The 57,671-nt window shown below is 38.4% G+C and carries 53 protein-coding genes and 1 pseudogene; 11 read left to right on the forward strand and 43 right to left on the reverse strand.

The genetic code is table 11. From position 1 onward, the window contains the following. Nucleotides 1–342: 342 nt before the first annotated feature. Nucleotides 343–1,002, reverse strand: coding sequence for a flavin reductase family protein (locus CW736_RS00790; RefSeq protein WP_101012108.1), 660 nt, complete (start codon nt 1,000–1,002; stop codon nt 343–345). An 83-nt stretch (nt 1,003–1,085) separates the two neighbouring features. Between CW736_RS00790 and CW736_RS00795 the strand changes: the two genes are divergently transcribed. Beyond that, nucleotides 1,086–1,886, forward strand: coding sequence for a class I SAM-dependent methyltransferase (locus CW736_RS00795; RefSeq protein WP_101012109.1), 801 nt, complete (start codon nt 1,086–1,088; stop codon nt 1,884–1,886). A 194-nt stretch (nt 1,887–2,080) separates the two neighbouring features. On the opposite strand, the gene CW736_RS00800 is transcribed toward CW736_RS00795, so the two are convergent. From CW736_RS00800 to CW736_RS00815, 4 genes are all read right to left on the reverse strand, one after another. Further along, nucleotides 2,081–2,407, reverse strand: a complete 327-nt coding sequence (locus tag CW736_RS00800; protein WP_101012110.1) for a YegP family protein — start codon at nt 2,405–2,407, stop codon at nt 2,081–2,083. Between the two features lie 55 nt (nt 2,408–2,462). Then, nucleotides 2,463–4,673, reverse strand: a complete 2,211-nt coding sequence (locus tag CW736_RS00805) for a TonB-dependent receptor family protein (RefSeq protein ID WP_101012111.1) — start codon at nt 4,671–4,673, stop codon at nt 2,463–2,465. A 404-nt stretch (nt 4,674–5,077) separates the two neighbouring features. After that, the gene (gene lipB, locus CW736_RS00810) at nt 5,078–5,773 is read right to left on the reverse strand and encodes a lipoyl(octanoyl) transferase LipB (protein ID WP_101012112.1); all 696 of its coding nucleotides are present in this window, start codon (nt 5,771–5,773) and stop codon (nt 5,078–5,080) included. A gap of 51 nt (nt 5,774–5,824) precedes the next feature. After that, nucleotides 5,825–5,983 (reverse strand): YqaE/Pmp3 family membrane protein, encoded by a 159-nt coding sequence (locus CW736_RS00815; RefSeq protein ID WP_101012113.1) that lies wholly within the window; start codon nt 5,981–5,983, stop codon nt 5,825–5,827. Nucleotides 5,984–6,181: 198 nt separating this feature from the next. Between CW736_RS00815 and lysS the strand changes: the two genes are divergently transcribed. From lysS to CW736_RS00830, 3 genes are all read left to right on the forward strand, one after another. Next, nucleotides 6,182–7,873: a lysine--tRNA ligase gene (gene lysS, locus CW736_RS00820; RefSeq protein WP_101012114.1), complete on the forward strand. Its 1,692-nt coding sequence runs from the start codon at nt 6,182–6,184 to the stop codon at nt 7,871–7,873. Nucleotides 7,874–7,991: 118 nt separating this feature from the next. Beyond that, nucleotides 7,992–8,399 carry a hypothetical protein gene (locus CW736_RS00825; protein ID WP_157810850.1) on the forward strand — a complete coding sequence of 136 codons (408 nt, stop codon included), beginning with the start codon at nt 7,992–7,994 and terminating at the stop codon, nt 8,397–8,399. Nucleotides 8,400–8,644: 245 nt separating this feature from the next. After that, nucleotides 8,645–9,016 (forward strand): hypothetical protein, encoded by a 372-nt coding sequence (locus CW736_RS00830; RefSeq protein WP_101012116.1) that lies wholly within the window; start codon nt 8,645–8,647, stop codon nt 9,014–9,016. 146 nt (nt 9,017–9,162) lie between these two features. Here the strand turns inward: CW736_RS00830 and hemL are convergent, their stop codons facing one another. From hemL to CW736_RS00850, 4 genes are read right to left on the reverse strand one after another with little or no spacing between them, the layout of a single operon-like run. After that, on the reverse strand, nt 9,163–10,455 hold the full coding sequence (gene hemL, locus CW736_RS00835) for a glutamate-1-semialdehyde 2,1-aminomutase (RefSeq protein ID WP_101012117.1): 1,293 nt from the start codon (nt 10,453–10,455) through the stop codon (nt 9,163–9,165). Nucleotides 10,456–10,468: 13 nt separating this feature from the next. After that, nucleotides 10,469–11,308 carry a glucosaminidase domain-containing protein gene (locus CW736_RS00840; protein ID WP_101012118.1) on the reverse strand — a complete coding sequence of 280 codons (840 nt, stop codon included), beginning with the start codon at nt 11,306–11,308 and terminating at the stop codon, nt 10,469–10,471. Further along, complete coding sequence (locus CW736_RS00845) at nt 11,292–12,260, reverse strand: 1-aminocyclopropane-1-carboxylate deaminase/D-cysteine desulfhydrase (protein ID WP_101012119.1); 969 nt, start codon at nt 12,258–12,260, stop codon at nt 11,292–11,294. Before CW736_RS00845 ends, CW736_RS00840 begins: the two co-directional genes overlap by 17 nt. Next, nucleotides 12,253–12,597 carry a hypothetical protein gene (locus CW736_RS00850; RefSeq protein ID WP_232735374.1) on the reverse strand — a complete coding sequence of 115 codons (345 nt, stop codon included), beginning with the start codon at nt 12,595–12,597 and terminating at the stop codon, nt 12,253–12,255. The genes CW736_RS00845 and CW736_RS00850 overlap by 8 nt, the downstream gene beginning before the upstream one ends. Nucleotides 12,598–12,714: 117 nt before the next feature. Here CW736_RS00850 and CW736_RS14185 point away from each other — a divergent pair, with 117 nt between their 5' ends. From CW736_RS14185 to CW736_RS00860, 3 genes are all read left to right on the forward strand, one after another. After that, entirely contained in the window at nt 12,715–12,876 is a 162-nt protein-coding gene (locus tag CW736_RS14185; RefSeq protein ID WP_198519325.1) for a DUF5522 domain-containing protein, read from the forward strand. Nucleotides 12,877–12,882: 6 nt separating this feature from the next. Further along, entirely contained in the window at nt 12,883–14,886 is a 2,004-nt protein-coding gene (locus CW736_RS00855) for a urocanate hydratase (RefSeq protein WP_101012121.1), read from the forward strand. Nucleotides 14,887–14,998: 112 nt separating this feature from the next. Then, nucleotides 14,999–15,538, forward strand: a complete 540-nt coding sequence (locus CW736_RS00860) for a DUF4136 domain-containing protein (protein ID WP_101012122.1) — start codon at nt 14,999–15,001, stop codon at nt 15,536–15,538. 197 nt (nt 15,539–15,735) lie between these two features. Here the strand turns inward: CW736_RS00860 and CW736_RS00865 are convergent, their stop codons facing one another. The 19 genes from CW736_RS00865 to CW736_RS00950 all read right to left on the reverse strand — a co-directional run bounded on the left by CW736_RS00865 (nt 15,736) and on the right by CW736_RS00950 (nt 36,194). Then, nucleotides 15,736–18,138, reverse strand: a complete 2,403-nt coding sequence (locus CW736_RS00865) for a hypothetical protein (RefSeq protein ID WP_101012123.1) — start codon at nt 18,136–18,138, stop codon at nt 15,736–15,738. Continuing rightward, nucleotides 18,113–19,147, reverse strand: a complete 1,035-nt coding sequence (locus CW736_RS00870; protein ID WP_101012124.1) for a hypothetical protein — start codon at nt 19,145–19,147, stop codon at nt 18,113–18,115. The genes CW736_RS00865 and CW736_RS00870 overlap by 26 nt, the downstream gene beginning before the upstream one ends. A 124-nt stretch (nt 19,148–19,271) precedes the next feature. Continuing rightward, nucleotides 19,272–19,685, reverse strand: a complete 414-nt coding sequence (locus CW736_RS00875) for an OsmC family protein (RefSeq protein WP_101012125.1) — start codon at nt 19,683–19,685, stop codon at nt 19,272–19,274. 2 nt (nt 19,686–19,687) lie between these two features. After that, the gene (locus CW736_RS00880; protein WP_101012126.1) at nt 19,688–21,184 is read right to left on the reverse strand and encodes a hypothetical protein; all 1,497 of its coding nucleotides are present in this window, start codon (nt 21,182–21,184) and stop codon (nt 19,688–19,690) included. Between the two features lie 61 nt (nt 21,185–21,245). Next, entirely contained in the window at nt 21,246–22,748 is a 1,503-nt protein-coding gene (locus CW736_RS00885; RefSeq protein WP_101012127.1) for a hypothetical protein, read from the reverse strand. Between the two features lie 17 nt (nt 22,749–22,765). Further along, complete coding sequence (locus tag CW736_RS00890) at nt 22,766–24,790, reverse strand: thiamine pyrophosphate-dependent enzyme (RefSeq protein ID WP_101014973.1); 2,025 nt, start codon at nt 24,788–24,790, stop codon at nt 22,766–22,768. A 163-nt stretch (nt 24,791–24,953) separates the two neighbouring features. Further along, complete coding sequence (locus CW736_RS00895; RefSeq protein ID WP_101012128.1) at nt 24,954–26,267, reverse strand: dihydrolipoamide acetyltransferase family protein; 1,314 nt, start codon at nt 26,265–26,267, stop codon at nt 24,954–24,956. 88 nt (nt 26,268–26,355) lie between these two features. Continuing rightward, on the reverse strand, nt 26,356–26,952 hold the full coding sequence (locus CW736_RS00900; RefSeq protein WP_101012129.1) for a transferase hexapeptide repeat family protein: 597 nt from the start codon (nt 26,950–26,952) through the stop codon (nt 26,356–26,358). Between the two features lie 145 nt (nt 26,953–27,097). Then, nucleotides 27,098–27,358, reverse strand: a complete 261-nt coding sequence (locus CW736_RS00905) for a four helix bundle protein (protein WP_317044422.1) — start codon at nt 27,356–27,358, stop codon at nt 27,098–27,100. Beyond that, nucleotides 27,313–27,471, reverse strand: coding sequence for a four helix bundle protein (locus tag CW736_RS14345; protein WP_317044407.1), 159 nt, complete (start codon nt 27,469–27,471; stop codon nt 27,313–27,315). Before CW736_RS14345 ends, CW736_RS00905 begins: the two co-directional genes overlap by 46 nt. Nucleotides 27,472–27,565: 94 nt before the next feature. After that, nucleotides 27,566–28,318 carry an enoyl-CoA hydratase/isomerase family protein gene (locus CW736_RS00910; RefSeq protein ID WP_101012130.1) on the reverse strand — a complete coding sequence of 251 codons (753 nt, stop codon included), beginning with the start codon at nt 28,316–28,318 and terminating at the stop codon, nt 27,566–27,568. 107 nt (nt 28,319–28,425) lie between these two features. Beyond that, nucleotides 28,426–28,749: a GIY-YIG nuclease family protein gene (locus CW736_RS00915; RefSeq protein ID WP_101012131.1), complete on the reverse strand. Its 324-nt coding sequence runs from the start codon at nt 28,747–28,749 to the stop codon at nt 28,426–28,428. 48 nt (nt 28,750–28,797) lie between these two features. Next, entirely contained in the window at nt 28,798–31,335 is a 2,538-nt protein-coding gene (gene paaZ / locus CW736_RS00920; protein ID WP_101012132.1) for a phenylacetic acid degradation bifunctional protein PaaZ, read from the reverse strand. Between the two features lie 111 nt (nt 31,336–31,446). Then, on the reverse strand, nt 31,447–32,655 hold the full coding sequence (locus CW736_RS00925) for an acetyl-CoA C-acyltransferase (protein WP_101012133.1): 1,209 nt from the start codon (nt 32,653–32,655) through the stop codon (nt 31,447–31,449). A 43-nt stretch (nt 32,656–32,698) separates the two neighbouring features. Continuing rightward, the gene (locus CW736_RS00930) at nt 32,699–33,073 is read right to left on the reverse strand and encodes a four helix bundle protein (RefSeq protein WP_101012134.1); all 375 of its coding nucleotides are present in this window, start codon (nt 33,071–33,073) and stop codon (nt 32,699–32,701) included. Between the two features lie 55 nt (nt 33,074–33,128). Beyond that, entirely contained in the window at nt 33,129–33,545 is a 417-nt protein-coding gene (locus CW736_RS00935) for a PaaI family thioesterase (protein ID WP_101012135.1), read from the reverse strand. Between the two features lie 196 nt (nt 33,546–33,741). Next, nucleotides 33,742–34,965, reverse strand: a complete 1,224-nt coding sequence (locus tag CW736_RS00940; protein WP_101012136.1) for a 3-hydroxyacyl-CoA dehydrogenase NAD-binding domain-containing protein — start codon at nt 34,963–34,965, stop codon at nt 33,742–33,744. A gap of 36 nt (nt 34,966–35,001) precedes the next feature. Further along, nucleotides 35,002–35,355: a four helix bundle protein gene (locus tag CW736_RS00945; RefSeq protein ID WP_101012137.1), complete on the reverse strand. Its 354-nt coding sequence runs from the start codon at nt 35,353–35,355 to the stop codon at nt 35,002–35,004. A gap of 56 nt (nt 35,356–35,411) precedes the next feature. Then, a complete protein-coding gene (locus CW736_RS00950) occupies nt 35,412–36,194 on the reverse strand; it encodes an enoyl-CoA hydratase-related protein (RefSeq protein ID WP_101012138.1) in 783 nt (260 codons plus the stop codon). 140 nt (nt 36,195–36,334) lie between these two features. Here CW736_RS00950 and CW736_RS00955 point away from each other — a divergent pair, with 140 nt between their 5' ends. Beyond that, on the forward strand, nt 36,335–38,458 hold the full coding sequence (locus CW736_RS00955) for a T9SS type A sorting domain-containing protein (RefSeq protein WP_101012139.1): 2,124 nt from the start codon (nt 36,335–36,337) through the stop codon (nt 38,456–38,458). Between the two features lie 141 nt (nt 38,459–38,599). On the opposite strand, the gene CW736_RS00960 is transcribed toward CW736_RS00955, so the two are convergent. The 10 genes and pseudogenes from CW736_RS00960 to CW736_RS01000 form a co-directional block, all read right to left on the reverse strand. After that, nucleotides 38,600–39,334, reverse strand: a complete 735-nt coding sequence (locus tag CW736_RS00960; protein WP_101012140.1) for a hypothetical protein — start codon at nt 39,332–39,334, stop codon at nt 38,600–38,602. 263 nt (nt 39,335–39,597) lie between these two features. Then, complete coding sequence (gene paaD / locus CW736_RS00965) at nt 39,598–40,152, reverse strand: 1,2-phenylacetyl-CoA epoxidase subunit PaaD (protein WP_101012141.1); 555 nt, start codon at nt 40,150–40,152, stop codon at nt 39,598–39,600. Next, nucleotides 40,145–40,492 (reverse strand): four helix bundle protein, encoded by a 348-nt coding sequence (locus CW736_RS00970; RefSeq protein ID WP_101012142.1) that lies wholly within the window; start codon nt 40,490–40,492, stop codon nt 40,145–40,147. The genes paaD and CW736_RS00970 overlap by 8 nt, the downstream gene beginning before the upstream one ends. Before the next feature lie 60 nt (nt 40,493–40,552). Further along, complete coding sequence (gene paaC, locus CW736_RS00975) at nt 40,553–41,356, reverse strand: 1,2-phenylacetyl-CoA epoxidase subunit PaaC (protein ID WP_101012143.1); 804 nt, start codon at nt 41,354–41,356, stop codon at nt 40,553–40,555. A 61-nt stretch (nt 41,357–41,417) separates the two neighbouring features. Further along, complete coding sequence (locus tag CW736_RS00980; protein ID WP_232735451.1) at nt 41,418–41,648, reverse strand: four helix bundle protein; 231 nt, start codon at nt 41,646–41,648, stop codon at nt 41,418–41,420. Beyond that, on the reverse strand, nt 41,621–41,764 hold the full coding sequence (locus CW736_RS14230; RefSeq protein ID WP_232735375.1) for a hypothetical protein: 144 nt from the start codon (nt 41,762–41,764) through the stop codon (nt 41,621–41,623). Before CW736_RS14230 ends, CW736_RS00980 begins: the two co-directional genes overlap by 28 nt. Before the next feature lie 42 nt (nt 41,765–41,806). Further along, nucleotides 41,807–42,091, reverse strand: a complete 285-nt coding sequence (paaB, locus tag CW736_RS00985; RefSeq protein ID WP_101012144.1) for a 1,2-phenylacetyl-CoA epoxidase subunit PaaB — start codon at nt 42,089–42,091, stop codon at nt 41,807–41,809. A 160-nt stretch (nt 42,092–42,251) separates the two neighbouring features. Next, entirely contained in the window at nt 42,252–43,214 is a 963-nt protein-coding gene (paaA, locus tag CW736_RS00990) for a 1,2-phenylacetyl-CoA epoxidase subunit PaaA (protein ID WP_101012145.1), read from the reverse strand. Between the two features lie 103 nt (nt 43,215–43,317). Beyond that, nucleotides 43,318–43,509: pseudogene (locus CW736_RS14235) on the reverse strand (four helix bundle protein). A 132-nt stretch (nt 43,510–43,641) separates the two neighbouring features. Beyond that, complete coding sequence (locus tag CW736_RS01000) at nt 43,642–44,718, reverse strand: 2Fe-2S iron-sulfur cluster-binding protein (RefSeq protein ID WP_101012146.1); 1,077 nt, start codon at nt 44,716–44,718, stop codon at nt 43,642–43,644. Between the two features lie 148 nt (nt 44,719–44,866). Here CW736_RS01000 and CW736_RS01005 point away from each other — a divergent pair, with 148 nt between their 5' ends. Then, nucleotides 44,867–45,469 carry a hypothetical protein gene (locus CW736_RS01005; protein ID WP_101014974.1) on the forward strand — a complete coding sequence of 201 codons (603 nt, stop codon included), beginning with the start codon at nt 44,867–44,869 and terminating at the stop codon, nt 45,467–45,469. A gap of 86 nt (nt 45,470–45,555) precedes the next feature. Here CW736_RS01005 and CW736_RS01010 read toward each other — a convergent pair whose 3' ends face one another. The 3 genes from CW736_RS01010 to CW736_RS01030 form a co-directional block, all read right to left on the reverse strand. Then, complete coding sequence (locus CW736_RS01010; protein ID WP_101012147.1) at nt 45,556–47,076, reverse strand: GH3 auxin-responsive promoter family protein; 1,521 nt, start codon at nt 47,074–47,076, stop codon at nt 45,556–45,558. Nucleotides 47,077–47,360: 284 nt separating this feature from the next. Continuing rightward, nucleotides 47,361–48,224, reverse strand: coding sequence for a hydroxymethylglutaryl-CoA lyase (locus CW736_RS01020; RefSeq protein ID WP_101012149.1), 864 nt, complete (start codon nt 48,222–48,224; stop codon nt 47,361–47,363). Nucleotides 48,225–48,777: 553 nt separating this feature from the next. Further along, complete coding sequence (locus tag CW736_RS01030; protein ID WP_101012151.1) at nt 48,778–50,985, reverse strand: bifunctional alpha,alpha-trehalose-phosphate synthase (UDP-forming)/trehalose-phosphatase; 2,208 nt, start codon at nt 50,983–50,985, stop codon at nt 48,778–48,780. Between the two features lie 301 nt (nt 50,986–51,286). Between CW736_RS01030 and CW736_RS01035 the strand changes: the two genes are divergently transcribed. Continuing rightward, complete coding sequence (locus CW736_RS01035; protein ID WP_101012152.1) at nt 51,287–53,077, forward strand: glycoside hydrolase family 15 protein; 1,791 nt, start codon at nt 51,287–51,289, stop codon at nt 53,075–53,077. A 1,437-nt stretch (nt 53,078–54,514) separates the two neighbouring features. On the opposite strand, the gene CW736_RS01040 is transcribed toward CW736_RS01035, so the two are convergent. Together CW736_RS01040 and CW736_RS01045 are read right to left on the reverse strand one after the other, a co-directional pair. Next, nucleotides 54,515–55,135: a LysE family translocator gene (locus CW736_RS01040; protein ID WP_232735376.1), complete on the reverse strand. Its 621-nt coding sequence runs from the start codon at nt 55,133–55,135 to the stop codon at nt 54,515–54,517. Next, a complete protein-coding gene (locus tag CW736_RS01045) occupies nt 55,132–56,175 on the reverse strand; it encodes a quinone-dependent dihydroorotate dehydrogenase (protein WP_101012153.1) in 1,044 nt (347 codons plus the stop codon). The genes CW736_RS01040 and CW736_RS01045 overlap by 4 nt, the downstream gene beginning before the upstream one ends. Nucleotides 56,176–56,250: 75 nt before the next feature. Here CW736_RS01045 and lpdA point away from each other — a divergent pair, with 75 nt between their 5' ends. Then, nucleotides 56,251–57,642, forward strand: a complete 1,392-nt coding sequence (lpdA, locus tag CW736_RS01050) for a dihydrolipoyl dehydrogenase (RefSeq protein ID WP_101014976.1) — start codon at nt 56,251–56,253, stop codon at nt 57,640–57,642. Nucleotides 57,643–57,671: the final 29 nt, after the last annotated feature.

Raw genomic sequence — 57,671 nt, forward strand, 5'->3', positions numbered from 1 at the left:
TTGCTATATAATTTCTCTATAGCTTTTTAAAATTATCTTCTAAGTGCAGAAGAAATACTGCCCCTGCAACCTTCTTTTATTACGCCGAATGAATTGGGCGTCTTGTTCCATTTTCAAGTTCGAGTTCAAGTTCAGGGAGGCAGAATGAATTCGGCTTTTGTTTCATTTTCGAGTTCGAGTTCAAGTTCGATTTCGATTTCAAGAAGGCAGAATGAATTCTGCCTCTATAAATTGTTCTGTCGCCTCACAGCGTTTTTTTATTACGCCGAATGAATTGGGCGTCTTGTTCCATTTTCGAGTTCAAGTTCGAGTTCGAGTTCAAGTTCAAGTTCAAATTCAAGTTCACTCCTCCTTCCCTGTTTTCATAGAGATTTCTTCCAGATCTTTACCTACTTGAGCATAGCTGAGTCTCTTTTCTACTTTGGCGAGAGCGTAACCGTCCAAACCATTTATAGTGACCGTTCCAGCTTTTCCTAAATCTACCCAACCATCTTCTGCCAAGTGATTTTCATTCAAAAAGATATCGGTAATTTTACAAATCACCAGTATACAATTGTTTTCTTCTAAGTAATATTCATTCACATATTCTGCTGCGAGTTGCACCGGAGCATCTTTTACAAAAGGCGTTGAAAACCCATCTCTTTCTATCTTTTCAATAGCTAGCTTCTCAAATTCCGAAATAGAAGCATCGTATTTGGAACTGGATTGATGTGCGTGATCTATCAAGGATTGAGGTAAGTGATTGAGTGTGATCTTACCCGTTTCTTTAAGGTTGTAATACGTATGACCTACACCATGTCCCAAGGGTCTTTGCACAAAACTAAATAGCGCTGGATTGCTCCCTAAATGAGTCACACTACTAAAAACAGCAACATTATCCACACCCTCTTTTGATCGAGTCGCCAGTAAATTAGCGCTTTTAAATCCAGTGATACTGTTCACCAAGTTGCCCCGATAAATACGTTCATAATTCTGAAGTTCTTCAAGGCCGATGTGTTTCATTTGTTTAACTTATATCTTCAAAGATAAAACAAAACCCTTTCGCATGCGGTTTTTGAAATGTTTAAACTTTATTAAATTGCTGTATGGATTTACAAAAAGCATTTGAGCTCAATAAAGAAACTTGGAATACCAAAACAGGTATTCATTATGAAAGTAAATTTTATGATAAGCAAGCTTTCGCGAAAGCGAAAAACTCATTAAATTCTTACGAGATCAACACCCTTGGAGAGGTAACCGACAAGAGTTTACTGCACTTGCAATGCCACTTCGGACAAGATTCCTTGAGTTGGGCAAATAAAGGCGCACAAGTAACCGCTGTGGACATCTCTGATAAAGCCATCGAGTTAGGAAAAAAACTAAGCATCGAATTAGAAATCCCAGTCGACTTTGTGTGCTGTAATGTTTTGGAGACTTCGCAACATGTGAAAGAGCAATTTGACATTGTTTTTACCAGTTATGGCAGCATAGGCTGGTTGCCAGATTTAAAACCTTGGGCGCAAATGATAGCCCAAAGATTACAACCTGGCGGCGTTTTTTATATGGTAGAGTTCCATCCTATTTTATGGATGTTTGACTACAGTGAAGAAAAACCTATTTTAACATACCATTATTCGCAAAACGAAGCCATCTACGATGAATATCCCGGCACCTATGCAGATCCTAATTCAAAAATGATATCTAAAGAGTACGGATGGAACCATTCTCTAAGCGAGGTGATCCAGTCCTTACTTGAGGCAGGTCTAACTCTAGAATTATTTGCAGAACATGATGGCAGTCCTTATGACGTATTTCCTGATATGGAACAAAAAGAAGACGGACTTTATTATATCAAAGACGGTTTGAGTCCTAGTTTGTTTGAGGTCAAGGCGAGGAAAGGAAGTTGAAGTTGAACTTGAATTCGAACTTGAACTCGAACTCGAACTTGAATTTGAATTTGAAAACTAATTCTTGAGATCAATTAAAGCGGAGCCGTTTTGCAACGGCTTGACGTTGAATTAATTTCTGGATATGAAATAAATCAAAAAAATCCCTTTTCAATAACTTGAAAAGGGATTTTTTTATAGAATGCAATCTATTTCTAAGAGTCGACCACTTCAGCATCTGGCGCATTTTTCATAACGCTTTGTATGCCGTTATCACGAGCGCTTTCTGACTCGTACATTTCGCTTTTTCCTATGACTTGACCATTAGTCGCAGTAAGGTTAAAATAAGGCTTCCCAGAAGTACTCACTCCTTTAGTATAGCGCTTCTCCGCTTGCGAATTCTTACGAACCGACTCGATTCCATTATCGCGAGATGCTTTAGTTTTATAACCTTCACTAGCTAATATATTTTGCCCATTACTTGCTTTTAATCTAAAGCGGTATTCTTCTGACTTGTTTTTATAAACTTCAAATTTTCCCATGTTGGTATCTTTATTATGAGGGCTAAAGATAAAATACTTCTTGAAAATCTAAAAATTAAAACCTAGCTATTAATCCAGCGTTGATACCGAATGGGTGTCCAGGCCTCAAGCCTGCTGGCTGTCTAGATACGGCATATTCATTATCCAACACATTGATCATGTTTAACGTACCGGTAAGGTTTTTATTAAAATGATACCTTCCAGAGACATCAATTATAAAGTTACTATCTACCCTTTCTGAAGCTATCGTATTACCTGACCCCGCGACAGTTCTCATTTCCCCTACAAATCTAGCATTGGCATTGATATCAAATTTTGAGTGGGAAAGACCTGCAAGAAAGTTCCATTGATTTTCTGCTATATATGGAATTTTATCTCCTATTGCTACCTCTCCATAAACGTTGCTTTCAAAAGCATTTTGAAATTCGGTTTGTGTATGAGTGTAGTTTAAGGTTAGGGGTAAGGACCAATTACTGTTACCCTCGAGTAGATCATAAGAAAAACTTACCTCTATTCCAGCGACATTTACTTCTCCAGCGTTGAACATATCTGTAGTTCCCCCTCCACCACTAGCAGCAAGATCACTTCCTAATAAATTGCTATAGTCATTAAAAAATACCGTAGTCTCTCCTCTTAAACCGCCTATCAGAAAACGAGATCCTAATTCATAGTTGACACTTTCTTCAGCGTCTACATCAGGAGCACTTCCTGGAGGGGAAAATCCTTTGTGAACACCTCCAAAGAAAGACCATAAATTATTGATACGGTAATTTGCTCCTATCCCAGGAATAAACACATTAACGCTGTTTTCCCGAGAGCTCAAGTTGGCACCAGTACGACCAGGATCATTACTTCCGTAATTATCTCTAGTAAGTGTAATGTCTTCATATCTCAAACCTGGAGTTAATGTTAACTTACCAAAACTTGCTTTGTAGAGGGCATGAAAAGCAATCGCCTCAGCATCTGATACACGATTGGCATCTGTTCCTCTAGTAGCTGGAGAAGTTCGAGTGAGTTGACCATTTTCTACACCGAATAAATCCACCCATTGATAGCGATCTTCTTGATCGGTATGGTAACGCACGCCTAATTCTAAATCACTCAATATATCGTTACCGAATCTTATATTCACTTTAGATTGAACTCCTCTAGAGTAATACACTCGATTGTTTGCTTTTACTCCTAAAACATCTTCGGCAGTATCTTGCCCACTAGAAATAGCATTGTACTCGCTTGCATAAGTAGTAGGGTCTGTAAGTATGTTATTAAGAGATGTAGCACCATTTCCTGTATTCACATAATCGAGTTTATACCAGTTTCTTTTAAAGTTATTAGAATAGGCAGTGGTTTGAACAATAATATTCTGAGCAGGTGTGATAAGGTGTGTCAATTGAATTTGATCGTGCTCAGTGACAATATTATCTGCTGCACTACCTAGATACCTTCTGTATGGATTTGTTTCAAAATCTGCATCCGAAAGACCTAAATAAGTCTCATTATCTAAGCCTTCGCTGTACTGCAACTTTAAAGTCAACGATTGCTGAATTTTTGCAGACGCCTTTGACCTGTAACTTAATTTTGCACTATAATCGTTGCGGTCAAAACCGGTGTTCCCACCATTATCTAGACTTTTAAAACCATCACTACTAAAGTTGAGAAAATCTACCATATAACCCCATTGTTCTCCACTATCACCAATACGAAGTTCTGTCTGTCTCGAATTAAAATTACCCATACTCATTCGAGCATACCCATTTAACTCGTCAGGAATGGAGCTAGACACAAAGTTGATGGCCCCACCAGTGGTAAAAGGTCCATATTGCACCTGACTGCTACCCTTTAATACTTCTATAGCTTCCATGCGAGCTACATTAGGGAAATAATAAGCTGCAGGTGATGAGTATGGTGCTGGTGCGATAAGTACCCCATCTTCCATCAAGGTGATTTTTGAAGATCGCTCTGCTTGTGTACCTCTTAAGGAGATATTAGGTCGCAATCCAAAACCGTCCTCTTCGGTAACGTTTACACCCGGAATAGAGAGTAAAGCTCTGTTCACATCGGTATAATTAAATTTAGTCAGATCTGTTTGCGACATATAATAAGAAGATCCTGTTCTATTTTGAGCTTCAAATTTACTTCCTATTAAAGAATTAGGCTTGAGGTGAATCACTTTTAGATTTTCAACAGAATCTGTCGGTTGTTCATTTTGGGATTGTAATAATTGAATACTTGCAATTATAACAATGAGACTTAGTATGTTTTTCATTTATTTAGAGTAATTATAAATAGAGTTTTAAATTCGGATGCAAATTTAAAACGCTTATTTAGAATAAATAAACATAAGGCCTGACTTTAACAATTGTTATTATTGATACCAAGACTCAAAATCATTGATAAAATATATAGAATGATTCTAAATAAAGATTATCTAACTGATAATAAGGCATATAAAGCTATGTGTTGTTGAATGATCTATTGGGAAGCTTCGCTTTCGCGAAAGCGATAAAAATAAAGAATCAAGACTTGATCAAACTCTGCATAAAAAAACCCGTCAACTTTTATCAATCACGATTATGGTATCAGCTGCTAAAATTAAGTTGTGATCTACAGATTAGGTATCCATATAGTCTGCATAAATGAAAGCATTTAATCCCAACAATTAGCAACGACTTAAACCAACTCTGCCTCAAAAAGCTCTGCAAAGTACCTTTTGATTTTAGATTTCACTTCTTCTAGGTCTACCTCTCTTTTGAGTTCCGCAGCTAGTGAGGTGACCGCTTTATCATCAATACCACATGGAATGATATGATCAAAATAGCCCAAATTGGTATTCACATTAAAGGCAAAGCCATGCATAGTCACCCAGCGACTTGCGCGTACTCCCAATGCACAAATCTTACGAGCAAAGGGTGTTCCTGGATCCAACCAAACGCCAGTTTCTCCATCGCTACGTTCTCCTTTAAGGCCATAGTCAGCTAAGATTTTAATAAAGATTTCTTCTAGAAAACGAAGGTATTTGTGAATATCGGTAAAGAAATTATCCAGATCTAGAATAGGATAACCAGTAATCTGACCTGGCCCGTGATAGGTAATATCACCACCGCGATTGATCTTGTAAAAAGTAGCTCCTATTTTTTCCAATAGAGCTTCATTTGCTAGTAAATTTTCAAGGTCGCCACTTTTACCTAGGGTATAAACATGATCGTGTTCTACAAAAAGTAAATGGTTGGAAGTTTCCAGTCCAGCATCCTCTCGTCTGTTTTTGATTTTAGTATCTAGAACAGTCTTAAAAAGCTGTTCTTGATAATCCCAAGTTTCTTTGTAATCCTTGCGACCTAGATCCTGGAAATTTACTTTTTTGTTCATGTTACAAAGGTAAAAGTAAGAAGTCAGTTTACCTTAAAGAAAGTGTGGGATTTACCTATCTGGATTATTCAAAATAATCAATGCAGCAATCACACCAGGAATCCAGCCTAATAGGGTAAGTATAAAAACAATAATTATAGAACCGCAGCCTTTGCCTATGACGGCTAGTGGCGGGAAAATAATGGAAAGGATAACACGCCAGACGCTCATACTCTAGTTACTTGTTAGTGGTTAATCGATTGTAATTTGCAGTCGCAACTTACAAAATAAAGTTTTAGAAGTACTAAAAACTTTATTTGCTTCATTTATTAAAACGGCGACTGATAACTTAAAATAGGACTGTATTAAAACCATTTTGTTACACCATTTAACCAAGTTATCTTTGCAAGCTTAATTCAAAGAAACAATATGCAACTTTCTGAACAAGAAATCGTACGCCGTGAGAAACTCGGCAAGCTGCGTGAGATGGGAATAGACCCTTATCCAGCCGCACTTTATCCAGTAGACTCTACCTCTAAAAAGATAAAAGCAGATTTCAAAGAAGGTAAACAGGTAGTTATTGCTGGACGTTTGATGCGTAAGAAGATACAGGGAAAAGCTTCTTTTGGAGAAATTCAAGATGCCGATGGACGTATTCAAGTTTATTTTAACCGCGACGAGATTTGTCCTGGAGAAGATAAATCCATGTACAATGATGTGTTTAAAAAGTTACTTGACCTTGGAGACTTTATAGGGATCAAAGGAGAGCTTTTTACAACTCAAGTAGGAGAGATTACAGTCAACATTAAGGAATATACCTTATTGAGTAAAGCCCTAAAACCTTTACCACTCCCTAAAACAAATGCCGAAGGAAAGAAGTATGACGAATTTAACGATCCTGAAATGCGCTACCGACAGCGCTATGCAGATCTTGTCGTAAACCCACATGTGAAGGAAGTGTTTATTAAAAGAACCAAGCTTTTTAATGCGATGCGTTCGTTTTTTAACGACCGTGAATATTTTGAAGTAGAAACGCCTATCCTACAACCTATTCCTGGTGGAGCTGCAGCAAGACCATTTATCACGCACCACAACTCGCTGGACATGCCGCTTTATATGCGTATTGCAAATGAGTTGTACTTAAAAAGATTGATCGTAGGTGGTTTTGACGGTGTCTATGAATTCAGTAAAAACTTCCGTAACGAAGGGATGGATCGCACGCACAATCCAGAATTTACAGCTATGGAAATATATGTAGCCTATAAAGACTACAACTGGATGATGGACTTTACAGAAGAGCTTTTGGAGCATTGTGCGGTGAGTGTGAATGGAGCAACTACCAGCCAATTTGGAGAACACACAATTGAATGGAAAGCACCTTACCCGAGAGTAACCATGCGCCAGTCGATTATTGATTTCACAGGTTTTGATATTGATGGGAAAAATGAGGAAGAGTTGTTCGCTTTCGCGAAAGCGGAAGGAATAGAAGTCAACGCTACCATGGGGAAAGGAAAGTTAATCGATGAGATCTTTGGAGAGAAATGTGAAGGCAACTACATACAGCCTACTTTTATCACAGATTATCCTAAAGAAATGTCTCCCTTATGTAAGCAACACCGAGATAATCCAGAATTAACCGAGCGTTTTGAATTAATGGTTTGTGGTAAGGAAATCGCAAATGCTTATTCAGAGCTAAACGATCCTATAGAACAAAGAGAGCGTTTTGAAACCCAACTTGCCCTTGCCGATCGTGGTGATGACGAGGCGATGTTTATCGATCAAGACTTCTTAAGAGCACTGGAATACGGTATGCCTCCTACTTCTGGATTGGGAATAGGAATGGATAGATTGATCATGTATTTAACTAATAATCCATCGATTCAAGAAGTGCTGTTCTTCCCACAGATGAAGCCAGAAAACACTATTTCAATAGAGCTTAATGAAGAGGAACAATTGGTTTTTGATTTGCTTTCTAAGTCAGGAAAAATCGAATTGAACGCATTAAAAGATCAAACTGGATTAAGTAATAAGAAATGGGATAAATCTATCAAAGGACTGACCGGCAAAAAAGCAGCTAAAGTTTCTAAAACAGATGAAGGGCTTTTTGTGGAGGTTGCTTAATCCCCACTACAACAGTTAAAAACCTGCTTATCATCACTGATAAGCAGGTTTTTTTTGCCCTAAATGAAACCATAACTAAAATGTCAGGTCATAGAATGGTAACATAAAATACAAACACATGAAAAAGATTTTGTTTTTAATGAGCCTCCTAGCGGTAGGAATTTCGCAGGCACAAGACGCTAAAAGAGATCGCAATCCAGAACAAGTAGCCTCTATTCAGTCTAAAAAAATGACCTTAGCTTTAGATCTCGATGCTAAGCAACAAGCAAGAGTTGAACAACTGTTATTAGTCAACGCAAAAGAACGCCAGACTCATAAAATGAACAAGAAAGATAGAGCGCAACTTAACGATCTTGAAAAGCTTACAAGAATGGAAACCATGCTCGACAAGAGGATCTCCGTGAAGCGTGAAATGAAAAGCATTTTAAATGCAGATCAATATAAGAGTTGGGAGAAAATGATGGCTAAAAGAGCAAAAATTAAAGGCGGGAAAAACAGAAGAGGTGAAAGAAGAAATCCTAGGTAGCCTGATTACTTATAACAAACACCCATTAACGTATAGCTATTAAATTAATACATGCTGGTTTCTTAATTGAAGCCAGCATTTTATTTAGAATCCCTTTTGCCCCTTTCATGGAATCTGATCATTACAACGCTACGATTTCATAAAATCTATCATATCTTGAATAATTTGAGGGGGAAAGAAAAGTCAAAATGAGCTCTCGGTATCCAATTAAATCCTTACTTTTAAAAATTATAACAAATAAGATCATGAAGAAATTACTTTTTATAGTTGCGATCCTTGCAGGATCTTTATCTTTTGCTCAACAGGAAATAAGCAATTCACAACAAGAATTGAGTAAAAATACGAGTGCAAGAGTTCAAGCATTTAATGAAAAAATAGATACTAAAGTGGCTGCGATTGTTGAGATCACAAAGCTGGACAAAAAGAAACACTCAGAACTTAAAGAAATAGTTGCTACTAAAGAAATGCTATTGATACGTCTCGATCGTGAAGGAAACGAAGCCCAAGATTATCAAGGACGACGTAACGATATCATGAATAACTACCAAGAGCTGATGAAAAAATTATTAGGGGAATCAAAATTCAACTTACTTCAAAGCAGTATAAGTCCTAAATAAAAAGGGGGCTCCTAAATAAAAAAACCGTTCTTGAATAAAGAACGGTTTTTTTTATGTTTTCATTTCAGCTGTCTTAAAAGGAGTGAGTTTCCCGGTTAGTTCGCTACAGCAATTTTGCAATGCTTATAGCGCACACCATTATAGGATTACCACTTTGCTACCACTTCCCTACTGGCCTCAATAGTTTTATCGAGATCTTCATAACTCAAGGCATCATTTAAGAAATAGGATTCAAAAGCACTAGGTGGTAAATAAATACCTCGCTCTAGCAAGCCGTGAAAGAACTTCTTAAACCAGTCGTTATTACCAGTTGCTGCACTAGCAAAATCAACTACTTCTTGATCTGTGAAATGTACCGACATCATCGATCCATAACGATTGATCTGGTAATCAATTCCTTTTTCAGAAAGTACGCTGTCTATTCCTTTATGGAGGTACTCGGTTTTAGCAGCTAAGCTATCAAAAACTTCAGGATGATTTTTCAAATGAGACAACATCGCTAGACCAGCACTCATCGCCAGCGGATTCCCGCTTAAGGTTCCTGCTTGATACACTGGTCCTAATGGAGCCAGGTGGTTCATTATTTCTTGACGAGCAGCAAACGCCCCTACAGGCAGTCCGCCGCCTATCACCTTACCATACGTAACTATATCTGCTTTTACACCAGTAGTTTCTTGTGCACCCCCTTGAGCCAGTCTAAAACCAGTCATTACTTCATCAAAAATAAATAAAGCGCCGTTTTCATCGCACAACGATCTGATGCCTTCTAAGAAACCTTCTTGGGGTGGGATACACCCCATGTTTCCAGCAATAGGTTCTATAATTACACAGGCAATCTCCCCTTTGTTTTTCTTAAATATATCAGCTACCTGATCTAAGTTATTATAGGGTGCCAGTAAGGTGTCTTTTGCAGTACCTGGAGTCACGCCAGGACTATTAGGACTACCAAAAGTCACTGCACCACTACCCGCTTGAATCAAAAAGGAATCACTATGACCGTGGTAACATCCAGCAAATTTTATGATCTTGTCTCGCCCGGTATAACCTCTAGCAAGTCTTACGGCACTCATGCAAGCCTCTGTACCAGAATTCACCATTCTGATTTGATCCACGTTAGGAACCATAGAAAGGGCGAGTTTTGCAATTTCTGTTTCAATAGCGGTAGGCATTCCATAAGAAGTACCTTTTTTTGTTGCGTTGATCACGGCCTCTACAACAGGCTCAAAAGCATGACCTAAAATCATAGGCCCCCATGAGGCGATGTAATCTATAATTTGATGACCGTCTTCTGTTTGTAAATACGCACCTTTTGCGCTTTCTACAAAAACAGGGTCACCCCCTACGGCATTAAAAGCTCTTACTGGAGAGTTCACCCCTCCAGGGATATATATTTTTGCTTCTTGAAAAAGCGCACTACTTCTTTGGTAAATAAATGACATGAAAATGGATTAATTATTCAACAATAAGCACTTGGCCTATGTTTAACTCGTCTGATTTTAGTCTATTGAGCTTTTTAAGTTGTTCAATAGTGATGGCGTATTTTTTTGAAATCCTGTATAAGGTATCTCCCTTTTCGACAACGTATTCCTTATTATAACTAGTCGTATTTTTTTCTTTTACTTCCTCTATGACTCTAGGTCTCTCATCAACGGACTTACCCAAAGCGATATTATCATATTGATACAACTCGTACCGTTCAATAAGACTGATCAATTTTTCAGGATACCTTTTATCAGTTGCATAACCAGCTTCTCTCAAGCCGTTTGCCCAACCTTTGTAGTCGTCTTTTTCTAATTCAAAAAGTCCTGCATAACGGCTGCGGTCTTTTAGAAACAAAGAGTGATCTCTATAAGAATAACTCGCATCATTATACGTTCGAAAGCATTCCTGAGCTTCATCATCGTCATGATAGATACGTCCACCGATCCATCCCGTATGACACTTGATTCCAAAATGATTATTTGCTTCTACAGCTAGTCTTCCACTACCAGAACCGCTTTCTAGAATTCCTTGTGCAAGAGTAATACTTGCCGGGATTTTATAAAGTTTCATTTCTTGAATAGCAACATCTTTAAAATCCTCCACATAGTTGGCAACCTTATCTGTACTGCGTGTTGATGTTGTTGTAATGGTAACCTTATCCTCTTCCTGTGAAACTACTGGTGCTTTAGGAGTCGTTGTGGTTCTTTTTGATTTTTGCTTGGTTGTTCTAACGTGCTTCTTAGAGCCGCAAGAGACCAAAAACATTCCAGCTAATAGCAAGGAACAAAGGAGTCTAAAATTGATTTTCATAACTAAGCTTAAGGCGTCGTTTTTTTTCTAGCATTTTATTATATCCAACGATGGATTGCAGACCGCCAGTATGGACAGCTAAAATACGAGTTTTACCTTTGATAACGCCACTTTCAACCATTTGTTCTATGCCGTACATCATTTTTGCAGTATAAATAGGTTCTAATGGGATTCCATAAGGGTTTTCTATAGTTACGCTTTCGCGAAAGCGAGTATTCATATAATCAATTAACCGATCATCAGACTTTGCATAACCGCCAAAAGTCGTTTCATTCACCACCTCAAAATCCCTTCTGAGGGTATATTGTTCTATCTCTTTTTTTATAAAATCTCCTTTTAAAGCAGAAAAAACAATAATTTTTTGATGTGGTGAAGCACTGTTGATAATTCCAGCAGCTGTACCGCCAGTCCCAGCAGCTACGCAAATCATATGGTAATAGGTGGTATCGTATTCTGTGAGAATTTCTTCCGTTCCTCGTACCGCAAGACTGTTTGTTCCACCTTCTGGAATGTGGTAGTACGAGCCAAAAATAGCTTCCATCTGCAGCTGAAATGCTTTAGTGTCTTTCTCTCGGTAGGCTTCCCTTGAAACAAAATGAAGCTGCATACCATTTTCATGGGCGTTTTTTAAAGTGCTGTTATAAGCAAATGTCTTTTCCAGATCCTTAGCTAACTCTTCTCCACGTATCACCCCTATAGTATGTAAACCCAGAAGTTTTCCTGCTGCTGCAGTTGCTGCGATATGGTTAGAAAAAGCACCGCCATACGTCAGAATAGTTTGCCTACCTTGATTTTGAGCCTCAAGAAGATTGTATTTGAGTTTGCGCAACTTATTCCCTGAAACCTGTTTGTGGAGCAAGTCTTCTCTCTTTATGTCCACCTCAATTTCTGAATCTGGAAAAGATTTGAACTTTTGATTAACAGAATCCTTTGGTGTAAAAAGCCTATTCATACACATACTTTTTACTGTAAAACTTCAAAAACGACCACAACTTTCGGTTATTTAGATCATTGAGATCTGCTTCATTGGCAAAAGCTTCTCTTTCAAGGACGATATCCCTATAAGCCTTATGGTGGTTTTTAACTTTTAAAAACTGAATCAAATAATCCATGGTGTACCTTATATAAAAAAGCAAACCTAAAAGCTTTTTCTGCTGTGCCGCATGAATATGTTCCTGATTCATAACAACAAAGTCCTTTGCATATTCCTTTTGCTTTACTAACAAAAATGGCCACAACTTCCTGCCGTTATAATTGCTCGAGTATTTAATTTTTAAAGGAAACATCATTACAAAGTTATTGAATTAAGAAGCAGCTATAAACTTTAATACGGAATCATTTTTTTCCTTGCTAAAACAACTCTTTATCCATTCCTTTTTGTCTTTATACTGTCGTATTTTTATAAAATGAAAAAAATTATTCCGGTCGAGGAAGGCGATTATTATACGACGCCACAAGGATACCGTTGTTTTACAGAGCAATACCACCTTAAAAGAGGTTATTGTTGTGAAAGCGGTTGTCGTCATTGCCCATACGGTTATGATAAGAAAACAAACAGCCAAAATTAAGATTTCATGAATAACAACAGTTCTATAGCAGGCTTTCGCGAAAGCATACAAACAGGTATTCCTGAAACATTACCAGCAGCTTATCGATACGATCCTGATGTGAATCATGCTCCTAAACGTAAAAAGATTCTTACTCCTGATGAAGAAAAACTGGCTTTGCGCAATGCTTTAAGGTATTTTGATCCCAAACATCATGAGTTATTATTAGCAGAATTCAAAGAAGAACTAGATACTTACGGCCGTATTTACATGTATCGTTTTATGCCGGAGTATGAGATTAAAGCAAGAAATATAGCAGATTATCCAGCGCAGTCACAACAAGCCGCTGGAATCATGTTGATGATACAAAACAACCTCGATCATGCCGTTGCACAGCACCCGCACGAGTTGATCACCTATGGTGGTAATGGAGCTGTTTTCTCTAACTGGGCGCAGTACCTTCTTACCATGAAGTACCTCAGTGAGATGACTGACGAGCAAACCTTAGTCATGTACTCTGGACATCCTATGGGATTATTTCCTTCTCATAAAATGGCGCCACGTTGTGTAGTAACTAATGGAATGATGATTCCTAACTACTCAAAACCAGACGACTGGGAAAAGTTCAATGCGCTAGGGGTTACACAATACGGACAGATGACCGCAGGTTCTTTTATGTATATAGGACCACAAGGAATTGTTCATGGTACTACCATCACCGTTCTCAATGCCTTTAGAAAAATTAAAAAAGAACCTACAGGAAATATATTTGTTACTTCAGGATTAGGCGGCATGAGCGGGGCTCAACCCAAAGCTGGAAATATAGCTGGTTGTATTACTATTTGTGCAGAGGTAAATCCTAAAGCCGTTCATACCAGACATTCACAAGGATGGGTGGACGTAGTGGTACGCAATACGGCAGATTTAATCTCAAGAATAAGAGAGGCGCAAGAACATATGGAAACCGTATCCATTGCTTTTGAAGGAAACGTAATTCACGTTTGGGAAGCGCTTTATGATGCGCAAATTCATATCGCTATAGGCAGCGACCAGACCAGTTTACACAACCCTTGGGCTGGAGGTTACTATCCCGTAGACCTTTCTTTTGAGGAGTCTAACCATATGATGAGTAATCAACCCGACCAATTTAAAATAGAAGTGCAAAAGTCGCTACGACGTCATGTTGATGCCATCAATAAACACACAGAAAAAGGAACCTATTTCTTTGACTACGGGAATGCATTCTTGCTAGAGTCAAGCCGTGCTCATGCTGATATTGAAGGGGTAGGCAAAGAATTCCGTTATTCTTCTTATGTCCAAGACATCATGGGACCCATGTGTTTTGATTATGGTTTTGGACCCTTTAGATGGGTTTGTGCCTCCAATGATCCAGAAGATCTTAAGAAAACAGATCAAATCGCGACTACGGTACTAGAACAATTATCTAAAGAAGCGCCAAAACGTACCCAGCAACAAATGCAGGATAACATTAAATGGATCAAAGGAGCGCAAGAAAACAAATTAGTAGTAGGCTCACAAGCACGTATTCTTTATGCAGATACCACGGGGAGGATTGAAATTGCCCGAGCGTTTAACAAAGCTATTGCTGACGGAAAAATAGGACCTGTTGTTTTGGGACGTGACCATCACGATGTTTCTGGAACGGACTCACCTTATCGAGAAACCTCTAATATCTATGACGGCTCTCGTTTTACTGCAGACATGGCGATTCAGAATGTCATAGGGGACAGTTTTAGAGGTGCTACTTGGGTTTCTATTCATAATGGCGGCGGCGTAGGCTGGGGTGAAGTGATCAATGGTGGTTTTGGAATGGTAATTGATGGGAGTAAAGAGTCAGAAAATAAATTGGAATCCATGCTGTTTTGGGATGTGAATAATGGTATCGCTCGGAGAAACTGGGCACGAAATGAAAATGCTGTTTTTACTATAAAAAAAGCTATGGAAACAAATCCAAATTTAAAAGTCACGATTCCTAATTTGGTCAGTGATGATTTGATAAACAAGGTCTAACCTGTTGGTGTTAACAGTCTAACTATTTATTAGTTCAACACTTTGAAGAACTCAGTACTAGAAAACTTAGTTCAAGAAGCTCCATACAAACTCCAGCATAACAAAAAAAGTAATGAAAAAACTATTTACTCTTCTCGCAGTAATTGCCTTATTAGCAAGCTGTCAAACCGTGCGTGTCTCACAAGATTATGCCTTAGGTACTCCATTCAACAACTATCAAACATATGCCTATTACAAAAAAGGCGTGGATGAGGCAAAAATTTCAGAATTAGATAAGAAACGAATCTTAAGAGCTATCGATACAGAAATGGCAGCAAAAGGATTTACAAAATCTGAAAACCCAGACCTATTGGTCAGTATTTTCACAGACTCTAAAGAACGTGTTGATGTATACAACAACAACTGGGGTTGGGGCTTTGGTTACGGCTGGGGCTGGGGCGGCGGCTTCTGGGGTAATAACATGAGAAACAATGTCACTAGAACTACCGAAGGTATTCTCTACATAGATTTAATAGACGCTCAGAAAAAAGAATTGATCTGGCAAGGAGTTGGAAAAGCACCGCTGAAATCTACTCCAGAAAAGAAGGTAGAACGAACTAATGAAATCGTAAAAGAAATCTTACAACAGTTTCCACCAATGCCTAGAAACTAGGATCGCATCAACTATAAAAAGTCCCATTTCATTAAGTTGAAATGGGACTTTTTTGTTTAAACTGATGTTATCATGATGTACGATCTTACCCTTAAAGACAAAAAGGGATAGTTTCTTACCTTATCTTTTTTGTTCGATCGAAGTCTCCTTTTATTTAAGTATGCTATCTTTTTATTTAGAAGAATATTATTTTAGAATTACTCCACATAATTCTTAAACCAAGAACATTCCTTCAGCACCTCTTTATAATATGCGGTATCAGAATAGCCGTCTTTCAATTGATTGAAATAAGCTTTGTGCTCCCCACAAATATGAAGCTTATAGGTATTCCTATCATTATCATAACCTCCATCTTCACAGCTATTGGTTTTGGCGAGCATAAACAGTACAGCCGCTTTTGTTTCCTTAGAGCCTCTCTCTGAGTTCAGTCCTTTTAAGAGGTACTTATTTGCTTGTTCCAAAATGAAACTATCATCTGGAACTTCTTCTTCAGCGTCTTCATCACCATAGCTAGAGGTGTTCAACGTATTGCGATGGTCATTGGTGATGTAATAAGCACTGTTCATAAACCAGCCTTTATGACTCATATTGTACCAAGCGTTACCTATCATATAATAGTAATCAGCGGCTTTATCTGGATCGATCTGTGCAAGCTGTTTTAGTCGCATCAGTGTTTGCGCTAATTGAATCTTGTTGTCCTTATAAGATTCGCGTTTTGTTTTGGAATTAATATCTTTTGCATTTTCTCCCAGAATATTGGAATAGGTAACATGAAGGTCATTTGAAATGGAAGTAAAAGGCACATTCATATACTCTTTAATCGAGGCAGAAAACAACTCTGTACGCACCGATTCTTCCCAAAAAACTTCTGGCTTTTTTACTTGCTTGAATTCGATAATTGCCTCTTCTAGCTGGTCTCTTCTCAAGTAATATGTGCCTCGTAGATCGTGAACATAATCTTTAGGCTGCGTTTTCATTCGTTGTTTAACCGTCTTTTCAAATGATGTGGGATAAGGCAGTCCAACAAATACGTCAAAATTATTGATGTACTCCTCTTTCAGGTAAAAATGTTTAGCATCGTACTCCCAACTACTCCCGTGTAAGTTCCCTACTCCAGTCCAATCATATGGTTGATCATTTGAATAAGAGTTATAATCTACAGAGGCCAATACGCTCGTGATCGGATTTCCAGCATCTTTATACAACGCACTGATATGATTGAAAAAAGCTGCTACCGTAGGCTTATGAGTTCGCAATTCTTCATCAAGAGCGATACGTTCATAAATTTGATTGATTTTTTTTCTATCCAAAGATTTAATGCTCATAAATTGAACCGCTGTTTTTAACCTTTTAAAATGCTTTTTATATGCAGGCCCAGGACTTAATGCAGCTATATAGCTTAAGGCTGATTTACTTTCATTTTGATACAAATAAGTGGTAGCTAATACCAGTGACCATACCTCTTTATTTTTAAGCTTTTCATCGTTGAGAATGGCTGTTGTAAAAAGTTGCAATTGGTTTGCATAGCCCTCGACAGGTTCACTTTCATCGTAATAACCCGACTCGTTATGTTCAAAAATACTGGATTGCATTTGATCTAAATACCGTACAGCAAGCACTTCTAAATAAGGCGAATTCACATTATTGCGAGCGATGTTTTCCATTTCACGTAGAACAGAACCACGACCGTGAAAGGCTTTGAAAAAACTCTTCACATCCATATTTTTATTTGCAGCAACAAATTCTGGGTTGTTCTCTAATAATTCCCAATTCAAAAACCTTAAACTGATACCGCAGGTGCTGCGTCTATCTGGTAATTGATCATAAACTTCTAAGTAGGAAGTCGCTGCTAAAACCTGAAGGTTTTGATGATAGGCTGCACCAGCCATTTCTTCCATAGCACGATAGTAAATGTATTTATAATCGCTTGTTTTTTTAAGGATGGTGTAGAAATACCTGATCGCTGCTTCATTCTCCTGAAGGTAATGTGCCATTTTTACAGCTTGAAACCCTGCTCTATTGCGCATAAAGTCGTCAGGAGCCTTGGCAGCAAGCTCTAGTGCCTGAGAAAGTAATTCCCTTTTATCTGCTGTTTTTTGTTGCTCTTGATACTCAGATCGCTCCCCTTGATACCAGCCGCTACCGCCAGAGGTGTCACTAGACGTATGTTGCGTCTGTTTAGCAAGGACTAGATATTCTTTAAAAAACTGGAATTTTTTATTAGTAAGTTTTCGTCCTAAATCATCATCATAGGTTTCAAAACCTTTTTCTCCTAAAAACCATTCTAAAGGTCTTGTATAAATAATACCTCGCAGTTCTGCTTCAGTAAATTCGCCATCAAAGTAGGTGACCCATTCTTGTATATTGATCGATGGTAGGCTACTGTATATATTATCGCAAAATGGGTTGTCTGGACAATTTAAAAAAGCGTGAAAATCTTTATTGACCAAAGAAAATTGGTCGATAATGGGATAGTAACTATCCTCCCAAGCTGGGTCCCAACCACAAAAAGCTCCTGTGGTATTATTCATAGTGCTACCAAAGCCTAAGACAGGAAATAAAAACAACCATATTTTACTGAGCAAAAGACGATAGTTCATCAGAAGAGAATTTTAAAGTTAATGGGGAATTGATATGATAGAAAATAGTCTCATAATCAGCGTTTGATCCAGAGGCTTTTTTGATCAGGGAAGAGAGTTCTTGAAGTTTTTCTTTGTTCACCGTTTCTACCCTTAAGTCGTCGCCTTTATAAATAAATATGCCGTTGATATAAGAGTCTGATGTGGCTTTATAGCTGTTTTCTTTTCCCGCTTTCGCGAAAGCGGACTCCATCAAACTAGGAGTAAGATCTCTAATAAGCCCTTTGAGTTTTCCATCTCTGTAAAGAACCCCCCATTCAAAAAGCGGTAGTGCCACATCGTAAGGCAACGGGTAGTCTTCTAGCTGCTCTAGATATTGAGCGGTAACCTCATTGCTTATTATGGAATTAACTTCTTCTACATCACCCAAATCGCCTACATTATACACCATTAAAACCACTCGATCCACAGGAGGCACACCAGTGCGCTCCTTAAATTTTACTTGATGAAGCCTCAAAGTAGAACTGATGACATAACCTGGCATTTCTTTTTTTAAGATTCTTAAAAAGTTAAAAAAATTGGTCTTGGTACGATCGGTCCAATCACAATCAATCTGTATTTGTTTCACCGCGACTTTACCCGTCAAATGTTTATTTTGAATGCGTTTGATCTTCTCTGCCGTGTTTTTAGCTAGTTTATTTAAGTTCTTTCTACCTGCATCTTTATGTAGAAAAACCTCGTTGCGTATATAAACTACAGGGATAATTTCTTGAGCTATAATTTGTAACTCCTCATCAAACTGAATGGTTGCTATTGGAAATACACTATTGGCTCTTTGGTCCACTACTAAATCAAAAAAGCGCACATATTCTTTATAAGTACCACCATCTTTGATCAACTGATCTGTTTTCTCTGTAGGATGATAGGTGGTACTCCAGTGGTAAAAGGAGTAGTTGTCGCCTGTTTTTATATCTTTTTTACAAGAAATAAAAACCGCTGCAAAAAGAAAAAGTGGAATAATATGACGCATGTAGTAACCTTCAAAAGAAGGTATAAAGATACTATATTGATCCTATCACCACTCATTTATTATGAGGAGTCTGAGAATTATGAATCTGCAATTATCAACTGGTTTTCAACTGGTTTCCCTCTACTTAGCTAGCATTTACAAATACTTTGTACTGTATAGCAACCATTTTATCAAAGGTTTTAGAAACCGAACAATACTTTTCAAAGCTTAAGTCAGCAGCCCTTTGGGCTTTGTCTGGATCGATAGCTCCTTCCAAAAATACTTTTACATGCATTTCTTTAAAAGGTCTGGAGTCATCTAGTAAATAACGTTCTCCTTCTACTTCTACTTTATAACTGGTAATTTCTTGGCGTTGTTTTTTAAGGATGGAAATCATATCAATCGCACTACAAGAACCTACACCCATAAGCAATAATTCCATAGGACTTACTCCTTGAACGACCTCCATACCACTGTGGTCTATCATTACTTTATTACCTGACTTGCCTGTGGCTTCCATCAGGTAATCCTTGTTTTTTCTTTCTATGGTGATTTTCATATTTACTTATTTTCTAATTTCTTCAAGTTCAACTCATACAAGCAATCCAGTTTATAATCATACTCATAAAACAAACCAGTAAGTTTTGACTTTTTTGATAAGTAGCAAAGATATAGATTAGACAAGGTCTTTTGTTTCTTTTGACTCCCCTCCAGTTGGTGATCCATCAGCAACTCTTTGTAAACAGAATCTGGAAACACATCAGAAACTCCTTTTAAACTTACCATGTAATTAAAATCAGCATACTGCAAATCATGCTCAAAGCCATTCTTGAATTTTGATTGATCTAAAATAAAAGTGTCTTTTGAATTTTTCTTGATTTGGGTCCCTTTTAAGGTAAATACACCGCTTTTATCTTCTTCGACTATTACAAATAAACCCAAGTCGTCTTGAGCATCCATTTGAAAAAACACCCAAGGCTGGTCTTTAAAACCATAGAGAAAATAGGAGGGTATATATCTTTTATAGAATAAATCATAACTATTAGGAACAGCTTGCATCAAAGAACTAACATAACTTCCAGTATACCAGTACCGTAAATTACCTTTTACCATCATTAGGATCAATACTAATAATACAAAGGTTTTTATGTGATTTGTCGTTTTACGAATGCTTACTAATGGCAACTCCAGCACCTTCTTAATCTTTAAAAACTCTAAACGCTCCCAAAACTGTCTGGGTAAAAGAGCTGCGCTAAATGCAGTTCCTATAATTAAAAACGGACCTACTTGCACTAGCATACCTATTCCTATATGATACAGTACGATCATAATGGCTGCAATAAGCCTTAAATTCCTTTTAAAAGGCCATAGAATAAATATCGGAATTAAAAACTCCCACATCAAGGAGGCGTAAGTCAGCATTTGCGATATTTCCGGAAAGTCTCTAAGGATAAAGGCAAAGTTGGAAGCATAATATTCATCCTGCACAATCAATTCAATGGCACTACCTTCTGTCCATATAGGACCATTTTTAAGCATTGCACCTGTCAAGTAAATGAAAGCAATTTGTAAATAAAAACCATAAACTGCTAGTGGATGTATAGCTACTTCTTTGGTTTTACTTAAACTCCAAACGATTCCTGTAGGTAAAAAAATACTCCAAAAAACAGACACCAGTATCATAAAATGAAACCCGTTGAGCATGTAAAGGCTATTTATTACAATAAGACTGTAGCACAAAAACAATACTGGTTTAACCAGTTTATCAAAAAGACCAACGGTATAAAAAAGGGTGAGTAAAACGGATAAATAAACAAAAACAGTGAAGCCAGTTGTTCCCAAAGCCTCGATTAAACCAAATCCGTTACCAAAAAAAGAATTCAAGGTAGACTCTGGTCGCAAAGCGTCAGAAAAATAATATTTTTCTAAAAACAAAAGTTTGTAGAAAATTAGATCATATAGAACAGCAATACCAGTAAGTATCCTCCATAAAGCTAGTGACCTAAAGTCATAGGAAACTGTTCTGCTTTTTATATATTCCAACAGCTTTATAGGCATTTCATCTTTTAAAAAATTATAGAAATCATCATATCAAATCTACTCAACTCTAATTTTTATTTCAATAATCGAAATTATTCTTAGTTACTAATTTAAAAACAGTATCAGTTAAAATAAGTTGACCCCCTTCATAAGTATGAAATCGTTGTACTTTCCATAATTCTGCTTTTGAAATAATTTTATCAGGGTGCGCTTGCTTGTATTTATTTAGTTGTAATTCTAGCCATCCTTTTTGCGTGGAGACTGGAAAACGATCTTGATAGAATTTATAATAAACCCCAAAGGTAAACTCAGCTCCAAAATAAGAGGCAGTAGGTAGTGGTTCTATATGATAAGAACCATTAGTACTGCTCATATATAGCTTTTCTGATGTTCTTAATTCGAAAGGAGTTTTATTCTCATCATAACCGATAAACAAAAAATCACCCAAATCATCGTATATATTATTCGGAAAAAATTTCCAGGATTGATGCCAGAAACCAGTGAAAATACCAGGATCTGCTAACTGCTTTCCTATGGTGTATTTATATAAAGGAAGACTAGATAAAAAAGGACTCAAATAACTATTTTTACTCAAGTGGTATAAGTTACCGTGCAAGATAAATAGCATGGTTACTAAAATAAAAAACCTTTTAAAATTTTTCCAGCGAACCGAAAGTATGTCCAAACCTATAGAGTTTTGATACCTCCAACGATCAGGAAACACCTTCCAACTCCAGAAACTTTGAGGTAGTAAAAGCACTCCAAAAGCTAATCCTATAAGAAAAAAGGTGCCTACGTGCAGGAATAGGGCCATAATACCATGCAATAAAATAATAGATACTGCCGACCAGTATCTTGCTCTTTGAAAAAAGAAAGAGAGCAATAGCAATATAGAAACCAGCACTTCTAAATAAAAACCTGCGTAAGTAAAGGATTGAGCCAATTCTGGATAGGTACCCAATTGTTGTAACAATGGTCTGGCGTGAATCAAATCATTGGAAACTACCTCGAGCAATTGCCCCTTACGCCATAATTCTCCGTTTTTAAAAATCCAACTAGAAAAATATATTAAGAACAATTGAAATTGAAAACCCAACTGAGCCAACTTCCCAAAATTAAAAAAGCTTGCCTTTTGATTCTGGAAAAATTGAAATCTACGATTCAAAGGCAAAAACATCGCCCAGAATAAGGCCGTTTCCTCTAGGTGTTCCACGCCATGAGAGAGATAAGGGTTGGTAGTTATCAAACTAGCGAAAGTTATGAAAAGCACTGGTGTGATCCATTTTGTCTTATAGCCTATCACAAACAAAATGCTGAGCAACAACATTAAAGACAGCAAAAAATAGTACCAAAGATTAGAATCTGACCAATTAAATAAGGGAAAACTCTTTCCGTAATAATCGCTCGCACTTGCTTCTGGAAGCCACTGGTTATTATTGTAATAAACACCTACAGCTGGAAAACGATAAACAATTAAATTATAGATAAGAGCAAAACCTAATGCAATTCTGAAAAGTCCTAGAGACCTTAGGTCAAAAGAAATGGTGTTGCGTTCTAAATAACCCAATAGCTTTTCAAACATTTAATAAAAGTATGCATTTAATAATTCAAAAGCTCCTCAATCTTGTCCTTCACTTTCTGTGTACTAGGAATCATGGTTTCTTCTAAAATAGAATTCAGTGGTATGGCAGGCATATTTTCAGAACCTATGACCATTACTGGTGCATCTATGTATTTAAAACACTCTTCTTGTATACGACCTTGCAAGGCACGAGAGAAACTATTATCACTAGGCTCTTCAGTTACCACCAAACATTTACCACATTTCTTGACACTAGTAAAAACCGTCTCATAATCCAGCGGATGCAAGGATCTTAAATCCACAATTTCTACTCTATCTTGTAAACCAAGCTCTGCAGTGGCATTCATTGCCCAATGCACACCCATTCCATAGGTAATGATACTCAGCGTTTCCTCTTCTTCTTTTTTCCAGATTTCTTGTAGTACCCAAGCTTTTCCAAAAGGCAATACATAATCCTCACTAGGCTCCACACTCGTGGCCCCTTTAGTTCCTTTAACTTTAGACCAATACAATCCTTTATGTTCAAAAATCACTACCGGATTCGGGTCGTAATAGGCCGCTTTCATCAGTCCTTTTAAGTCGGCGCCGTTTGATGGATAAGCAATTTTTAAACCTCTTATATTAGAAACTACACTTTCCATAGAACTGGAATGGTAAGGCCCACCAGAACCATATGCACCTATAGGTACTCGTAATATCATGGATACTGGCCATTTTCCATTACTTAAATAGCAAGAACGTGACACCTCTGTAAACAGCTGATTCAACCCAGGCCAGATGTAATCTGCAAATTGTACTTCTACAATCGGTTTTAATCCTGCGGCACTCATTCCTACCGTACTTCCTACGATAAAGGCTTCTTGTATAGGCGTGTTGAATACTCTATTGTCACCAAATTTTTGAGCCAAGGTTGCTGCTTCTCTAAAAACACCGCCCAATCTTCCTCCTACATCTTGTCCGTAGAGCAAGCATTCTGGGTGTTTTCTCATCAATTCCTCGATGGCAAATAAGGCACAATCTACCATGACCACCTTCTCTGCACCTTCTGGAGAACGCTCTCCTTTTTCTTCTGTAATTGGTGTTGGTGCAAAATCGTTGGTAAATAAATCGGCTGGTTCTGGGTCAGGTTGTTGTAAAGCGAGGTCTAGTGCTTTTTTTACTTCCGCTTTCGCGAAAGCGTCATAAGCATCCACATCCTGCTCACTAAAATCATTATCGAAAAGTAACTTTCTCATACGCGGGTATGGGTCACGGCTTCTCGCCTCTTCCAAATCATCACGGTAAAACTCCATGCGCACACCACTCGTGTGGTGATTTAACAATGGCACGGTGGCATGAACCAAAAATGGCCTGCGCTCGGTTCTTATTTTTTCAATCACCTCATTTAAGGTGTTGTAACTTTCTTCAAAATCAGTCCCATCTATAGAAATAGCTTCTATACCGTGAAACCCTGCAGCATATTCAGCAGCGTTTTGAGCACGTGTTTCGGCCGCACTAGCACTAATATCCCAACCGTTATCTTGTACTAAATAAAGAATAGGCAATTGTTTGAGCGCTGCCATTTGAAAAGCCTCAGCAATTTCTCCTTCGGTCACACTGGCGTCACCTAAGGAACAGACTACTATAGAATCTGAAGTCACACTGGAATCTGAACTAGCATCTACGGCTGCTCTTTGCTCTTCACTTAAGCTCTCTCGGTAATGAAATCCAAGAGCTACACCTGTAGCAGGAATAGCCTGCATTCCAGTAGCACTGGACTGATGCGGGATTTTTGGCTTGTCATCATCCCTTAAAGAGGGATGCGAGTAATAGGTGCGTCCACCAGAAAACGGATCGTCCTTTTTTGCCAAGAGTTGCAACATCAAGTCATAAGGCTTCATTCCTATAGACAGTAACATCGCGTCGTCTCGGTAATAGGGAAATGCATAATCCTGCGGCAATAGTTGCATCCCTAACGCAGTCTGTATCACCTCATGACCGCGACTGGTCGCGTGAACATACTTAGAAACAGTTTTGAAGTTTGCTTCATAGAGTTCCGTCATGGACTTAGCAGTAACTAGGTTTTTGTATGCTTGTTCTAATAATGACTTTTCCAATTGTTTATTTTTATGTCAAGCCGTTGAAGAACGGCTTCGCTTAATAATTAATTCAATAGACTTTTAAATCGTCTTCGACAAGCTCAGACTGATATCTGTCTTCTGTATTTTAAAAATCTTTATCCGGCGCTTGTTCTAAATTTAAAGCCACTTGCTTTAAAAAACTTCCTCCTAAAAATCCATCTACTACTCTGTGGTCAAAAGATAAGGATAACATCATCATACTGCGTATTTCTATAGCATCCACACCATCTTTTGTCATTACCTCAGCGCGTTTTTTGATGATTCCTGTCGCGAGAATAGCTACTTCTGGCTGATTGATAATAGGGGTTCCCATAAGGGACCCAAAAGTTCCGACATTAGAAATGGTAAAAGTACCTCCTTTGATATCATCCCCTCCTAGTTTGTTTTCTCTCGCTAGGTTTGCCATCCGATTCACATCGGCTGCGATTTCTGGTAGGGATTTTTGATCGGCATTTTGCACTACTGGAACAATTAAATTTCCAGAGGGCAACGCCGTTGCCATTCCTACATTAATGTTTTCTTTAACGATAATGTTTTTACCGTCTACACTTGCATTGATATTGGGATATTCCTTAATCGCTCGTGCCACAGCAGCTACAAATAACGGTGTAAAGGTCAATCGCTCCCCATGTTTTTCTTGAAAAGGAGCTTTATTCTTATTACGCCAGTTGACTAAATCGGTTAAATCTGCTTCTACATAAGCCGTCACATGCGGACTAGTATGCTTGCTGTAGACCATGCGGTCAGCAATCATCCTGCGCATGCGGTCCATTTCAACAATCTTACCAGTTCCTTTATCAAATTTTAATTGAGGTATGCGGTAAGCGGTTGGGTCTGGTTCATTGCTCACGGCTTGTGCAAACTGGAATGGCCTTCCCTCATTGATGTAATTCACCACATCACTCTTGCGCAACCTACCTTCGTTTCCTGTTGCTGGAATGCGTGCTAGCTCTTCATAGGACATATGATTTTTTCGAGCTATAGCATCTATCAATGGACTAACAAAAAGATCTTGGTTGATGTATGAACTCGAAATTGAACTTGAATTCGAACTTGAAACTTTTAGTTTCTTGTCATTCAGCACTTGATGCGGAATCTCTTCTTTCTTATCGATAGATTTATTCGGAGCTTCAGATTCTGTAGTAGAAGCCCCATCAGTCGCTTCAAATTGAGCGAGCACACTTCCTATTTCCACTACATCATTTGCAGCGTATAAGTGCTTAGACATGATTCCAGCGGCTGGCGCTGGAACTTCATTATCTACTTTATCAGTTCCCACTTCTACTAGAATATCGCCTTCTTCAAAGGATTCCCCTTCTTGAACAAGCCAGTTTAAGATGGTTCCTTCGGTAATTGATTCTCCCATTTTTGGGAGTATAAAATCCATAGTCTTTGCCATGGGATAAAAATAAGAAAACTAACGCTCGTTAGTATGTAAAATTATGTTGTAATTCCGCTTTCGCGAAAGCGAGATGCCTTCAACCCCTTTATTTCTTCTTCATTTCTTGAAGTGTCTTATAAAAATCTTCCTGAACTGGACGGTTTTTAGGGATCTCTCTAAGCGGTTCCACCTCTGTCATCGTCTCGTGGCAATCGGTAGGTAGTTGTTGGTACAATTGAGTCCCAGCGGTTTTCCAGGCCATCATTTCATCAGAGACCTCTTTGATTTTTTGAGCAGGATTTCCTACTATAAGAGAACGAGGTTCAAAAACAGCTTCGGCTTTTACAAATGCCATGGCGCCTACAATACATTCATCTCCTATTGTAGCGTCATCCATGATCACGCTGTTCATTCCTATCATGCAATTGCGACCTAAGTTGGCGCCATGAATAATTGCTCCATGACCTACGTGAGCACTTTCTTTAAGTGTGATGCTTTTACCAGGAAACATATGGATCGTGCAATTTTCTTGAACATTAACTCCGTCTTCCAGAATAATCTCTCCCCAATCGCCACGTATGACCGCACTAGGACCTACATAGCAATTTTTACCTATAATTACATTACCTATGACCGTAGCTTGCGGATGTACAAAACTAGACTCGTGGATGACTGGGATATGGGATTTGAAGGAGTAGATCATGTGTTGTGAGTGATGAGCTTTGAGCTTTGAGCTTTGAGCTTTGAGCTTTGAGCTTTGAGCTTTGAGCTTTGAGCTTTGAGCTTTGAGCTTTGAGCTTTGAGCTTTGAGCTTTGAGCGAAAAATAAAAATATCGTTCTGAAATTTACTATTTTGTTCTAAGTTTTTTCCGCAATGCTGAAATCATTTTACCTATTTCTGTAAGTGCAGCTCTATTTTTTTCAAACTGTTGTTGTGAAATATAAGCACGTAAATATGCCTTAGTATTCCAAGTGACACATTCATGACTGCTATCCCATGCCATTTTCAAGTATCGGTTAAAATTAGGATCAGTACTTCCTGATCCTTCAGAAATATTTGCTGCTATGGAATCTGCGGCGCGGGAAAATTGAGATGACAGCCTATATATTCTTTTTTAGGAAATTGCTCTACTAACTCATTTACAACTTCTCCAAAATCCATCGCTTTCTGATAAACTTTCAGATTCTCAAAACTAAAATGATATTCGCTTTCAAATTGCATTTATACTTTTTAATAAAATTAATTGCATTTACCAAAAAACAATCCACTCAAAGCTCACGGCTCAAAGCTCATGCCTCATGCCTCATGCCTAAATCTACTTAAATCTCTTCAAGGTTTCCTTTGTAAATTCGCTTAAGACTAATCTCCCGGAGATCTTAGCTCTTTCAAAAAGCAATTGGTCCCAATTTTCACAGCCGGTCCAAAACATCTTTTTCATTTCGGCCATAGCATCTGGATTATAGGTGCACAAATTTTCAGCAAACGCCTGAATTCCCGCATCCATTTCTTCTGTAGAATCATAAACCTCAGCAAAAAGCCCGTTGTTCTTAGCCCATTCTGGGGAATAGAATTCGTTTGCATTGATAGCAATCTGGCTCATGCCCGTCAATCCTAATTTGCGTTCTACTGCTGGGCCCACCACAAATGGACCTATTCCTATATTGAGTTCACTCAGTTTGATACTGGCAAATTGAGTTGCAAAACAATAATCTGTCGCACTGGCAACTCCTACTCCACCTCCAACGGTTTTTCCTTGGACACGACCTAAAATGAACTTAGGACATTTGCGCATCGCATTGATCACATTTGCAAAACCTGAAAAGAATACTTCGCCAGTTTTTTCATCATTTATGGCTATCAATTCTTTAAAACTTGCTCCAGCACAAAAAGTGCGTTCTCCTCCAGATTTTAATACGATCACTTTTGTAGCCTCATCATTCCCTGCATCGGTAATCGCTTGTGCTAGTTCTGCTAGAATAGCACCAGGCAATGAATTGTGTGCCGGGTGAAAGAATTCTATGGTTGTTATTGCGTTTTCTGTTTGTTTTTTTACGTAGGGATCACTCATATTTATAGGCTTTTAAGTTTGTATGAAGCGAACGCACCCTTCAGCGCATTGACGTCCTAGATGTCAAGCCGCTGCAGAGCGGTTTCGCGTAATAATTGTCTCAGTGTTTATTCAAATCTCTCTTTACTCGTTACATATCCTGTAAAATCCCAATCCGCTGCTAAATCGTTCCACTCAGGATTCCTGCTTTCAATCAAATTTATTTTATATACTCTTTTCCATTTTTTAATCAACTTTTCTCTATTGATCGCCTCTAGTGGCGTATCATGATGCTCATACCACACCAGCTGTTTGATATTGTACTTGCCAACATGCGTTTCAAAAGTGGCTTGCTTATGGTCAAAAGTACGTTGCTTTATATTGTTTGTAACGCCTACATAAAATAGTTTGTTCTTCATATGAGCCATGATGTAGGTGTACATTGATTTCATAATCTTCTCGTTAGTGATGTAGCGAAGCCGTCCTGCGACGGCTTGACATTAGTCTACTATACCAAACTGTTCAAAATGATGACTTAAATGCTTTCTCTCCAACAAGGTCCATTCATATTTACTCAAAGCTCCAAAAACAGCATTCTTAGTTGTTGCTTTTGGATTTCTTTTGTAAAAATCTAAGTATTTATTTCTTGCTTCCAGCAATTGCGTTTTCGCAGTTTCTAAGTCGGCATGCTTTAAATCTTCCAGTGCACCATCTTTCATAAATGGCATTTTATGGTTTTGAGGCATTTTATCAAAGTTCCACAAGGTTGCAGCTACTTTTTCTAGATATTCATCTGGAGTAGCTACTTCAAAGTCTTGGATCTCTCCACTGGCAATACGGTAACTCATTTCTAGATGTTCTACCATGTGCTGTGGGGTCAACGTTCCCCAATGAGGTGTTGCATCTTCTTTTAATTTTGACAAGGAAGATTTAATATAGCTCTCTGTAATTTCTGAAAAAACAGTTTGCTTTTTCTCTACCATGGTTAAGATAGTGGCAACGGCAACAAGTGCCGTAGCTTCCTCATCCGTCTTGCCGTTTTCATAATCTACTGGCTCTGCGTCAAAAACTTCTACATACCATTTTACGATCCCAGATGGATGCTCTCGACCAGCTACATCTCGTTCTCTTTTTTCTTTACAAGTAAGTCGTACATAAATTGTATCATTATGATACAAAGGTCTTAAAAAGCGAATGTCTTCTAGACCGTAGTTGGCACTTACGGGTCCTTTATTAGGATACACAAAAAGTCCTGCTGCAGCACTAATAATAAAGTAACCGTGAGCTGTGCGCTTCTTAAAAATACTTCCTTCTAAACTGGTAATATCGGTATGGGCATAAAAATGATCCCAAGTAAGATTGGCAAAACTCTGAATGTCGCTATCTGTGAGAGTTCTTTTATGAGTCTCCAGACTCATGCCTGGTTGGATATCTTCATAATGGTAAGAAAACGGATGGTTCTCCGTCTTTTTGTAAGCTCCATTAGGCTGGTAAATCCCAGTGATTTCAGTTAACGAAGTTGGACTTCCTTGCACCGCACAACGTTGCATATAATGTTTGATACCGCGCAAACCGCCCATTTCCTCACCACCACCAGCTCTTCCCGGACCTCCGTGTACCAGTAATGGTAATGGCGATCCATGACCTGTGGATTGTGGCGCGCTGTCTCTATTTAAAGTTAATATTCTCCCATGAGATGATGCGGCGTTGATGGTGTACGCTTTCGCGAAAGCGTCATCATTAGTAACCACACTGCTCACCAAAGAACCTTTACCCATATGAGCCAGTTCTATCGCTTCATCTATATTTTTATAAGGCATCAACGTGCTCACAGGACCAAAGCATTCAATCTCGTGAACCGATGTGTTTTTAAAGGGCTGGTCTTCTCGCATTAAAATAGGGGACATAAACGCCCCTTTTTGAGCGCGGTCTCCCAAAACCTCTACCTCATCCATGCTTCCATAGACTAATTTTGCGGTTTTTGCTATTTTACTAATTTGATCTTTTACCGCAGTTTTTTGATTCTCATTGATCAAGGCACCCATACGAGTTTCTCTTAACAACGGATCTCCTATTACCGTTTTAGAAAGTTGTTTTCCAAGAGCAATTTGCACATCTTCCATCAGGTTTTCTGGAACCAAGATTCTCCTTATCGCTGTACATTTCTGACCGGCTTTAGAAGTCATTTCTTTGCGGACTTCCTTGATAAATATGTCAAACTCTGGAGTCCCTGGAACCGCATCTAGCCCTAGTACTGAGGAGTTCAATGAATCTGCTTCCATAGTAAATGGAACAGACTCCTCCAGCAAACGAGGATGTGATTTTAATTTTCTTCCTGTTAGTGCACTACCTGTAAATGTGACCACATCTTGAGAGTTGACCGTATCTAATATGTTTGTTGTTAAACCGCTTAATAACTGTAAAGATCCTTCTGGTAATATTCCAGAATTGATAATTTCACGTACTACGGCCTCTGTTAAAAAAGCTGTTTGTGGTGCTGGCAATACAACTGCTGGCATTCCAGCCATCCAGTTGACCGCACATTTTTCTAACATTCCCCAAACTGGGAAGTTAAAGGCATTGATATGTACCGCAACTCCTTTGCGAGGCACCAAAATATGATGCGCCATAAAACGTCCTCCTTTAGATAGGTCTATAGGGTCGCCTTCTACGGCATATGACTGATCTGGAAATAACTTTCTCAAGCTCGCATTGGCAAACAAGTTACCAAATCCTCCTTCTATATCTACCCAACTATCTGCTCGAGTGGCTCCTGTTCGGTAACTTATTTCATAAAAAGCAGCTTTTCTCTTATTTAAATAAAGTGCCAGCTTTTTAATCATGTTCCCACGTTGCTGGAAGGTCATGTCTCGCAAGACTTTTCCGTGATCACGCCCGTATTCTAACGCAGACTTTATATCCAGTCCTTCGGTGCTGGTAAGTCCTATTACTTCACCAGTAATTGCGTCGTACATGTTGCTTGCAGACTTCTCTTCACCAGCTTGCCACTGGCCATTGATGTAACTTTCTAAGATCATAATTTTTTTATAAAAATTGTCTTTTTATCGCTTTCGCGGAAGCGGAATCCAAACCTTTCCACGAAAATACAAAACAACTGGCAAAAACTAACAAGTGTTAGTTAGTTCCATCTAACTCACATTTTCAATTACCATCGCATAACCCTGTCCAACTCCCACACACATGGTGATCAATGCGTATTTTTTACCAGTCAGTTGAAGCTCTAATGCTGCGCTGTAAGCAAGACGTGTTCCTGTAACACCTAATGGATGACCTATAGCAATAGAACCCCCATTAGGATTGATGCGTTGATCATCATCAGCCAGTCCCCATGCTCTGGTGCAAGCAAGTGCTTGCGATGCAAAAGCCTCGTTCAATTCAATCACATCCATATCATCCATAGAAAGGCCTGCCTTCTCTAGTGCTTTATTACTAGCTGCAACAGGTCCTATTCCCATGATCCTAGGTTCTACACCTACTACGGCACTACTCACCACTCTTGCGATAGGTTTTAAGTTGTATTTCTTAACGGCATCTTCACTGGCAATAATAGTCGCCGCCGCACCGTCGTTTAACCCACTTGAGTTTCCTGCAGTAACAGAGCCACCTTCTTTTTTAAAAGCTGGACGCAGTTTTGCAAGAACTTCTTTGGTCGTACCTGGACGTATAAATTCGTCATCCTTAAAGATAATCGGATCTTTTTTGCGTTGTGGGATTTCTACTGCTACAATTTCTTTAGCAAATCTTCCTGATTTTTGTGCAGCAGCTGCTTTTTGTTGTGACCAAGCAGCAAAGGCATCCTGATCTTCTCTAGAAATAGTATGTTTTTCTACTAGATTTTCAGCGGTATTCCCCATACCGTCTACACCGTACATTTCGGCCATTTTGTGATTGACAAATCGCCAGCCAAAACTAGAATCATACATCTTAGAGTCGGTACCAAAAGCGCTACTAGGCTTTGCTATGACCAGTGGCCCTCGAGTCATGTTCTCTACTCCACCAGAAATAAACACCTCTCCATCTCCTGTTTGTATGGCTCTGTGCGCATGAACTATAGCACTCAATCCAGAGCTACACAATCTATTCACTGTTTCTCCAGGAACCGAAACTGGTAATCCTGCCAGCAATCCAGCCATACGCGCTACGTTGCGGTTGTCTTCTCCAGCCTGATTGGCACAACCCATGATCACGTCTGCATAGGCGTCTTTTGGTATGTTGGGATTTCTTTCTACGACAGTTTTTATAACGTGTGCTGCAAGGTCATCTGGCCGTATGGTCGATAAAGTTCCTTTGTAGCTTCCTATTGGAGTTCTTACTCCGTCGATGATGTATGTGTTCATTTATTAGTGGATTAGTGGATTAGTGGATTAGTGGATTAGTGGATTAAGGTGTTTTATTTCTTATATATTTTCTAAAAGAAGATAACATTTTTGTTAATTCACTTATTAACATACGATTTTCTTCATCTTCCTGATCAGATATGTATAATCGCAGTCTAGCTTTTGTACTACAAACTACACATTCATTTGCGCTATAAATTGCGATGTTCAAGTGTTTAATAAATTGAGCATCACTTCCTGGATAACCTTCTGCTATATTAAGTGCTATGGAATCAGCAGCGCGTCTATATTGACTTGACAATGCATATAATTCTTCTTTAGGGAATTGCTTTATTTGAACTTGAACATGTTCACCAAAATCGATAGACTTAGTATAAACATCTAGTTTTTCAAAAGCAAAATGATATTTACTACTCATTTTACGAAAATAAGACAACTATTCTTCTAATCATCACATCAACCAATCTTCTAGATTATTCCCAATCCTTATTCGTCCTAAAAACAACTCCCTTAAAAAGCGCCACCAGCTCGTCGCCTTTTTTTACCTCAACGATGTTGAAACCTACTTTGGTTTTGGTTTTATCAAGGGTGCATTCGGCGGTGATGTAATCGCCTTCTTCTAGTGCTTCGATATGGTTGATACTGGTCTCAATTGAAACGGCAAATTTACCATGTGTGTTGGACGAAAAACCAAAAGCCGTATCTGCCAACGCGTAAGTAATGCCGCCATGTGCTTTCCCCATGCTATTGAGCATTTCTGGTCGTATGCTCATTCCCAGTTTTACACATCCTATTTCTACCGATAAAATCTCCATCCCTAACCAAGTAGAATAAGGATCTAACGAAAGCATTTTTGCAGGTATCTTTTTTCCGTCTAGTTTTTGAGTCATGGTTTTGGTGAGTTGATGAGTTGGTGATTTGGTGATTTGGTGATTTGGTGATTTGGTGATTAAAAGTGTTCTTTATTTTTAGGACTTTGTATCGAGGCTGAGATCATTTTTCCAATTTCTGTCAACAATTAAATCTTCCAACTTAAAATGATACTCACTTTTAAACATATTTAATTTAATTTTTCCTTTTAGGGACTCAAAGACTCAGAGACTCAAAGACCAATCCGCTTTGCTTCATTTTCCTTAATAAAGGTGAGCATCTATAGCGATCTTCTCTATATACATCATACAAAGCGTCCAGTCCATTCACGCACCAGTCGATTCCTTTTTCGTTTGCCCAAGCCAGCAATCCTTTAGGGTAATTTACGCCTTTGGTCATGGCACTGTCTATTCCATGAGCAGTGGCAATATTTAAGAATAAGGCGTCTGCAGCCTCATTGATGAGCATTACCAATACGCGATCTTGGATTTCTTTAAGCAGTTCAGGTGATTTTTCTGGTTCCGCTTTCGCGAAAGCCTGCTCGCTATCTGCATTCACATAATCATAAAATCCGCGTCCTGATTTGCGACCTAGCCAGCCTGCCTCGACCAATCTCTTTTGAGTCAAGGACGGCTTGTAACGGGGATCAAAATAGAAAGCTGTGAAGACCGTCTCTGTCACCACATAATTTACATCATGACCTATATAATCCATGAGTTCAAAAGGTCCCATCTTAAAACCTAATGACTTTAATGCGTAATCTATAGTGGCAAAACTGGCCATTCCTTCCTCATAAATACGCAGGGATTCACTATAAAAAGGTCGCGCCACTCGATTTACGATAAAACCTGGCGTATCCTTAGCCACAGCCACTACTTTCTTCCAGTTTTCAACGGTAGCAACACAAGTATCTATGACATTTTGAGCGGTTTGCACTGCTGGAATTACCTCCACCAACTTCATTAAAGGAGCTGGATTAAAAAAGTGAATTCCTATACAACGTTCTGGTTTAACCAAAGATGCGGCAATGCTCGCAATACTTAAACTAGAGGTATTAGAAGCAATAATGCAATCTTGAGAAACATGTGATTCTAACTCCTGAAATACTTTTTTCTTGATATCGAGATTCTCTACAATCGCCTCGATGGTTAAATCAGCATCTGATAAATCCTTGATCGCACTCACATAAGAAATATTAGACTGTATGCGGTTTTTCTCGTCAAGGTCAATTCTTCCTTTCTCAATAAGCCGATTCATTATTTTTTCAAGAGCCGCTTCTGCTTTATCCAATTGTTCTTGATTGACATCAAATAGTTTTACTTGACAACCTGCTGTGGCAGCTACTTGAGCGATACCACTTCCCATGGTTCCAGCGCCTATGACTCCTACTTTGGAGATATATGAATCTTGATTTTTGATTTTTGATTTTTGATTTTCCATCTAAAGATTTTTGATTCTAGAGTTTAGAATTTTGATTTACTGAGTCTTGGTATTTTTGATACTCACGACAAAAATTGATATTAATTGATTATTTTCATCAATCAATTGATCTAAAGTTTCAATTTTACTCATTAATTCAGCACCCTTAATAATTTTAAGATTGATATAACTTTCTCTCAGTTCTTTGAGAGAAATTTTCATTTTATGAAGATAATCTCTTGTAGATTCGCCGCCGCGCGCTTCTCCATAATTAAGAGCTATGGAAGTTGAAGAGCGTATTAATTGTTTTGATAAATGTTCTGAAGCAAAGCTTTTATCTACATACTTACAGCCCTTGATAATTGAAACTGCAAAATTTATTAATCTGTTTTCTAAATCCTGAGCTTTCATATTTCCATTTTTTAAATCAAAAATCGCAAATCAAATATCCAATATCGTAAATCCCTTTACTTGCCTTTAAAAACTGGCTTGCGTTTTTCCATAAAACTGGCGACACCTTCGGCGTAATCTTCAGTGGCGGCACTTTCAATTTGAAGTTTGGATTCCAGTGCGAGTTGCTCTTCTACGGTATTAGAAAAGGACTGGTTTAAGGCTTTTTTTGTGTTGGCTAACGCAACTGTAGGTAGATCTGCTAGTTTTTGTGAGGTCGCTTTCGCGAAAGCGAAAAACTCATCATCCTTTACGACTTTGTAAATCATTCCCATTTGGTCTGCTTCGGTTGCTGAAATTTTATCGGCTAACATCATAGCAGCACTTGCTTTACCAAATCCTATCAATCGAGGTAAAAAGAAAGTCCCGGCACTATCTGGAATCAATCCTATTTTAGAAAAAGCTTGAATAAAAGCGGCACTTTCTGTGGCGATAACTACGTCACAACACAATGCCAGGTTTGCGCCTGCTCCAGCAGCAACTCCATTAACAGCAGCTATTACCGGTTTTTCTAGATTTCTAATCTTCAAAACTATAGGATTGTAATGATCATCGAGGATGGCTTTAAAACCTGGGTGCAACTCTGGATTAGTTATTTCTTGAATGTCTTGTCCTGCGCAGAATGCTTTTCCTTCACCTGTAATCAAAACTGCTCTTACTTCCTCATCTGTAGCGCATTGATCTAGTGCGTCTTGCATAGCAAAAGCCATTTCACGGTTGAACGAGTTAAATACTTTTGGTCTGTTTAGAGTTATGGTAGCAACGCCGTTTTCGACTTGCAAGAGGATGGAATCTGACATGGATCTTTTTAATTTTTATAAAGATAATGGTTGTTAGGCTTTCGCGAAAGCGAGAACACCGCCATATTTTTAATAATAAATCAACCTGATGATTGCCAAGGTTGTATTAGGATTGATTAATTTCATAGCAAATAACCACCATGAAAATAGGTAATTTTTTAATTGCTGTTCTTTTTACACTATTTGCTACTGCTCAAAACGAACTTGATTTTGATATGGATGCTACATCTGCTCGTCTAGGAGGCTATAGCGATATTACATATATCATTACAAACAACTCCTCAAGTGATATAACCAACATAACGATTAATCATCCAGATGCAGTAGTAAATAGTTTTGTTTTAAACCCTTCTACTCTTTCTCCGAGTGCCAGTGCAACAGCTACTGGGAGAATTGCCATCTCAGGCAATCGAGTAAATGGTATGATACCATTTTTAGGCGGTACGCAGGCAACGGTAACCGGGACAATGAATAGTACTACCATAACAGAACTATCAGATGGAAATGATACGCAAGGAAATCGAGTAGATGATGGGTATTCTAATTATTTTATTTCAGAACCTCAAAACTATGGGGTCATCTATGTAGATGACAATCTTAATAGTAGTTATGACCCAGATTCTGATAGAATTATTCCAGGAGTAACTATCAACGTGGCAGATGATATAGGTAACCAAGCCATTCTTCAAACAAACGAGACTGGATGGTGGTATTTACCAGACGGAATTTTGTTTACTGAAAACTTAGCCGTAATCGACAGATCATCACTTCCTGCTGCTTTTGTAAACTATCAACCTATCGATGGAGGCGTTCCTTTTAGTTTAGAACTTACTCTAGCTTCTCAATTTGTGTATGAAAATGGATTTGTGCCTAATAGCAATATTGGAACTCTACAAGCTGGAGCCTTTCTTGACACAAATAACAACGGAACCAGAGAATCAAATGAAATAAACGTACCTCATGTAGATTTTGAATTTATATCTAACAATGATCCTACAACTAGTGCTGTAATAAATAATGGAACTGGCAATGCAGTTTTTAAACTTGACTTTTCTCCAGGTAACCAACTTAATGATATTACCGCAACTATGGGTAACAACAATGGATTCTTCACTGTAAACACAGCGTTTTTTGATGATATTACCACAACCAGCGGTTCCACTACCGTGCTTGATTTTGCAGTATCAGAAGTTTCTTCTTCAAATAGAGATACTTCTGTATATTTAGCTAACTTCATATCACCTAATCCTGGTTTTGAAAGTGTTGTTTCTATTATTATTGACAACATCAATACAGGCACGGCTTCTGGTACTTTTCAGTTTAACTACGACCCACGAGCTGGTATTGTCTCATTATTTGATTCAAACGGTACAGACTTACTATTAAATGGAACGGCTACTTTAAATGCTAGTGCTAGCAGTTTGAGTATGTCATACTCTTTAAATGATTTTGATCAAAATCGTTTCTATGTATTACTGTCTACACCTATAAATGGAGTCCAAATAGGAGATACATTTACTCATACAGCTGCTATAAACCCAACTTCTATCGATAACGATGTATCAAATAATACAGCCACTTTAAATGTAGATGTAGTGGCCTCCTATGATCCTAATGATGTGGCCGAGGCTAGAGGCGAGATAATACCAATTAATACTTTTTCAAATACGGATTACTTAGAATACACGATCCGTTTCCAAAACCTAGGAACAGCCAGCGCGCAATTTGTGAGAGTGCTTTCTACACTAGATCCACAACTTGATCCAGCGACTTTTGAGATGATTACAGCCAGTCATAATTTTACCTATACTAAAAATGCTAGTGACCTAGATTGGTTTTTTGATCATATTCAACTTGCTCCAGAGGTAAATAATCCTGAGGCCAGCAATGGATTCATAAGATATAGAATTAAACCTTTGCCTGGATATGCGGTAGGTGATGTTATCGCTGCGAGTGCCAGTATCTTTTTTGATTACAATGCTCCAGTAATTACAGAAACTTGGCTCACTAGCTTTGACGTACCTGCATCTTTAAGTGATGTACGTTTAGGAGCTGTTTACCCTATTCCACTTAAAGGAAACACCTTATTCTTTGAAAATATAGCTACTGGAAAAGCACAATTGTATTCCCTAGATGGTAAAGAAGTATGGAGCGGACACATTTCAAATAGCCAACTTACTCTAAACGCTATTAATTCTGGATTTTATATTTTGAAGGTAAACTTTGAAGGAAAAGTAGCCAGCATTAAGTTGCTAAAAGAGTAATGTTTTAATCTCTATAGTTATCATAGAAGTTTTGCTTTCGCAAAAGCATAACAAGCATTACCAAAAGATCCATATTAGATTTTTTAGAGGCTCTTTAAACCTAAGATCCAAATAGCTCCTATCTATTGGTAAATTTAAAAACTACAGCTTAGTAATTTTTAGATAAGATAAATCAGGATTTACATCTATAAAACCATTTATATCTTCCCCAGAAGAATCAGTTGCAATAAAGTCAACCGTAGAAGTTTCGGTAGTTGTAAATACGGCAATTTGTTTTTGTTGAACTATTTCAATTTGAGTCTTTACAGAAGCCATAGTCCCTATTAATCCATTTTGAACAGTGTTTATTCTTAATATATAATCAAAACTACCTGACGCTATATAAACTGATGATTCTACAATATAGTCGCCTGGCGGCAATGTTAAATCGTTACCGGATAAAGAAGCTCCTTCAATAGTATTATACCTATTGGTTGAGGCGTAATTAAAAACAATGGGACCATTTAAAATATCCGTCTGCACCTGCGTCTTAGTACTTACAAAAGTTGCGAAAAGGGTGCCAAACTTAGTTGATTGATCTTGCTGATCAATTATTTTAATCCATTTAGAAAGAGGGGTGCTCCAATAATAATAACCAACACTAACATCATTAACAGCAACTAGATTGAAAACAAGTAAACTATTAGCAGGGTCTACTATGCTTGTTACATCAGTTGTACTTTGCAGTTCCAATCTGGGTATTAAAATTCCTTTATCAAAAGAACTAATATCTAACATACTGGAAGTATCAGGAACAGCGGTATTTATACCTACCTGTGCATTTAATGCTATTGATAATAACAACAAAAAAGTCGTAATAAGTAATCGTTCTTTCATCTTTATGTTCTTAGGGGAAAGCCAAATTTATTCTGCAAACAAAACTAGGTTCTTAAAATAATGTTAATGATGTTCTGTTTTCGCTAAAAGAACAATTACAACGATTAAAGATCATACTTAGCTCTTAGAGCATTCGATTAAAAACACGTATTAAAAAAATATCCTACGCCATTAATGGAAAAAGAAGTTGGTTGGTTGGTTGGTTAAAGACTAACAATTGAACTGATAATTATGTTAGATATTAGGCTTTCGCGAAAGCCTAATTACTTCAAGCATTTAAAATAATCAAAAGGCTCTAAGCAATCCTCACATTGAAACATGGCTTTACATGCTGTAGAACCAAACTGGCTTACGAGCTTGGTATTCTTAGAGCCGCAATTGGTGCACTTCACCATCTTTTTTTCATTGAGCAGGACATCCTTGTCTGCAGACTCTTCTAGTGGTGCAGCGATGCCATAATCTTCCAGTGCCTTGCGACCGCGATCTGTGATCCAGTCCGTCGTCCATGGCGGGCTCATGATCAACTGTATATGTGTTGTGTATCCAAGAGCCGTAAATGCGCTCTCTAAATCGTCGCCTATTACGTCCATTGCTGGACAACCGCTATAAGTAGGGGTGAGCTTTATGGTGATTTCTTTTCCGTCTACTACCACATCTCTAATCACTCCAAGATCTACCACGTTTAAAACAGGTATTTCTGGATCCATGACGGATTCTAGAATGGATACTATAGATGGAGGTAAGTCTGAATAAATGGATTTCGCTATTTTAGACGAACTTGAATTCGAACTCGAACTTGAACTTGAATCTTTAGTCATTTGTCTTTTTAATTAAGGTTACTACTATTCTAATAAGCTCATCATTTTCAGATTGTAAAGGTTCACACCTATCGGTCGCTAAAAGATTTGCCTTATTTTGAATCCTTAAGTTTCTCAAGCTTTCTCGAAGTTCTTTTAGGGTAATTCGCAGTTTATTTATTCGGTCTTTTGTTGTTCCAGCTCCCAGTGCTTCTCCGTAATTTAAAGCTGAAGAACATGCTGAACGAATCAATTGTTGAGCAAGATATTGCGCGGCATAAGAGTTAGGCATTTTGATATAAAGCTTGATGATATCAGCAGCAAAATCTTCTAAACGCTCTGCAAGATCTTTATAAACCATATTATCTTTTTATTCTTTTATTTCGAGTTCGAGTTCAGGTTCGAGTTCGAGTTTATTCACTTACCATTTCGAATCTGGATACGTCCTTTGCATATACTGCATCTCGGTAAGTATAAATCCAAGGTGCTCGCTGTGTAATCCTTCTTTACCTCCTTTTTGGAAGTACTCTACTTCTGGGATATCTAGTGTTGCTAGAGTGAGTAAGTCTTTTATCTTTTCATAGTAGGTATCCCGAAATGCTGACATATCTGGCGCTACTCCCGCAGCAATCATGGCATCATCTGCAGTGGTGGTTTGAAAGAGTTCATCGGTATAAACCCAAAGGTCATTTACAGCTTCTTGAACTCGTTTCTTGCTTTGTTCTGTTCCGTCTCCTAAACGTTTTAACCAGTCTCCTGAAAAACGCTCGTGATAACTCGCTTCTTTAATTCCTTTAAAAGCAAAGGCTCGCAAGGTTTCGTCGGCACTTTGTTGCAAAGCGTTTAGAAATAATTTATTGTACACATCAAAGAAAAACTGACGTACAATCACATAACCGAAATCTGTGTTGGGTTGTTCTAATAACAATACGTTTTTATATTCTCTTTCTTTCCTTAGAAATGCGATATCGTCCTCTGTTGATTTATCTCCTCTTAACTGGGCGATGTATTGATAAAAATTACGCACTTGTCCCAACATATCTAGGGAAATGTTAGTCAATGCAATATCTGGCTCTAGGTTAGGACCATGACCACAAAGCTCTCCTAATCGCTGACCTATAATCAGATAGTTATCTGCAACTCCTAGCAGGTAGTTGATTAAGTGTTCCTTGTTTTGTGTTGATTCCAAAAATTTTGGATTCAACTCTTTTATCGGTTGTTTCATATCAATGAAATGATTAAAAAATCAAAACGAAAATCAAAATCAAAATCAATTTTGAGCACGCTTATTTTTGGTTCTTAATAATTGTTGCAACTATTTTACTGAGCTGTAAAGATTCATCTACTAGATTTGTTTGGTCGTTTTTTAAAAGATTGGCTTTAAGTTGTATCCTTAAGTTATTCTTACATTCTTTTAATTCCTTTAAACAAATCCTAAGCTTATTAATCTTGTCTTTACTACTTCCTGCACCAGCAAACTCTCCGTAATTTAAAGCAGCACTTCCGGAGGAACGGATAAGTTGTTCCGCATAATATTTTGATGCATATGTTTTATCGGAAAATCAAATTCTCTAACCACATCTGCTGCAAATAGTATCAATCTATCTTCTACATCATAAGGTTTTTCAATCATTATGGTTTGATTTTAGTTTTGATTTTGATTTTCCTTTTAAAACTACATATGTTTTAGTTCATCAGGCAGCTCATAAAAAGTAGGATGTCTATATACTTTATCTGTTGCTGGTTCAAAAAGCTCACCACTAGATTCTGGGCTACTAGCGGTGATATTAGTGGACTCTACTACCCAAATGCTGACCCCTTCATTTCTACGGGTGTATACATCTCGGGCATTGTTCATGGCCATCTCTGCATCTTCAGCATGTAGACTGCCGCAATGTCTGTGTTCTAGTCCGTTTTTAGATCGTATAAAAACTTCCCAAAGTGGCGTTTCTTGACTCATATTCTTTTAAATTTAAGTTTAAACTTAAGTTTAAGTTTAAAGGTTTACTCATGCACTAGCCCCATTGTCCTTCAGACATTTCCCAAAAGGGAAAAATTAAATTGCCCTTAATAGGTAACAATGAAAGGTCCCTTCCGCTGGAAGGGATTTAAGGTAATCTTTAAACCGCTTTAGCGATTTCTTCTTTCCTATCTTTCTGTTTGGACGCATAAGCACTTGCTGCTTCACGTACCCAAGATCCATTCTCCCAAGCATCACGACGGTCGTCCAGTCGCTTTTTATTCATAGGTCCGTGGCCTTTTACCACTTGCCAGAATTCATCCCAATTGATCTCTCCAAAATCATAATTTCCTTTCTCGTCATTCCATTTTAAATCTGCATCTGGAATGGTCAATCCTAAGAGTTCTGCTTGTGGAACTGTCTGGTCTATAAACTGCTGGCGCAACTCATCATTAGTCTTGCGCTTTAACTTCCACTTCATAGATTGCTCGGTATGTGTGCTTGCCGCATCTGTAGGACCTAACATCATTAATGATGGCCACCACCAGCGGTTCAGTGCATCTTGAGCCATTTCTTTTTGTTCTTCAGTACCGTTACACAGCGATAACATGATTTCATATCCTTGTCTCTGGTGAAAACTTTCTTCCTTACACACACGTACCATCGCACGAGCATAAGGTCCAAAAGAAGTGCTACACAAGGGCACTTGATTGATAATCGCAGCACCATCTACTAGCCAGCCTATGGCTCCCATGTCTGCCCAGCTCATCGTTGGGTAATTGAAAATCGAAGAGTATTTTGCCTTTCCAGAATGTAAATCTTCATACAATTGCTCCCGAGTAATGCCTAAAGTTTCGCAAGCACTGTACAAGTAAAGACCGTGCCCAGCTTCATCTTGCACCTTTGCCAGTAAGGCTACTTTGCGTCGCAGTGATGGCGCACGAGTGATCCAGTTTGCTTCTGGCAACATCCCTACAATTTCAGAATGTGCATGTTGAGAGATCTGTCTGATATGTGTCTTGCGATACTTTTCAGGCATCCAGTCTTTAGGCTCGATCTTTTCATCTCTTGCAATTTTAGCGTCAAATTGCGTTTCTAAACTTTTGATTTCTGCTTCACTCATGGTTTATTTGCTTTTGGCTTTTAGCAATTTGCTATTAGCTTATATCCAACTTCTTTTTAAAACTAGTAATCATCTTACCGATTTCTATTAATTTGATTCTATACTACTGTTCTTTTTGTTTAGTAATGTAAGCTTGCGATGCCGCAATAGATAAACACACTACACATTCTCTGACACTACCTTGTGCAATATTTAGAAACTTATTCAATTATTTATCGCTATCGCCATGTCCTTCTGCAATGTTCAGAGCTATTGAAACTGCCGCTCTTCTTAACTGCGAAGTAAGTCCATAAATTTCTGTTTTAGGAAATACAGTGGTTAACTCGTAAACGAACTTTGATAAACTCTTAAATTTTCAAATCTAAATTCTATTATCTTGTGTTATTAGGCTTTCGCGAAAGCGAAAAGCTAATTGCCAAAAGCCAATTTACACATCATAATTCACGACTAGTTTCTTACTAGTGGGAACACTTACACAACTCAACACAAATCCCTTTTCTACTTCTTCATCGGTCAACGCATAGTTGACTTTCATCTCCACAGAGCCTTCTACCAATTTACACTTACAAGTACTACACACACCTCCTTTACAAGCGTAAGGCAAATCTGCTCCAGCATTGATAGCTCCATCGAGCAGGTTATCAAAATCTTTACCTAATACAAAATGGAACTCTTTACTTCCATCTATAATAGTCACATCTACTCCATCCACTTTTTTCTCAAGCGCTGCAGCTGCTCTAGCTTTATCGGCATCACTCAAACCGCTAACAAAAAGTTCAAAATGAACGTTCTCTTTTTTCATTCCAGCGGCAACAAGCTCATCTCTAATCAAAAAGATCATCTCTTCTGGACCACAAATAAAAGCGTGATCTGTATGTGGTGCATTGATTAAGGTTTGAGTAAGTGCTTGCATCTTCTCTTGATCAAAACGTCCATTGAACAATGGGATATCGCGACGCTCTCTGCTTAAGAAATAAAACACCTCAAAACGACTTAAATACATGTTTTTAAGCGCTTCTATTTCTTCCTTAAAGATAATTGATTTTACCGTTCTATTGAGGTAGAATAACTTGAATTTAGCATTTGGCTCGCTAGCGAGATGCGTTTTAATAATGCTCAACATTGGAGTAATTCCACTACCCGCAGCAAATGCTATATAGTTCTTAGCTTCATTTTTATCATCAGCCTCAATTCCAAAATCACCACTAGGCGCAGCAACTTGTAGTACATCACCAGTTTTTAATTTGCGATTAACGTAGGTAGAAAATTTACCTTCAAAGATTTCTTTAACGGCTACTTTCCATTCATCATCCAGCGGACTGCTGCATAACGAGTAACTGCGTCGTAAATCTTCACCATTGATTATGGCTCGCAACGTCAAGAACTGTCCTGGCCGGTAATTAAATTCCTCTTTCAATTCCTGAGGAACGTCAAAAGCGATGACCGTAGTATCCTCCGTCTCTTTATAGACTTGGGACAATGTTATGTTATGAAATGTGTTCACTGTATATAGGTCGTTAAGTTGATACAAAACTAACACTTGTTAGTTTGAGAAACAAGTACCTTGTTTCTCAAACTGAAATAAATTTAAAAATGCACCTTTAACTTGAATTTCACGACCCTAATTGGAACTGCATCGTATCTTGTTACCTATGAAGTATCCTAATATTACAGCATCTGAATCTATTTTAAAAGAGGCAGACGAAGCCATGTCTTTTTATCCTTTATTAAAAGATACCCCCATCGAATTTAGATTCAGTGATAAGGTGCGTAAAAACTTCATGCAAGCACAACCTACTTACAGTAGCATATTCAAATCTCGAAGCAATCGCAGTTATATCATCTTGATAAGTAAAGTCTTTAAGGTAGAAAACAAAGTCTTTACTATTGATGAAATTCCTCATGAGGTTCTTATAGGATGGTTAGGTCATGAGCTGGGACACGTGATGGATTATCGAGCACGAAGCAGTATAGGAATGATTTTTTTCGGATTAAAATACCTGTATTCACACGCTCACATTCAAAAAGTAGAGCGAGCCGCAGACGATTATGCCGTGCGTCATGGAATGGGAGCATTCCTTTTAAAAACTAAAAAATTTATCCTTAATCACAGCAGTCTGTCAGAAAAATACAAGCGACACATGCGCAAGTTTTACCTATCCCCTGAAGAGATCCTAGAACTCATTAATAGGTATGGAGCAACAGGTGAAAAACCTAGTGAGGACGAACTAGCGCCGCAGGCACATAGTCATTAATCTTCTTACTAAACATTTAAAACTATAATAAGCGAAGCCGTCCTGCGACGGCTTGACTTTTTAAGTTACTTCTGGTGATAAAGTTTTTAAAGACTTTTTACAAAGGCTTCCCAGTCTTTAAATTTTTCTTCATCCATTACTTTTTCCATCTTTACTTGACCCCCTTTTTTATTATTGTGGTTGTTCCATTTGGTAAATGTTTCTGGGTGTATTTTATTTACTTGAACTCCTTTTAATGCTTTAGATCGAGCTACTTTGTAATTCTTGTTAGCTTCCTGAAGTAACTGATCTAGAGCCTCAGCGAGTTGTTTTTCTGAAGTTTGTGTTTCTGTACCTAAATACCAAACATGATAAAAATCACCATTTATCTTCTTAGCAGAAACGGTGAACTCTTTTATGGTAGTATCAAACTTAGATTGCAGCTCAATAATGGCTGTTTCCATTTTTAAAACGGAGAGCTGGCTTCCTACCACATTGAGAAAAAACTTGGTTCTGCCTGTTATTTTTATTTCAGCTTTTTCAACGTCCGTGAATTTGATGGTATCCCCTATCAGGTAACGCCATGCGCCAGAAACAGTAGAAATAATAAGTACATAATCTACTTCTGGCTCTACTTCGGCCATAGTAACTATGGGGGCATTTGCAGCAATACTTCCGTCTTGCTCTATATTCTCTGGTCGGAAGGGTACAAATTCAAAATAAATCCCCCCATCTGTAATAAGTTGCATGGCATCAGTTTCTGGACGTTGCTGGCAAGCGATAAACCCTTCACTGGCAAGATAGGTATCTACAACTTGAACTGGTTTACTAAATAGTTTTTCAAAACTCGTCCTGTAGGGCTCAAAAGCAACTCCACCAGAAGTATAGACACATAAGTTGGGCCATATATCGTGAATGGAGTCTACATTGTTGTATTCCATAACTTCCTTCAACATCATTTCCAACCATGATGGAATACCACTCAACATTCCTATATCCCAACTTTTGGCTTCCTCTGCAATTTTTTGAACGCGTTCATCCCAATCATCAATGGAGGAAATTTCTTTACCCGGTCTGTAAAATGAGTCTAAAAATTCAGGAATCTGACTGGCTGAAATACCACTGATTTCCCCGATGATAAATCCATTCTCTTCTGTTAAATCTGTTGAACTCCCTAAAGCAAGTACCTCACTTTCAAAAATACCTGAGGGCAAATCAAAATTAGTTAATGCGCTTACTTGTCTGGTACCAGCAGCTTTTATAGCTGCAATCATCTCATCAGAGACTGGGATAGTTTTGGACTTTTTACCTGTTGTACCGCTGGATCTTGCCAAAAACCTTGGAGTGCCTGGCCAACTGATATTGGGCTTTCCTTCTTTGGTGCGCGACCACCATTGCTCCTCCATTTTATGATAGTCGAAAAAAGGTACCGCTTCCGCGAAAGCGTGCTCTAAATCATCATCTTTTAAAAAGCTGTCAAAACCGTAATAAAGACCAAAAGAAGTTTTTTTAGCTTTTTTCAATAAGTTTTTGAGCACTTCCCTTTGTAGCTCCACATGACTGGACGTGGACCTAATCGAATCGTGTATGTTTAAAGCGGTTTTAATGATAGGCCCTAAAAGCATCATGAGGTTTTGATTTTTATCAAAAATAAGCGGAAGCTTGCTTAGTTTAGGTTAAGGCTGTTGTAAGATTTGAAAAATGAGGGATGAGGGATGAGGGATGAGGGATGAGGGATGAGGGATGAGGGATGAGGGATGAGGGATGAGGGATGAGGGATGAGGGATGAGGGATGAGGGATGAGGGATGAGGGATGAGGGAAAATTAAATTTTCTGAGACACGAAACAATTTAAAAGTAAAAATTAAATTCAAATTTTAAACGCTGCACTCATAACTCATCATTCTAGACTGTTAATGATATTTTGTAAAAATCTTAGTTGCCTCGTTATAACTGCTTTCAAAAGACATGGCACTTATATTAGAGTCTGCCTTTGTCGTATTGAAATAGCTGACCATTTTTTCTGTAGGCATGTTACCAGTGAGTTCGTCTTTTGCCATAGGGCAACCACCGAAGCCTTGTATGGCCCCATCAAAACGACGGCATCCCGCTTTATAAGCAGCATCTACCTTTTCATGCCATTTTGTGGGAGTGGTGTGTAAATGTGCGCCAAATTCGATCTCCGGATATTTAGGGATGAGGTTGGAGAATAGATAAGAAATGGTTTCTGGATCTGAAGTTCCTACGGTATCTGAAAGCGATAGAATCTTAATCCCCATATCGTAAAGCTTTTGCGTCCACTCCCCTACGATCTCCACATTCCAGGGATCTCCATAAGGGTTACCAAAGCCCATAGAAATATAAACGACTAATTCTTTATTGTTCTTTTGAGCGAGATCGATGATCTCCTGCAACAATTCCACACTTTGAGCAATAGTTTTATGGGTGTTGCGCATTTGGAAATTCTCAGATATAGAGAATGGATACCCTAAATACTGAATTTCTGGATGCTCGCAAGCTGCTTGAGCGCCGCGTAAATTAGCAACAATAGCAAGAAGCTTGGAATCGGTTTTAGAAAGATCTAGTTGAGAAAGCACCTCAGCAGTATCGACCATTTGCGGTATGGCTTTAGGAGAAACAAAGCTCCCAAAATCAATCGTATCAAAACCACATCTCAATAAAGACTGAATGTACTGCACCTTCAAATGAGTTGGGATAAACTCCTTAATTCCTTGCATGGCGTCACGCGGACATTCGATAATTTTTACATGTTCCATTGCGGTAAAGATACCAAACAATATCGTTTGCGAAAATGAAAAAACCGATTTTCGGTTTACTTTCAATGCTTCTTTGAGGTGGTGAGCATTAACATGAACTTCCTGTTTTATGTCAATAGAATTTAACCCAATATCTAGAAGTGTTTTAAAAAAAGAGAAGCTTGTAAAATAGACTTAAGAGAAACCTCTTTAGTTTACACAACCCCAGTAAGTTGAACTATTTTCATGGAATAAAAATGTTTTTTAAAGGTCTTTTTTTTACGTGTTCCGGAGTGATATAAAACATTGGTATTATTCTTCTTTACTAATGTCCGAAAAAAGATCATAGATCGCTTCGCTCTAAGATCATAGCATATAGACGACACTATAACTAACTGAAAAACAGTAATCATCATTTGATTTATTCCTATTCTAAGCGCATTCATTTCATAAATAATGAAGAACGACAAAAGCATGGTGGTTGTATAAATGTTTCTTTTGAAACTCTTCAATGGCAGCATGTTTAACGGTATTGGAAAACTTTATCGGACACTAATGATTCTTTTTAAAATCACTAGCTCAAAAAGATATTCAATAGATCCCTTACCTGATCTGTGTCATCCACATAATACCTAGCCGCAGTATTAGCTACTCCCACTTTTACCGTAACCGCTTCTTCTGGCAAGTCTTGAAACATAAATTCATCGGTCCAATCATCCCCTATGCAAAATATAAAGTCGTACTTCTGATTCAGAATATGGTTGTTTGCCGCTTTTCCTTTATGGACATTACTACTCTTTATTTCCAGCACTTTATTTCCAGAAAGCACACTTAAACCATGGTTACTAGTTAGTTCTCTGATCACGCTGGAGAGTTCATTAGCTCGCTTTTCTCCAAGTTCTGGATCTGCCTTGCGGTAATGCCATGCCAGAGAATATTTTTTCTCCTCAATAAAAGTTCCTGGGGTGCGGTCCACAAAAGTTTGTAAAACCGGTTGAATAGTTGGTACCCAATCGGTATTCATAGTTTCTGTGAGTTCCCAATCAGCACCATATATTTTCTTAAGAACACCATGCTCTGCAATCAAAGTTACAGGCACGTCTTTAAACCACTCTCCTAGTGTTACAGAATCACGACCACTAATAATCACTACTTCACTTTTGTCATCAGCTTGTAGTTTTGAAACCATCTCTAGTAATTGTGCATCTGGTTTTGCATCACCTGGATTATTGACAAAGCCTCGTAAGGTACCGTCATAATCTAGGAAGAACATACGCTTTTTAGCATTCTTAAAACGCTGGAGTATTTCATCCTGTCGCTTTTCATTAATATGTTTTGCTTTAACCACACTTCTATTTCCTTCTACTGCATGGAGTTTAACCATAAAATCACTGGCCCACTTTTCTACATTATAGCGTTTCAAGCGACTTTGCATGTACTTGTTTCGTTTTTTCTGTTCTTCCTCAGGCATTTCTAGCGCTACTTTAATAGTGTCTGCGATAAGGTCTATATTGTTTGGGTTAATGAGCAAAGCTTCATTCATCTCCTTTGCAGCGCCTGCCATTTCAGAAAGGATCAATACTCCAGTTTGATCGGTTCTTGTGGCGATATACTCTTTGGCAACCAAATTCATTCCATCCCTAATAGGAGTGATCAACGCCACATCACAAGACGTATACAGGTCGATTAAATTATTAAACGGCATCGAACGGTAAAAGTACCAAACCGGCGTCCAACTTACCGTTGAGAACTTACCGTTGATACGTCCTACCAATTCGTCTATTTCTTTCTTAAGGACTTGGTATTGAGGAACATTAGAGCGGCTAGGAACGGCCAGCATGACCAGTCTTACCTTTTCAGTGTATTCTGGGTATTTCTCTAGGAAATGTTCAAATGCCTTAAGTCTGTTAGCAATCCCTTTTGTATAATCCAGGCGGTCTATAGACAGGATCATTTTGGCATCTGGTGAGGCCGTTGCATGCATGTCAAGGCGTCGCTGTAACTCACTTTGTGTTTTATTGGTCTGTTCTTGATTCGCTTTCGCGAAAGCGTGAAATTTATCATAATCAATACCCATAGGAAAACTGTCGACCTTGATCATTCGATCTTTATAGGTAATGTCATTAAAACTAACCTCGTAGCCCAAAATCCTACTTACCGATCTCAAAAAATGACGCTCGTAATCATAGGTATGAAAACCCAATAAATCTGAACCCAGCAAACCCTTAAGAATTTCTTCCCGCCATGGCAGCGTTCTAAACACCTCAAAGGAAGGAAACGGGATGTGAAGAAAGAATCCTATGGAAACATCAGGTCGTTGTTCCTTAATCATTTGTGGCAATAACATCAACTGATAATCATGCACCCAGACATTATCTCCGTCTTCAATATTTTCCAAAACTACCTGTGCAAACTTGCAGTTCACACTTTTATAAATTTCCCAATTGTCATTATCAAACTCTACATACTCCATAAAATAATGGAACAATGGCCATATAGTTCTATTGCTAAAACCGTAATAAAACCCATCCAGATCAGATTGAGTCAATTCAACAGCGGCACATTGCTGGTCTGCAACAGCTTTGTGTATTTCAGACTCCAACTCTTGCGGAGTCTCCTCTTGGGTCAGTCCCGTCCAGCCTATCCACAATCCGTTGCTATCCCTGTGTACCGACTTCATACCAGTAGCTAGCCCACCCACACTAGGCGAAGAACTCACGACACCCTCATCTATGGAAAGTTGCAAAGGCAGGCGGTTGGAAACGATTATTGTTTTACTCATAAAATGGAAGCTGTACTCAAATCACTACGCTGCGACTTGACATAAGTTAATAAAAAAAGTTGTTACACAAATATAGGATTTTCATTGGCACTTATCAATTCACAGTAGTTATTACACTCATTTTCAATCTACTTACTATGGTTAGCTTATTTTCGTGAGTTCTCCACTTCGAGTAATTGGAGTGTTAAGGAAGCCATTATTAGTTTAATGTAAAGAAGTGATTTTATGTAGATGCCACTTTACTCCTTAATTTAGACATTTAAAAAAAGACTTACAGGGAATAGTAATTAATAGAATATTTATGGAGAATTTAAATTACGGAATTATAGGGAATTGTAGGAGTGCTGCTCTAGTATCTGATAAAGGCTCTATCGACTGGTGCTGTCTTCCCATATTTGATTCGGCTTCTGTATTTGGTAAAATATTGGATGATAAAAAAGGGGGGAATCTTTCCTTTGAAGTAACAGAAGATTACGAGATTCTTCAAGAATACTTATGGCAAACCAATATTCTGAGCACCACCTTTGACAATGGAGAGCATGCCTTTCAAGTTATTGATTTTATGCCTCGTTATCCAAAAAATGACGGTAGTTTTTATTCTCCGCCAGACATCGTTCGTTTTTTACGATTGATCAAAGGACAACCAACGTTTAAAGTCATCTACGATCCTAAATTGAAATATGCAATAGGCACTACAAAAACTATAAACGAAGGAGAGTACATTCATAGCTATACCACAGAAGGTGAATACGAATCTGTATTTCTATACAGCGATATAGATCTAGACGCGATACTTTCTCAAAAGACCGTCACTCTGAAGTCCAACTCCTTTTTATTGCTTTCCTATCACGAGAAACTTGTTGAACAGACGCTAGACAGATCCTACCTAAAGTTTCAACGCACCAAGACCTACTGGATGAACTGGAGTGCACGTACCACCACCTATCCGTTGTATCAAAAAGAAATTGTACGAAGTGCCTTAACACTTAAGGCGCTCACGTTTGAAAGAACAGGGGCTGTACTTGCAGCAGCTACCACTAGCTTACCAGAAACTATAGGAGAAGTGCGCAACTGGGATTACCGTTTTTGTTGGGTGCGCGATGCCTCTATGGTGATTAGAGTGATCACCGGTTTAGGACATGTAAAATCAGCCAAAAAATTTCTGCAATTTATTATCCATACCATTCCAGATAAAGATGAAAAAATCCAAATCATGTATGGGATTAATGGAGAAAAAGATTTGACCGAAGAGTTTCTCGACCATCTATCTGGATATGAAAATTCAAGTCCAGTGCGTATAGGAAACGCAGCTTACGCGCAAAAGCAAAACGATATATATGGTATATTGATGGAAGTCCTTTTTCAACAGTTTGACCAGTTTGAAACCAGCATTGAAAATAGCGAGGAACTCTGGACCATTATTAAAAGTATTACGGCCATAGTTAAAAAACACTGGCAAGAAGCAGATAAAGGTATTTGGGAATTACGTACTGAAGAGCGTCATTTTGTTTTCTCAAAACTCTTGTGTTGGGTAGCCATTGATCGGGCAATAAAGATCAGCAAGATCTTGAAGCGTTCTAAATACTTAGAAGAATGGCACGAACTACGAAATGACATCTACCAAGATATTTATGTAAACGGCTGGAACGAAGAAGTTCAAGCCTACACACAATCTTATGGCTCCAAAGACCTGGATGCCTCTACCCTTCTTATGCAACAATATGGTTTTGTAAAAGCTACAGACCCTAGATTCATCAGTACAGTTCAAGCTACCGAAAGGGAGTTGTGTACCGATGGCTTGATGTACCGTTATAAAAACAACGATGACTTTGGAGAGCCTAGCTCTTCCTTTACCATTTGTACGTTTTGGCTGATTGACAGTTTGCATAAAATAGGAGAAACCGATAAAGCCCGTGCCTATTTTGATCAGCTGCTGTCGTATAGCAATCACTTGGGATTATTCAGTGAAGACATTGATTTTAAGACCAAACGACTGTTAGGGAATTTCCCTCAAGCCTACTCACATCTAGCCTTAATTGAAACAGCGGTTAATTTTAGTAAGGAATTCGCTTCCGCGAAAACGGAGTATTAAAGCAACACTGCAGTAAATTACGAATAGCTGATTTGCGAATGAAGTTGGAGTTTAAAAAAAACGAAACCTTTTCCCCAGCCCTAAAGGGTGAGGTTTCTAGGGTATTCATATTGCAACAGCTATCCCGATAAAAATAACAATTTGTGTCCATTTACAACGAAACCTTTTCCTCAGCCCTAAAGGCTGAGATTTCTATGGTATCAAAATGGCCACAGCTATCCCGATAAAAACAACAATTTGCGTCCATTTACAACGAAAGCTTTTCCCCAGCCTTGAAGGGTGAGGTTTTTATGGTATCAAAATGGCCACAGCTATCCCGATAAAAACAACAATTTGCGTCCATTTACAGCGAAACCTTTTCCCCAGCCCTAAAGGGTGAGGTTTCTAGGATATTCATATGGCAACAGCTATCCCGATAAAAACAACAATTTGCGTCCATTTACAACGAAACCTTTTCCCAAACCCTAGAGGGTGAGGTTTCTAGGATATTCATATAGCCACAGCTATCCCGATAAAAACAATGATTTGCGTCCATTTACAACGATACCTTTTCCCAGCCCTAAAGGCTGAGAGCACTATGGTATCAAAATGGCCACAGCTATCCCGATAAAAACAACAATTTGCGTCCATTTACAGCGAAACCTTTTCCCCAGCCCTGAAGGCTGAGGTTTCTATGGTATTCATATGGCCACAGCTATCCCGATAAAAACGACAATCTGCGTCCATTTACAGCGAAACCTTTTCCCCAGCCCTAAATGGTGAGGTTTCTAGGGTATTAATATGGCAACAGCTATCCCGATAAAAACAATGATTTGCGTCCATTTACAACGATACCTTTTCCCAGCCCTAAAGGCTGAGAGCACTATGGTATCAAAATGGCCACAGCTATCCCGATAAAAACGACAATTTGTGTCCATTTACAGCGAAAGCTTTTCCCCAGCCCTAAAGGGTGAGGTTTCTAGGGTATTCATATGGCAACAGCTATCCCGATAAAAACAACAATTTGCGTCCATTTACAGCGAAACCTTTTCCCCAGCCTTGAAGGCTGAGGTTTCTATGGTATTCATATGGCCACAGCTATCCCGATAAAAACGACAATCTGCGTCCATTTACAGCGAAACCTTTTCCCCAGCCCTAAATGGTGAGGTTTCTAGGGTATTAATATGGCAACAGCTATCCCGATAAAAACAACAATTTGCGTCCATTTACAACGAAACCTATCCCCTGCCCTGAAGGGTGAGGTTTCTATGGTATTAATATGGCAACAGCTATCCCGATAAAAACAACAATTTGTGTCCATTTACAACGAAAGCTTTTCCCCAGCCTTGAAGGCTGAGGTTTTTATGGTATCAATATGGCCACAGCTATCCCGATAAAAACAACAATTTGCGTCCATTTACAGCGAAACCTTTTCCCCAGCCCTAAAGGGTGAGGTTTTTATGGTATTAATATGGCAACAGCTATCCCGATAAAAACAACAATTTGTGTCCATTTCATGGCTGGTGCAAACCAAATGGATGATTTTATAAAACTTGCTGCTTTTCCTGCGACTAAGGCTAGTGCGTAAAAAACTAGCAAAGAAACTAACATGAAAACACCGCCTAACATATAAATCTGTATCCAATCTGGAAAAGAGTCTGTTATAATAAACTGGGGTAATAAGGCAAGAAAGAACAAAGTGACTTTAGGATTCAACAAATTCATAGTGATTCCTATTTTGTAGAGTTTCCATAAACTTTGAGAAGAAGTCTTTGAGTCGCCAAATTCAATAGAAGGATCTGACTTAAAGATTTTATAAGCGAGATAGAGCAAATAAACGGCTCCGGCAATTTTGATGGCATACAACAACCATTCATTATCTCTTATAATTACCGCAAAGCCCAATGCCACAACAGAAGTGTGAACGATGCAGCCCGTAATTAAACCACTGGCAATAGCAATTCCATATTTAGAACCACGTGCCACAGACTGAGTTAACACAAAAATATTATCTGGTCCAGGAGATAGTGCGAGAATCAAGGTTGCGAAGGCAAAAGAGATCAAGGATTCTAGCATCATCCTTGAGCAATAATCGCCTTGTTAATTTCCTTTATCAATGTTGGCCCTTCATAAACAAAGCCGGTATACAACTGCAACAGACTTGCACCAGCATTTATTTTATCGATCGCGTCTTGAGCCGTCATGATACCACCTACTCCGATAATAGGAAAAGCACCCTTGCTTTTTTGATGTAAAAAAGCAATCACTTCTGTCGCTCTATGCGTTAATGGTGCCCCACTGAGTCCGCCGGCTTGCTCAACTAATTCTTCTGTGGATTGCAATCCTTCTCTAGAGATGGTGGTATTAGATGCGATCACTCCATCTATTTTAGTGTCTTCTACTATTCCTATGATATCCAGTAGTTGATCATCAGTTAAGTCTGGAGCTATTTTTAGAAGAATAGGCTTTCTATTTTCTTTTGCATTGTTCAAGTCTTGAAGTGTTTGCAAAATATGGGTCAGTGGTTTTCTATCCTGCAACTCACGCAATCCTGGTGTGTTAGGCGAGCTTACGTTTACCGTAAAATAATCGACGTGATCAAAGAGTTTTTCAAAACAAATGATGTAATCGTTTACCGCTTCCTCATTAGGAGTGACTTTGTTCTTACCTATGTTACCGCCTATCAACACATGATTGGGTTGACCTAATTTAGGGTTTTTCTTTAAGCGTTCCACAGCAGCATCAACTCCACCATTGTTAAACCCCATTCTATTGACAATCGCCTGATCTTTTTTTAATCTAAAAAGACGTTTCTTAGGATTTCCATCTTGTGGCAATGGTGTGAGCGTTCCTATTTCTATAAATCCGAAGCCTAGATTTGAAAATTCTTTGAAGGCTTTGGCGTCTTTATCAAATCCCGCAGCCATTCCCACAGGGTTTTCAAAGCTTAAACCGAAGAGTTCCCTTTTAAGAGCAGGGTGATTTTTTTTAAAAAGCTTTCGCGAAAGCGCACTAAGACCAGGCACTTTATTTAAAATTTTAATACTGCTGAATGAAAAGTAATGTACTGCCTCTGGATCAAAAGCAAATAACAAGGGTCTAATAAGTGATTTATACATAATAATAAGGTTGTGCAAATTTACAATCCATTGGACTTTATTCCATATTTTTGTCACTCTTAAAAAATGACTGATATGAGTAAATATGATGTGATCGTTTTAGGTAGTGGGCCTGGCGGATATGTAACGGCAATACGTGCGTCTCAACTAGGGTTAAAAACGGCAATAATTGAAAAAGAATCTCTAGGTGGCGTTTGTTTGAACTGGGGTTGTATTCCTACCAAAGCACTGATAAAAAGTGCTGATGTGTTCAATTACCTTAACCATGCTGCAGATTACGGTCTTAAAGCAGATAATGTAGATAAAGATTTTACTGCTGTTGTAAAGCGCAGTCGCGATGTGGCTGACGGAATGAGTAAAGGGGTGCAGTTTCTTCTTAAAAAGAATAAAATTGACGTAATCATGGGTTACGGTACGATAAAAAAAGGAAAGAAAATCGAAGTGAAAGCTGAAGACGGATCCACCTCAACCGTAGAAGCAAATCATATTATTATTGCTACGGGATCAAAATCTCGCATACTTCCTAACTTACCCCAAGACGGTAAAAAAGTAATAGGATATCGTGAAGCAATGACTTTAAAGGAGCAGCCTAAAAAACTAGTTGTTGTAGGGTCTGGAGCGATAGGTGTAGAGTTTGCCTATTTCTATAATGCTATGGGAACTGAAGTTACTCTTATTGAGTATCTAGACCGTATTGTTCCTGTGGAAGATATTGATATTTCTAAGCAAATGGAACGCAGCTTCAAGAAATCCGGAATTAAAGTAATGACTTCTAGCGAAGTGACTAGCGTTGATACTTCTGGAGATGGCGTAAAAGTAAAGGTGAAAACCAAAAAAGGAGAAGAAGTAATCGAAGCAGACGTAGTTCTTAGTGCTGTAGGTATTGAAACTAATCTTGCTAACATAGGTCTTGAAGAAGTAGGAATCTCTACAGATCGCGGTAAAGTACTGGTGAATCAATGGTACCAAACCAATCTGCCTGGATATTATGCTATAGGTGATATTACTGCTGGTCCAGCATTAGCTCACGTCGCTAGTGCCGAAGGTATTCTTTGTGTTGAAAAAATAGCTAACATGCACGTGGAGCCATTAGATTATGGTAACATCCCTGGATGTACCTATTCCAATCCAGAAATTGCTAGTGTAGGAATGACTGAAGCACAAGCTAAAGAAGCTGGATACGAAATTAAAGTTGGTAAATTCCCGTTTAGTGCCTCTGGAAAAGCAAGTGCCTCCGGAACTAAAGAAGGATTTGTAAAAGTAATTTTTGACGCTAAGTATGGCGAGTGGTTAGGTTGTCATATGATAGGTGCAGGAGTTACCGACATGATCGCTGAAGCGGTTATCGCAAGAAAACTAGAAACTACAGGACATGAAGTTCTAAAAACAGTTCATCCACACCCAACGATGAGTGAAGCGGTAATGGAAGCTGTTGCAGATGCTTATGGTGAGGTGATTCACTTGTAGCATAAAGCATGAGGTATGTGGCATAAGGC

The organism is Nonlabens sp. MB-3u-79 (assembly GCF_002831625.1).
Lineage (GTDB): Bacteria > Bacteroidota > Bacteroidia > Flavobacteriales > Flavobacteriaceae > Nonlabens.

Excerpts from the sequence above, each read along its gene's own strand:
- CW736_RS00790 (WP_101012108.1), bottom strand. The coding sequence starts at position 1,002 with ATGAAACACATCGGCCTTGAAGAACTTCAGAATTATGAACGTATTTAT.
- CW736_RS00795 (WP_101012109.1), top strand. The coding sequence starts at position 1,086 with ATGGATTTACAAAAAGCATTTGAGCTCAATAAAGAAACTTGGAATACC.
- CW736_RS00800 (WP_101012110.1), bottom strand. The coding sequence starts at position 2,407 with ATGGGAAAATTTGAAGTTTATAAAAACAAGTCAGAAGAATACCGCTTT.
- CW736_RS00805 (WP_101012111.1), bottom strand. The coding sequence starts at position 4,673 with ATGAAAAACATACTAAGTCTCATTGTTATAATTGCAAGTATTCAATTA.
- lipB (WP_101012112.1), bottom strand. The coding sequence starts at position 5,773 with ATGAACAAAAAAGTAAATTTCCAGGATCTAGGTCGCAAGGATTACAAA.
- CW736_RS00815 (WP_101012113.1), bottom strand. The coding sequence starts at position 5,983 with ATGAGCGTCTGGCGTGTTATCCTTTCCATTATTTTCCCGCCACTAGCC.
- lysS (WP_101012114.1), top strand. The coding sequence starts at position 6,182 with ATGCAACTTTCTGAACAAGAAATCGTACGCCGTGAGAAACTCGGCAAG.
- CW736_RS00825 (WP_157810850.1), top strand. The coding sequence starts at position 7,992 with ATGAAAAAGATTTTGTTTTTAATGAGCCTCCTAGCGGTAGGAATTTCG.
- CW736_RS00830 (WP_101012116.1), top strand. The coding sequence starts at position 8,645 with ATGAAGAAATTACTTTTTATAGTTGCGATCCTTGCAGGATCTTTATCT.
- hemL (WP_101012117.1), bottom strand. The coding sequence starts at position 10,455 with ATGTCATTTATTTACCAAAGAAGTAGTGCGCTTTTTCAAGAAGCAAAA.
- CW736_RS00840 (WP_101012118.1), bottom strand. The coding sequence starts at position 11,308 with ATGAAAATCAATTTTAGACTCCTTTGTTCCTTGCTATTAGCTGGAATG.
- CW736_RS00845 (WP_101012119.1), bottom strand. The coding sequence starts at position 12,260 with ATGAATAGGCTTTTTACACCAAAGGATTCTGTTAATCAAAAGTTCAAA.
- CW736_RS00850 (WP_232735374.1), bottom strand. The coding sequence starts at position 12,597 with ATGATGTTTCCTTTAAAAATTAAATACTCGAGCAATTATAACGGCAGG.
- CW736_RS14185 (WP_198519325.1), top strand. The coding sequence starts at position 12,715 with ATGAAAAAAATTATTCCGGTCGAGGAAGGCGATTATTATACGACGCCA.
- CW736_RS00855 (WP_101012121.1), top strand. The coding sequence starts at position 12,883 with ATGAATAACAACAGTTCTATAGCAGGCTTTCGCGAAAGCATACAAACA.
- CW736_RS00860 (WP_101012122.1), top strand. The coding sequence starts at position 14,999 with ATGAAAAAACTATTTACTCTTCTCGCAGTAATTGCCTTATTAGCAAGC.
- CW736_RS00865 (WP_101012123.1), bottom strand. The coding sequence starts at position 18,138 with ATGAACTATCGTCTTTTGCTCAGTAAAATATGGTTGTTTTTATTTCCT.
- CW736_RS00870 (WP_101012124.1), bottom strand. The coding sequence starts at position 19,147 with ATGCGTCATATTATTCCACTTTTTCTTTTTGCAGCGGTTTTTATTTCT.
- CW736_RS00875 (WP_101012125.1), bottom strand. The coding sequence starts at position 19,685 with ATGAAAATCACCATAGAAAGAAAAAACAAGGATTACCTGATGGAAGCC.
- CW736_RS00880 (WP_101012126.1), bottom strand. The coding sequence starts at position 21,184 with ATGCCTATAAAGCTGTTGGAATATATAAAAAGCAGAACAGTTTCCTAT.
- CW736_RS00885 (WP_101012127.1), bottom strand. The coding sequence starts at position 22,748 with ATGTTTGAAAAGCTATTGGGTTATTTAGAACGCAACACCATTTCTTTT.
- CW736_RS00890 (WP_101014973.1), bottom strand. The coding sequence starts at position 24,790 with ATGACGGAACTCTATGAAGCAAACTTCAAAACTGTTTCTAAGTATGTT.
- CW736_RS00895 (WP_101012128.1), bottom strand. The coding sequence starts at position 26,267 with ATGGCAAAGACTATGGATTTTATACTCCCAAAAATGGGAGAATCAATT.
- CW736_RS00900 (WP_101012129.1), bottom strand. The coding sequence starts at position 26,952 with ATGATCTACTCCTTCAAATCCCATATCCCAGTCATCCACGAGTCTAGT.
- CW736_RS14345 (WP_317044407.1), bottom strand. The coding sequence starts at position 27,471 with ATGCAATTTGAAAGCGAATATCATTTTAGTTTTGAGAATCTGAAAGTT.
- CW736_RS00910 (WP_101012130.1), bottom strand. The coding sequence starts at position 28,318 with ATGAGTGATCCCTACGTAAAAAAACAAACAGAAAACGCAATAACAACC.
- CW736_RS00915 (WP_101012131.1), bottom strand. The coding sequence starts at position 28,749 with ATGAAATCAATGTACACCTACATCATGGCTCATATGAAGAACAAACTA.
- paaZ (WP_101012132.1), bottom strand. The coding sequence starts at position 31,335 with ATGATCTTAGAAAGTTACATCAATGGCCAGTGGCAAGCTGGTGAAGAG.
- CW736_RS00925 (WP_101012133.1), bottom strand. The coding sequence starts at position 32,655 with ATGAACACATACATCATCGACGGAGTAAGAACTCCAATAGGAAGCTAC.
- CW736_RS00930 (WP_101012134.1), bottom strand. The coding sequence starts at position 33,073 with ATGAGTAGTAAATATCATTTTGCTTTTGAAAAACTAGATGTTTATACT.
- CW736_RS00935 (WP_101012135.1), bottom strand. The coding sequence starts at position 33,545 with ATGACTCAAAAACTAGACGGAAAAAAGATACCTGCAAAAATGCTTTCG.
- CW736_RS00940 (WP_101012136.1), bottom strand. The coding sequence starts at position 34,965 with ATGGAAAATCAAAAATCAAAAATCAAAAATCAAGATTCATATATCTCC.
- CW736_RS00945 (WP_101012137.1), bottom strand. The coding sequence starts at position 35,355 with ATGAAAGCTCAGGATTTAGAAAACAGATTAATAAATTTTGCAGTTTCA.
- CW736_RS00950 (WP_101012138.1), bottom strand. The coding sequence starts at position 36,194 with ATGTCAGATTCCATCCTCTTGCAAGTCGAAAACGGCGTTGCTACCATA.
- CW736_RS00955 (WP_101012139.1), top strand. The coding sequence starts at position 36,335 with ATGAAAATAGGTAATTTTTTAATTGCTGTTCTTTTTACACTATTTGCT.
- CW736_RS00960 (WP_101012140.1), bottom strand. The coding sequence starts at position 39,334 with ATGAAAGAACGATTACTTATTACGACTTTTTTGTTGTTATTATCAATA.
- paaD (WP_101012141.1), bottom strand. The coding sequence starts at position 40,152 with ATGACTAAAGATTCAAGTTCAAGTTCGAGTTCGAATTCAAGTTCGTCT.
- CW736_RS00970 (WP_101012142.1), bottom strand. The coding sequence starts at position 40,492 with ATGGTTTATAAAGATCTTGCAGAGCGTTTAGAAGATTTTGCTGCTGAT.
- paaC (WP_101012143.1), bottom strand. The coding sequence starts at position 41,356 with ATGAAACAACCGATAAAAGAGTTGAATCCAAAATTTTTGGAATCAACA.
- CW736_RS14230 (WP_232735375.1), bottom strand. The coding sequence starts at position 41,764 with ATGATTGAAAAACCTTATGATGTAGAAGATAGATTGATACTATTTGCA.
- paaB (WP_101012144.1), bottom strand. The coding sequence starts at position 42,091 with ATGAGTCAAGAAACGCCACTTTGGGAAGTTTTTATACGATCTAAAAAC.
- paaA (WP_101012145.1), bottom strand. The coding sequence starts at position 43,214 with ATGAGTGAAGCAGAAATCAAAAGTTTAGAAACGCAATTTGACGCTAAA.
- CW736_RS01005 (WP_101014974.1), top strand. The coding sequence starts at position 44,867 with ATGAAGTATCCTAATATTACAGCATCTGAATCTATTTTAAAAGAGGCA.
- CW736_RS01010 (WP_101012147.1), bottom strand. The coding sequence starts at position 47,076 with ATGATGCTTTTAGGGCCTATCATTAAAACCGCTTTAAACATACACGAT.
- CW736_RS01020 (WP_101012149.1), bottom strand. The coding sequence starts at position 48,224 with ATGGAACATGTAAAAATTATCGAATGTCCGCGTGACGCCATGCAAGGA.
- CW736_RS01030 (WP_101012151.1), bottom strand. The coding sequence starts at position 50,985 with ATGAGTAAAACAATAATCGTTTCCAACCGCCTGCCTTTGCAACTTTCC.
- CW736_RS01035 (WP_101012152.1), top strand. The coding sequence starts at position 51,287 with ATGGAGAATTTAAATTACGGAATTATAGGGAATTGTAGGAGTGCTGCT.
- CW736_RS01040 (WP_232735376.1), bottom strand. The coding sequence starts at position 55,135 with ATGATGCTAGAATCCTTGATCTCTTTTGCCTTCGCAACCTTGATTCTC.
- CW736_RS01045 (WP_101012153.1), bottom strand. The coding sequence starts at position 56,175 with ATGTATAAATCACTTATTAGACCCTTGTTATTTGCTTTTGATCCAGAG.
- lpdA (WP_101014976.1), top strand. The coding sequence starts at position 56,251 with ATGAGTAAATATGATGTGATCGTTTTAGGTAGTGGGCCTGGCGGATAT.